The organism is Pseudomonas sp. 22515 (assembly GCF_052044625.1).
GTDB classification, from domain to species: domain Bacteria; phylum Pseudomonadota; class Gammaproteobacteria; order Pseudomonadales; family Pseudomonadaceae; genus Aquipseudomonas; species Aquipseudomonas alloputida.
This window is the reverse complement of sequence record NZ_JBQENN010000004.1, coordinates 76,938-133,927: the sequence shown is the minus strand read 5'-3', so window position 1 is coordinate 133,927 and position 56,990 is coordinate 76,938. Positions and strand designations below refer to the sequence as shown.

47 protein-coding genes and 2 pseudogenes (2 of these 49 cut by a window edge) are annotated in these 56,990 nt (G+C 63.1%); 40 read left to right on the top strand and 9 right to left on the bottom strand.

The window, feature by feature from the left end:
* The 12 genes from ACTJJN_RS06190 to ACTJJN_RS06135 form a co-directional block, all read left to right on the top strand.
* Window positions 1-614, top strand: the 3' portion of a protein-coding gene (locus ACTJJN_RS06190) for a branched-chain amino acid ABC transporter permease (protein WP_003253989.1). It extends 451 nt beyond the left edge of the window; the window shows 614 of its 1,065 coding nt (coding positions 452-1,065); the start codon falls outside the window, past its left edge; it ends in the stop codon at window positions 612-614.
* A gap of 78 nt (window positions 615-692) precedes the next feature.
* Entirely contained in the window at window positions 693-2,033 is a 1,341-nt protein-coding gene (locus ACTJJN_RS06185; protein ID WP_192907464.1) for an ABC transporter substrate-binding protein, read from the top strand.
* Window positions 2,034-2,092: 59 nt separating this feature from the next.
* Window positions 2,093-3,427 carry an ABC transporter substrate-binding protein gene (locus tag ACTJJN_RS06180; RefSeq protein WP_012052707.1) on the top strand — a complete coding sequence of 445 codons (1,335 nt, stop codon included), beginning with the start codon at window positions 2,093-2,095 and terminating at the stop codon, window positions 3,425-3,427.
* A gap of 116 nt (window positions 3,428-3,543) precedes the next feature.
* Window positions 3,544-4,320 (top strand): ABC transporter ATP-binding protein, encoded by a 777-nt coding sequence (locus ACTJJN_RS06175; protein WP_003253986.1) that lies wholly within the window; start codon window positions 3,544-3,546, stop codon window positions 4,318-4,320.
* Between the two features lie 283 nt (window positions 4,321-4,603).
* Window positions 4,604-5,953, top strand: coding sequence for an OprD family porin (locus tag ACTJJN_RS06170; RefSeq protein WP_192907463.1), 1,350 nt, complete (start codon window positions 4,604-4,606; stop codon window positions 5,951-5,953).
* A gap of 347 nt (window positions 5,954-6,300) precedes the next feature.
* Window positions 6,301-7,533 (top strand): SfnB family sulfur acquisition oxidoreductase, encoded by a 1,233-nt coding sequence (locus ACTJJN_RS06165; RefSeq protein ID WP_014756367.1) that lies wholly within the window; start codon window positions 6,301-6,303, stop codon window positions 7,531-7,533.
* A 9-nt stretch (window positions 7,534-7,542) separates the two neighbouring features.
* Window positions 7,543-7,929 carry a hypothetical protein gene (locus tag ACTJJN_RS06160; protein WP_440781117.1) on the top strand — a complete coding sequence of 129 codons (387 nt, stop codon included), beginning with the start codon at window positions 7,543-7,545 and terminating at the stop codon, window positions 7,927-7,929.
* The gene (locus ACTJJN_RS06155; protein WP_088512276.1) at window positions 7,926-8,897 is read left to right on the top strand and encodes a sugar ABC transporter substrate-binding protein; all 972 of its coding nucleotides are present in this window, start codon (window positions 7,926-7,928) and stop codon (window positions 8,895-8,897) included. The genes ACTJJN_RS06160 and ACTJJN_RS06155 overlap by 4 nt, the downstream gene beginning before the upstream one ends.
* The gene (locus ACTJJN_RS06150; RefSeq protein WP_012052704.1) at window positions 8,894-9,922 is read left to right on the top strand and encodes a sugar ABC transporter substrate-binding protein; all 1,029 of its coding nucleotides are present in this window, start codon (window positions 8,894-8,896) and stop codon (window positions 9,920-9,922) included. The genes ACTJJN_RS06155 and ACTJJN_RS06150 overlap by 4 nt, the downstream gene beginning before the upstream one ends.
* Window positions 9,919-11,457, top strand: coding sequence for a sugar ABC transporter ATP-binding protein (locus tag ACTJJN_RS06145; protein ID WP_088512275.1), 1,539 nt, complete (start codon window positions 9,919-9,921; stop codon window positions 11,455-11,457). The genes ACTJJN_RS06150 and ACTJJN_RS06145 overlap by 4 nt, the downstream gene beginning before the upstream one ends.
* Window positions 11,441-12,418, top strand: coding sequence for an ABC transporter permease (locus tag ACTJJN_RS06140; protein WP_003253978.1), 978 nt, complete (start codon window positions 11,441-11,443; stop codon window positions 12,416-12,418). The genes ACTJJN_RS06145 and ACTJJN_RS06140 overlap by 17 nt, the downstream gene beginning before the upstream one ends.
* A gap of 1 nt (window position 12,419) precedes the next feature.
* Entirely contained in the window at window positions 12,420-13,406 is a 987-nt protein-coding gene (locus ACTJJN_RS06135) for an ABC transporter permease (RefSeq protein WP_088512274.1), read from the top strand.
* Window positions 13,407-13,472: 66 nt separating this feature from the next.
* Here the strand turns inward: ACTJJN_RS06135 and ACTJJN_RS06130 are convergent, their stop codons facing one another.
* Window positions 13,473-14,711 (bottom strand): acyl-CoA dehydrogenase family protein, encoded by a 1,239-nt coding sequence (locus tag ACTJJN_RS06130; RefSeq protein WP_088512273.1) that lies wholly within the window; start codon window positions 14,709-14,711, stop codon window positions 13,473-13,475.
* A 338-nt stretch (window positions 14,712-15,049) separates the two neighbouring features.
* Between ACTJJN_RS06130 and msuE the strand changes: the two genes are divergently transcribed.
* The 7 genes from msuE (at window position 15,050) to ACTJJN_RS06095 (ending at window position 22,043) form a co-directional block, all read left to right on the top strand.
* Window positions 15,050-15,610, top strand: a complete 561-nt coding sequence (gene msuE / locus ACTJJN_RS06125) for an FMN reductase (protein WP_003253975.1) — start codon at window positions 15,050-15,052, stop codon at window positions 15,608-15,610.
* Between the two features lie 26 nt (window positions 15,611-15,636).
* Entirely contained in the window at window positions 15,637-16,728 is a 1,092-nt protein-coding gene (gene sfnG, locus ACTJJN_RS06120; protein ID WP_003253974.1) for a dimethylsulfone monooxygenase SfnG, read from the top strand.
* 11 nt (window positions 16,729-16,739) lie between these two features.
* The gene (locus tag ACTJJN_RS06115) at window positions 16,740-17,870 is read left to right on the top strand and encodes an AMP-binding protein (protein ID WP_088512542.1); all 1,131 of its coding nucleotides are present in this window, start codon (window positions 16,740-16,742) and stop codon (window positions 17,868-17,870) included.
* Between the two features lie 9 nt (window positions 17,871-17,879).
* Window positions 17,880-18,713, top strand: coding sequence for an ABC transporter ATP-binding protein (locus ACTJJN_RS06110; protein ID WP_012052699.1), 834 nt, complete (start codon window positions 17,880-17,882; stop codon window positions 18,711-18,713).
* The gene (locus ACTJJN_RS06105; RefSeq protein WP_012052698.1) at window positions 18,689-19,570 is read left to right on the top strand and encodes a branched-chain amino acid ABC transporter permease; all 882 of its coding nucleotides are present in this window, start codon (window positions 18,689-18,691) and stop codon (window positions 19,568-19,570) included. Before ACTJJN_RS06110 ends, ACTJJN_RS06105 begins: the two co-directional genes overlap by 25 nt.
* Window positions 19,571-19,582: 12 nt before the next feature.
* Window positions 19,583-20,650 carry a branched-chain amino acid ABC transporter permease gene (locus ACTJJN_RS06100; protein WP_012052697.1) on the top strand — a complete coding sequence of 356 codons (1,068 nt, stop codon included), beginning with the start codon at window positions 19,583-19,585 and terminating at the stop codon, window positions 20,648-20,650.
* Between the two features lie 67 nt (window positions 20,651-20,717).
* Window positions 20,718-22,043, top strand: coding sequence for an ABC transporter substrate-binding protein (locus ACTJJN_RS06095; protein ID WP_012052696.1), 1,326 nt, complete (start codon window positions 20,718-20,720; stop codon window positions 22,041-22,043).
* A gap of 211 nt (window positions 22,044-22,254) precedes the next feature.
* On the opposite strand, the gene ACTJJN_RS06090 is transcribed toward ACTJJN_RS06095, so the two are convergent.
* Complete coding sequence (locus tag ACTJJN_RS06090; protein ID WP_003253968.1) at window positions 22,255-23,358, bottom strand: sigma-54 interaction domain-containing protein; 1,104 nt, start codon at window positions 23,356-23,358, stop codon at window positions 22,255-22,257.
* Window positions 23,359-23,366: 8 nt separating this feature from the next.
* Complete coding sequence (locus ACTJJN_RS06085; RefSeq protein WP_004576530.1) at window positions 23,367-24,554, bottom strand: acyl-CoA dehydrogenase family protein; 1,188 nt, start codon at window positions 24,552-24,554, stop codon at window positions 23,367-23,369.
* 573 nt (window positions 24,555-25,127) lie between these two features.
* On the opposite strand from ACTJJN_RS06085, the gene ACTJJN_RS06080 reads away from it, so the two are divergent.
* From ACTJJN_RS06080 to ACTJJN_RS06025, 12 genes and pseudogenes are all read left to right on the top strand, one after another.
* Entirely contained in the window at window positions 25,128-25,799 is a 672-nt protein-coding gene (locus tag ACTJJN_RS06080) for an ATP-binding cassette domain-containing protein (RefSeq protein ID WP_440781111.1), read from the top strand.
* Window positions 25,800-26,131: 332 nt separating this feature from the next.
* Window positions 26,132-26,701, top strand: a complete 570-nt coding sequence (locus ACTJJN_RS06075; protein ID WP_033726736.1) for an acyl carrier protein — start codon at window positions 26,132-26,134, stop codon at window positions 26,699-26,701.
* 11 nt (window positions 26,702-26,712) lie between these two features.
* Window positions 26,713-27,987: a beta-ketoacyl-[acyl-carrier-protein] synthase family protein gene (locus ACTJJN_RS06070; RefSeq protein WP_088512271.1), complete on the top strand. Its 1,275-nt coding sequence runs from the start codon at window positions 26,713-26,715 to the stop codon at window positions 27,985-27,987.
* 169 nt (window positions 27,988-28,156) lie between these two features.
* Window positions 28,157-29,071 (top strand): beta-ketoacyl synthase, encoded by a 915-nt coding sequence (locus ACTJJN_RS06065; RefSeq protein WP_440781139.1) that lies wholly within the window; start codon window positions 28,157-28,159, stop codon window positions 29,069-29,071.
* Complete coding sequence (locus tag ACTJJN_RS06060) at window positions 29,068-30,366, top strand: beta-ketoacyl-[acyl-carrier-protein] synthase family protein (RefSeq protein WP_440781109.1); 1,299 nt, start codon at window positions 29,068-29,070, stop codon at window positions 30,364-30,366. Before ACTJJN_RS06065 ends, ACTJJN_RS06060 begins: the two co-directional genes overlap by 4 nt.
* Complete coding sequence (locus ACTJJN_RS06055; RefSeq protein WP_440781107.1) at window positions 30,363-31,574, top strand: beta-ketoacyl synthase N-terminal-like domain-containing protein; 1,212 nt, start codon at window positions 30,363-30,365, stop codon at window positions 31,572-31,574. Before ACTJJN_RS06060 ends, ACTJJN_RS06055 begins: the two co-directional genes overlap by 4 nt.
* A 38-nt stretch (window positions 31,575-31,612) precedes the next feature.
* On the top strand, window positions 31,613-34,483 hold the full coding sequence (locus ACTJJN_RS06050) for an aminotransferase class III-fold pyridoxal phosphate-dependent enzyme (protein ID WP_440781106.1): 2,871 nt from the start codon (window positions 31,613-31,615) through the stop codon (window positions 34,481-34,483).
* Window positions 34,484-34,492: 9 nt separating this feature from the next.
* Entirely contained in the window at window positions 34,493-35,230 is a 738-nt protein-coding gene (locus ACTJJN_RS06045) for a 3-oxoacyl-ACP reductase family protein (RefSeq protein ID WP_440781105.1), read from the top strand.
* A pseudogene (locus ACTJJN_RS06040) lies at window positions 35,227-35,983 on the top strand (SDR family NAD(P)-dependent oxidoreductase). The gene ACTJJN_RS06045 and the pseudogene ACTJJN_RS06040 overlap by 4 nt, the downstream one beginning before the upstream one ends.
* 2 nt (window positions 35,984-35,985) lie before the next feature.
* Entirely contained in the window at window positions 35,986-37,269 is a 1,284-nt protein-coding gene (locus ACTJJN_RS06035; RefSeq protein WP_088512267.1) for a DUF1302 family protein, read from the top strand.
* A 50-nt stretch (window positions 37,270-37,319) separates the two neighbouring features.
* The gene (locus tag ACTJJN_RS06030) at window positions 37,320-38,156 is read left to right on the top strand and encodes an outer membrane lipoprotein-sorting protein (protein ID WP_003253956.1); all 837 of its coding nucleotides are present in this window, start codon (window positions 37,320-37,322) and stop codon (window positions 38,154-38,156) included.
* 33 nt (window positions 38,157-38,189) lie between these two features.
* On the top strand, window positions 38,190-40,799 hold the full coding sequence (locus ACTJJN_RS06025) for an efflux RND transporter permease subunit (RefSeq protein WP_088512266.1): 2,610 nt from the start codon (window positions 38,190-38,192) through the stop codon (window positions 40,797-40,799).
* 69 nt (window positions 40,800-40,868) lie between these two features.
* Here the strand turns inward: ACTJJN_RS06025 and ACTJJN_RS06020 are convergent, their stop codons facing one another.
* The 4 genes and pseudogenes from ACTJJN_RS06020 to ACTJJN_RS06005 form a co-directional block, all read right to left on the bottom strand.
* On the bottom strand, window positions 40,869-41,252 hold the full coding sequence (locus ACTJJN_RS06020; protein WP_003253954.1) for a MerR family transcriptional regulator: 384 nt from the start codon (window positions 41,250-41,252) through the stop codon (window positions 40,869-40,871).
* Between the two features lie 165 nt (window positions 41,253-41,417).
* A complete protein-coding gene (locus ACTJJN_RS06015) occupies window positions 41,418-41,996 on the bottom strand; it encodes an NAD(P)H-dependent oxidoreductase (RefSeq protein ID WP_003253953.1) in 579 nt (192 codons plus the stop codon).
* Window positions 41,997-42,050: 54 nt separating this feature from the next.
* A pseudogene (locus tag ACTJJN_RS06010) lies at window positions 42,051-42,275 on the bottom strand (LysR family transcriptional regulator); the annotation flags it as partial.
* A gap of 141 nt (window positions 42,276-42,416) precedes the next feature.
* A complete protein-coding gene (locus tag ACTJJN_RS06005) occupies window positions 42,417-43,331 on the bottom strand; it encodes a LysR family transcriptional regulator (protein WP_014591302.1) in 915 nt (304 codons plus the stop codon).
* 206 nt (window positions 43,332-43,537) lie between these two features.
* Here ACTJJN_RS06005 and ACTJJN_RS06000 point away from each other — a divergent pair, with 206 nt between their 5' ends.
* The 3 genes from ACTJJN_RS06000 (at window position 43,538) to ACTJJN_RS05990 (ending at window position 47,818) form a co-directional block, all read left to right on the top strand.
* Complete coding sequence (locus tag ACTJJN_RS06000) at window positions 43,538-44,560, top strand: zinc-dependent alcohol dehydrogenase family protein (protein WP_010953736.1); 1,023 nt, start codon at window positions 43,538-43,540, stop codon at window positions 44,558-44,560.
* Between the two features lie 517 nt (window positions 44,561-45,077).
* A complete protein-coding gene (locus tag ACTJJN_RS05995; protein WP_088512264.1) occupies window positions 45,078-46,463 on the top strand; it encodes a hypothetical protein in 1,386 nt (461 codons plus the stop codon).
* On the top strand, window positions 46,463-47,818 hold the full coding sequence (locus tag ACTJJN_RS05990) for a GntR family transcriptional regulator (protein ID WP_088512263.1): 1,356 nt from the start codon (window positions 46,463-46,465) through the stop codon (window positions 47,816-47,818). The genes ACTJJN_RS05995 and ACTJJN_RS05990 overlap by 1 nt, the downstream gene beginning before the upstream one ends.
* 127 nt (window positions 47,819-47,945) lie before the next feature.
* Here ACTJJN_RS05990 and ACTJJN_RS05985 read toward each other — a convergent pair whose 3' ends face one another.
* Together ACTJJN_RS05985 and ACTJJN_RS05980 are read right to left on the bottom strand one after the other, a co-directional pair.
* Window positions 47,946-49,247, bottom strand: coding sequence for an MFS transporter (locus tag ACTJJN_RS05985; protein ID WP_108078442.1), 1,302 nt, complete (start codon window positions 49,245-49,247; stop codon window positions 47,946-47,948).
* Between the two features lie 66 nt (window positions 49,248-49,313).
* Entirely contained in the window at window positions 49,314-50,627 is a 1,314-nt protein-coding gene (locus ACTJJN_RS05980; RefSeq protein WP_088512261.1) for an L-fuconate dehydratase, read from the bottom strand.
* A 101-nt stretch (window positions 50,628-50,728) separates the two neighbouring features.
* On the opposite strand from ACTJJN_RS05980, the gene ACTJJN_RS05975 reads away from it, so the two are divergent.
* The 6 genes from ACTJJN_RS05975 to ACTJJN_RS05950 form a co-directional block, all read left to right on the top strand.
* Window positions 50,729-51,676: a LysR family transcriptional regulator gene (locus tag ACTJJN_RS05975; protein ID WP_019437173.1), complete on the top strand. Its 948-nt coding sequence runs from the start codon at window positions 50,729-50,731 to the stop codon at window positions 51,674-51,676.
* Between the two features lie 27 nt (window positions 51,677-51,703).
* The gene (locus tag ACTJJN_RS05970; protein WP_012052583.1) at window positions 51,704-52,675 is read left to right on the top strand and encodes a LysR family transcriptional regulator; all 972 of its coding nucleotides are present in this window, start codon (window positions 51,704-51,706) and stop codon (window positions 52,673-52,675) included.
* A gap of 146 nt (window positions 52,676-52,821) precedes the next feature.
* The gene (locus ACTJJN_RS05965; protein ID WP_012052582.1) at window positions 52,822-54,363 is read left to right on the top strand and encodes a UxaA family hydrolase; all 1,542 of its coding nucleotides are present in this window, start codon (window positions 52,822-52,824) and stop codon (window positions 54,361-54,363) included.
* Window positions 54,364-54,398: 35 nt separating this feature from the next.
* The gene (locus ACTJJN_RS05960; protein WP_012052581.1) at window positions 54,399-55,457 is read left to right on the top strand and encodes an Ldh family oxidoreductase; all 1,059 of its coding nucleotides are present in this window, start codon (window positions 54,399-54,401) and stop codon (window positions 55,455-55,457) included.
* 20 nt (window positions 55,458-55,477) lie between these two features.
* Entirely contained in the window at window positions 55,478-56,695 is a 1,218-nt protein-coding gene (locus ACTJJN_RS05955) for a fumarylacetoacetate hydrolase family protein (protein WP_017147671.1), read from the top strand.
* Window positions 56,696-56,794: 99 nt separating this feature from the next.
* A protein-coding gene (locus ACTJJN_RS05950) for an MFS transporter (RefSeq protein ID WP_049770730.1) crosses the window boundary here: on the top strand, window positions 56,795-56,990 show its beginning. It continues 1,112 nt past the right edge of the window; only the first 196 of its 1,308 coding nucleotides appear in the window; it begins with the start codon at window positions 56,795-56,797; the stop codon falls past the right edge of the window.

Sequence of the window (56,990 nt, the reverse complement as noted above, 5' to 3'; positions counted from 1 at the left end):
CCTGGTTCTACAACCATGCCTCGTCCGGCACCATCAGCGCACCGCGCCTGGAGTTGTTCGGTCACAGCCTGGCCTCGCCGGTAGGTCGCTACCTGCTGACCCTGAGCTGCGTGGTGCTGCTGACCTGGGTCGCGGTCAACCTGGTGCGTAGCCAGGTCGGGCGCAACTGGATGGCGATCCGCGACATGGACACCGCCGCCTCGGTGATCGGCATTCCGGTGGAGCGCTACAAACGCCTGGCCTTCGCCGTCAGCTCTTTCTACCTGGGCATCGCCGGGGCGCTCTGGGCCTTCGCCTACCTGGGCACGTCCAGTGCCGGCAGCTTCGATATCAACCGCTCGTTCCAGATCCTCTTCATCATCATCATCGGTGGCATGGGCAGCATCGCCGGCAATTTCATCGGCGCGGCTTTCATCAGCCTCACACCGATTCTGCTCAGCCATGCCGGGCAGTGGCTGTTCGGCGGCAACGTCGATGCCGGGCAATTGCAGAACCTGCAGAAGATCCTCTTCGGCAGCCTGATCATCTGGTTCCTGATCAAGGAGCCGGAAGGCCTGGTACGCCTGCTCGGCGACCTGCGCGAACGCATCAGGGTCTGGCCGCTGCGATTCTGAGCACGACCGCCTCTTTCCATGAACCTTGACCCGACCGCGGGAAAGGAGGTTTTCACCCCAGCACAAGAAGTTCACACCATGCGCAAACCCTTGCATCGTCACCTGCTCGTCAGCCTCTTTGTGCTAGGCGCCCAGGCCCTGTCTCCGGTCGTCACCCAGGCCGCCGACAACCAGCAGTTCATTCCCATGGCCACTTACCGGGTCGGCGCCTATGCCTCCAGCGGGATTCCCTGGTGGGCCGGAGAGATCGACTACTTCCGTTACATCAACGAGGTGGAGGGCGGCATCAACGGCGTCAAGCTGGTCTGGCAGGAGTGCGAGACCGAGTGGAACGTCGACCGTATCGTCGAGTGCTACGAGCGCTACAAAGATGGCCAGGATGGCGCGCCGACGGCGTTCTTCTTCACCCACAGCACTCCGGGCTCCTATGCGCTGATGGAGAAGGGCGCGGCCGACCGCATCCCGCTGATCGATGGTGCCGGCGGGCGCACCGAGTCTACCGACGGCAGCGTGTTCCCCTATGCCTTTCCACTGCTGCTGAACTACTACGGGCAGGCCTCGGTGGGCATCAACTACATCGCCGAGCGCGAGGGCGGCTTCGACAAGCTCAAGGGCAAGAAGATCGTCACCGTCTACCACGACTCGGCGTATGGCCGGGAAACCCAAGCGCCGATGAAGCTGCTGGCGGAAACCTACGGCTTCGAGAACATCCAGATCCCGGTGGCCGATCCGGGCAATGAGCAGTCGGCGCAGTGGCGCCAGGTGCGGCAGATCAAGCCAGATTGGGTGTTCCTGCGTACCTGGGGCGTGTCCACTCCGGTTGGCATAAAGACGGCCGCACGCTTCGGCATCCCGGTCGAGCGCATCATCGGCGACGTCTGGGCCGGCTCCGAGGCCGACGTGCTCCCTGCAGGCACGGCGGCCAAGGGCTACCAGGCCCTGGCGCCGTTCCCCGGTGGCGACGGTTTCGAGATTCACCAGCGCCTGCGCCAGCACATCCTCGATGCCGGCAAGAGCGACCTGAAGGATAAGCGCTACTTCGGCAAGGTGTACTACAACATCGGCCTGATCAATGCCGCGATTGCCGTCGAGGCGCTGCGCACCGCCCAGGGCAAGTTTGGCAACCGCCCGCTCAATGGTGAGGAAGCGCGCTGGGGCTTCGAGCACCTGAATATCGACGCCGCGCGCCTCAAGGCCAGTGGCTTCGAAGGGCTGCTGCCACCGCTGCAGCTGTCCTGCTCTGATCACGAGGGCGGTGGTGCGGCCCGCGTTCAGCAGTGGGACGGCGAGAAATGGGTGCTGGTGACCGACTGGATCCAGGCCGACCGCACCACCTTGCGTCCGCTGATCGAGGCCAAGTCCGCCGCCTATGCCCAGGAGAAGGGCATCACCCCGCGTAATTGCGCCAACGAGCAATAAACCCCCATGACCTGCGCCCGGCCACCGTCGCGTGGGTCGGGCGCCTGAGGAGAAAGACCATGCATGCAACGCTGAAACGCAGTGTCGCCGCCTTTGGCCTGGCGCTCGCGAGCTACGCCGCGATGCCGTCGGCGGCCCAGGCGGCCAATGAACAATTCTTCCCGCTAGCCACCTACCGAGTCGGTGCCTATGCCTCCAGCGGCATTCCGGTGTGGGCCGGGATGATCGACTACCTGCGCTACATCAACGACGTCGAAGGCGGCATCAATGGCGTCAAGCTGGTCTGGCAGGAGTGTGAGACCGAGTGGACGGCGGAGAAGGGCATCGAGTGCTACGAGCGCTTCAAGAACGGCCTCAATGGCGCTCCGGTAGCGGTCTACCAGCCCAATGGTGCGCCGGCTGCCTATGCCCTGGCGGACAAGGCCGAGGCCGACCGGATCCCGCTGATCACCCTCGGCTATGGTCGAACCGAGGCCACCGATGGCCGCGTCTTTCCCTACAACTTCCCGGTGATGCTGACCTTCTACAGCGAGGCTTCTGCATTCATCAACTACGTGGCCGAGCGCGAGGGTGGGCTGGACAAGCTCAAGGGCAAGAAGATCGCCACCGTCTACCACGACTCCGCCTATGGCCGGGAAACCCAGGGGCCGCTGAAGCTGCTGGCGGAGAAGTACGGCTTCGAGAACATCCAGATTCCCGTCGCCGACCCGGGTAACGAGCAGGCCTCGCAGTGGCGCCAGGTGCGCCAGCTCAAGCCGGACTGGGTATTCCTGCGCACCTGGGGCGTGTCCACCCCGGTGGCGATCAAGACTGCGGCGCGCTTCGGTTTTCCGGTCGATCGCATCGTTGGCGACATCTGGGCCAGCTCCAATGAAGACGTGCTGCCGGCCGGCGAGGCGGGCAAGGGATATCTGGCCCTGACGCCCTATCCGGGCGGTGCCGACTTCGACATCCACCAGCGCATCAAGGCACACATCCTCGACAAGGGCAAGAGCGACCTCAAGGATCCGAAGAGCTTCGGCAGCGTCTACTACAACTCCGGCTTGGTGAATGCCGCCATCGCCGTCGAGGCGATCCGCGCCGCGCAGAAGCACTTCGGACCGCGGCCGCTCAATGGCGAGGAAGGTCGCTGGGGCTTGGAACACCTCGATCTCGACGATGCGCGGCTCAAGGCGATCGGTTTCCTGGGGCTGATGCAGCCGCTGAAGCTGTCGTGCAGCGACCACGAGGGGGGCGGTGCCGTCAAGGTGCAGCAGTGGGATGGCCAGCAGTGGAAGCTGATCACCGATTGGGTGCAGGCCGATCATGTCACCCTGCGCCCCCTGATTGACGCCAAGGCTGCCGAGTACGCGAAAGAGAAAGGCGTGACCCCCCGTGCGTGTGACGCGCCGTGAGCGCTCGCTTTTCACCTGTGGCAGGAGCTTTAGCCGCGACCGGCACGGGCAACGCATTTCAAGGCTTTGGGGCGGCAGGCGCCGCCCGCTGAACGACGACCAGAGGGCAACAATCCATGACCAGTGCGACTCTTCCAGCCGCCGTCAGCAGTGAGCTGCTGGCAGTGGAGGACATCGAAGTGATCTACGACGGCGCAATCCTCGCCGTGGCCGGTGTATCCCTGCGGGTCGGGCAGGGCGATATCGTCGCCTTGCTAGGCGCCAACGGTGCTGGCAAGAGCACCACACTCAAGGCTATTTCCGGCCTGGTGCAGGCCGACCGGGCGCAGGTCAGCCGTGGCCATATCCGCTTCCAGGGGCAGGACACCGCCGGTGTCGCGGCCAACCTGCTGGCACGCCAGGGTATCGTCCATGTGCTGGAAGGACGGCATGTGTTCGCCCACCTGACCATCGAGGAAAACCTGCGCAGTGGCGGCTTCCTGCGTAACCCGACGCGGCGCCAACTGGAGCAGGATCTGGAGCGCATCTATGCCTGGTTCCCGCGCTTGAAGACCAAGCGCAAGACTCAGGCTGGGCTGACTTCCGGCGGTGAGCAGCAGATGCTCGCCATCGGCCGCGCGCTGATGACCAAACCGCGCCTGGTGCTGCTCGACGAACCCTCGATGGGCTTGGCGCCGATCCTCGTCGAGGAGATCTTCGCCATCGTCGCCCAGCTCAATGCGCAGGAGGGCGTGAGCTTTCTGGTGGCCGAGCAGAACATCAACGTTGCCCTGCGCCATGCTAGCCATGCCTACATCCTGGAGAACGGCCGGGTGGTGGGTGAGGGCAGTGCTGCCGAGCTGGCCGCGCGGGAAGATATTCAGCATTTCTACCTGGGCGGCAAGGCTGACTGAGCGGTGGCGAGGGCTGTGGAACGCTGTGGTCATACCGCCTTTTACTGAGTAGGTGATGTTCCATTCAACGCGGCCCAGGCCGCGTTTTTTTGTCCTGACGAAAGCGCTGTGGCGCCGGCAACAGCAGTTGTGCAGATTGCTCCGCAGACGGTGCATCATATTGTTGAGTAGATTGTTCAAGTGATTGAATAACAATGATTTTTTCTGTTGGCATGGTTGTTGGAATAACTGGATTTACAGCGCCTGGAAAGGCGCCTACCTCGTCATTCCAAGGATCACTGCCATGCGCTCTACCGCTTGCTACAGAACAGCTCTTTCTCTGGCCATCCTGCTGGCCGGCCCCGCGTTTGCCGACAGCGATGATGAAGGCTTCATCGACGGCACGCAGATCCATGTGCTCAACCGCAACTTCTTCTTCAGCCAGGACTATCGCAACGGCGACTTCACCCTCAACCCCAACAAGGGTGAGCGGCAGAGCCTGCATCGTGAATGGGGCCACGGCATCATCGCCAATCTGCAATCCGGTTTCACCCGTGGCACTGTCGGCTTCGGCGTGGATGTGCAGGGGCTGGTCGGGCTCAAGCTCGATGGCGGCAATGGGGCAGTCGGCAATGGTGTCGGCGTGCCCGGCATCGTGTCGCGCTCGGGGAGCAACTTCGATGGCGAGCCCAAGGACAGCTACGGCAAGGTTGGTGCCGCGCTCAAGGTGCGCGCCTTCGACACCGAACTGCGCTATGGCGACGTGAGCCCGACCAGCCCGGTGCTGCACGCCAGCGACATTCGCCTGCTGCCGCAGACACTGCGCGGCTTCATCTTCAACAACAACTCGCTGGATGGCCTGAGCCTGCAGGGCGGCAAGCTGGAGTCGAGCAGTGACCGCAACGCCAGCAACCACCGTGGTGATCTCGGCACCGTCTATGCCGGGCGTATCAAGGGCGCCAACGATGTGGCGTACCTGGGTGGCGATTACCAGTTCAACGACCAGCTCACCTTGCGCCTGCACAGCAGCCGCCTCGACGACGTATGGAACCAGTCGTTCTTCAGCGTCGACCATGTGCAGCCGCTGGGTAGCGAGCTGAGCCTGAAGACCGGCCTCAATTATTACCGCACCCGTGACAGCGGCCAGGCGCTGGCCGGCCAGATCGACAACGACTCATGGAGCGTGCATGCCGGTCTGGCTGCCGGCGCTCATGGCTTCAAGCTGTCCTACACACGCATCGATGGCGACACGCCGTTCGACTACGTGTGGAACACCTATGACCTGCAACTGGATGCCGCCTCGCAGGTTTCCGACTTCAACAACCCCAATGAGCGAGCCTGGGAAGCCCGTTACGACTATGACTTCGCCACGCTTGGCGTGCCTGGGCTGAGCCTAACGGCCCGCTACGTGCGCGGTACCGACATCGACGGAACGCGCGCGGGTGGCGCTTACAGCTACTTCAATGGTACCGAGGACGGCCGCCACTGGGAGCGCAACCTGTGGCTGAAGTACGTGCTGCAGAGTGGGCCGGCCAAGGACCTCTCGTTCAACTTGATGCAGGCCACCCACCGCGTCGGTGGCGATCACGTCGCCGAGTCCAACGTCGACGAACTGCGCCTGATCGTCCAGTACCCGCTGGATATCAGCCTCTGAGAACCTGCTCACGATCTCGCGAGATAACGCCATGCAACACCGATGGCGGCCCCGCAAAAACAGGCGAGTCGCGGTCGGAGTCGCGCTCGACTTCACCCGCTGTAAATGAGCAGTCCGACCACGCTGGCGCTCCAGCTTTTTTTTAACGCAGGAGGGCCGACGCGCAGCAGGTCGTGAACAGGTGCTGAGGCAAGTGTCCGCCCGGCAACAGCCAATCCACAGTTTGCCGCCACAGGTGCTTTTCCAATTATCTGGATTGCGCATCAAGTCATTGAATATGAAAGATTTTCCAGGTTGGTACGGGCTGTGCAGTAGCCCTGGAGAATCCATCACGCTTGGAGCAACACATGACTCAGTCACAACCCGCCGATCTGCGCGAGCAGGTCAGCTCGACGCCTCGGCGCCCGGCACAGATCATCCGTAGCGACGCCGAAGCCATCGAGGTGGCGCAGCGCTTGGCCGAGGATTTTGCCCGTGAGGCAGCCTGGCGTGATCGCGAGCGGCGCCTGCCCTGGGAGGAACTGGATCGCTTCTCCGAAAGCGGTCTGTGGGCAATCAGCGTGCCCAAGGCGCACGGCGGCGCCGGGGTATCTTATGTCACCCTCAGCGAGGTGATCGCGACTATCTCCGCCGCCGATTCATCGCTCGGCCAGTTGCCGCAGAACCACTTTGGTGTGCTCAGCAACCTCGGCCTGACCGGCAGCGAGGCGCAGAAGCGCCGCTACTACGCCAAGGTGCTGCAAGGCTACCGTTTCGGTAACGCCTTTTCCGAAGCGCGCAGCCAGTACGTCACCACCTTCCAGACGCAGATCCGCTTCGACGGCGACAGCGCCGTGCTCGATGGCGAGAAGGCCTACTGCACGGGGGCGCTGTTCGCCCACATCGTCCCGGTCGCGGGTGTCGACGAGGAGGGCCGCCCGCACATCGCCTTCGTGCCACGCGATGCAGCTGGCCTGACGGTGATCGACAGTTGGGATGGCTTCGGCCAGCGCATCACAGCCAGCGGCCAGGTGCGTATCGAAGGCGTGCGAGTGCCAGCGAGCGAGGTGATACCGGCCTGGAAGGCCTACGACCAGCCAACCGCTGATGGCCCGATCTCGCAGATTATCCAGGCCGCCGTGGACACCGGCATCGCCCGTGGCGCCTTTGCCGAAACCCTGCGCGTGGCGCGTCAGGCACGCCCGTGGGTCGACAGCGGCTTGCAGCACGGCTGGCAGGATCCACTTGGCCAGGCGCTAATCGGCGAGCTGGCCTGGCGCCTGCAGGCGGCCGAGGCGATCTTGCAGCGCGCTGCCGAGGCGGTCGATCGCGCCGTCGCCGAGCCTGGCGAAGAGCACGTTGCTGAAGCCTCAGTGGTGGTCGGCCAGGCCAAGGTGCTGTCTACCGAGATTTCCCTTGAGGCGTCCAGTCGCCTGCTGGAGCTGGGCGGCACGCGCAGCGTCTCGGCCAGCCAGGGGCTGGACCGCTTCTGGCGCAATGCGCGCACCCACACGCTGCATGACCCGGTGCGCTGGAAGTACCACCTGGTCGGCAATCAACTGCTCAACGGCGTCAAGCCGCAACGTCATTCCTGGAACTGAGGTCACGCCATGTCCAACACCCATTCCCAAGGCCGGGGTGACCTGGCCCACGCCCGTCATGTCGAGGCAGCTCTGCTTGACTACCTGCGCGGGCAGAGTGCTCGCCATGAAGCGCTGGTCATCGCTGCAGTCGGCGAGTTGCGCATCCGTATCGACGCCGCCGACGCGTTGCTGGCACGCGCCGACGCCTCGCAGTCGGCCGCCATCACTTTTCGTTTGGGCGCCGCCGAGGCCGCGCGCCTGGCCGCGCAGACGCATTTCGAACTGGTGGGCAGTAGTCTGCCGCGTCCGCAGCCGGGCAGCGCCGAACCGGCACTGCCCACTCAACGGCGACTGCTCGGCGACCACTACCTCAACGGCGCCGCCTTGGCAGATCAGCAAAGGGTGCAAGCATGAGTCGAATCCTGACGTTGCTCACCGCCCTGGTGCTGGCATTGGCGGGCGGCCTGACACAAGCCGAGGAGGAGGGCGAGGCCGTGCCGTCGCTGGCCGGCAAGCGCATTGCCGTGAGCATGACTGGCACCAGTCATTACTTCGACATCAAGGCGTTCCAGGCGCAGGTCAATGAGATCAAGCGCCTGGGCGGCACGCCGATCACCCTCGACGCCGGGCGCAACGACCGCAATCTGGTCACACAACTGAACACGGTGGTCACGCAAAAGCCCGATGCGGTGATTCAGACCCTCGGCACCCTGAGCGTGATCGACCCCTGGCTCAAGCGCATCCAGGCCGCAGGCATCCCGCTGTTCACCATTGATGTGCCATCGCAGTACAGCCTCAACAACACCACCTCGGACAACGTCGCGGCCGGCCGCGCGTTGGCCGAACAGCTGGTGCGCGACACCGGCGGCAAGGGCCGCATCCTGGTGTTCAACGGCTTCTACGGGGTGCCGGTCTGTGCGATCCGCTACGACGAGTTGAAGAAGGTACTGGCCGATCATCCGCAATTGCAGATCGTCCAGCCGGAGCTGCGTGACGTGATTCCCAACACCGTGCAGGACGCCCGCAGCCAGATCGCCGCGCTCCTGAACAAGTACCCCAAGGGCGATATCGCCGCCATCTGGTCGGCCTGGGACATCCCTCAGCTCGGCGCCAGCCAGGCGCTGATCGACACCGGGCGCAGTGAGATCCGCACCTATGGTGTGGACGGCACGCCGGAGGTACTGGAGCTGATCGCCCATGACAACTCGCCCATCGGCGCGGTGGTTGCGCAGCAGCCCGACCTGATCGGCCGCACCGCCGTGCGCAACGTTGCCCGCTATCTGGCCGGCCAGCGTGATCTGCCGAAGGAAACCCATGTCGCCGCGCTATTGACGACCCGCGACAACCTGGCTCAGGTCAAGCACCTGCGAGGTGACCAATGAGTGACAACGACTGCTCCGGCATTTCCCGGCGCTGCCTGCTCGGCGCGTCTTCGGCGATGCTCGCTCTCGGGCTCGCCGCACCATTGACCCGCACCATGGCGGCTGGAGCCGACAGCGGTGCCGAGGCCAGTGCCACAGTGCCTTCGCTGAAGGGCAAGCGCATCGCCATCAGCACCGTGGGCACCAGCATCTACTTCGACAGCCGGGCCTTCAAGGCGCAGGTCGAGGAGGTACAGCGCCTGGGCGGCACGCCGATCACCCTGGATGCCGGGCGCAACGACAAGGCCATGGTGACCCAGTTGCAGAATCTGGTGACGCAGAAGCCCGATGCAGTGATTCACACCCTCGGCACGCTGAGCATCATCGAGCCCTGGTTCAAGCGCATCAGCGCCGCCGGCATCCCGCTGTTCACCATCGAGGTGCCGTCGCAGTACGCGGTCAATACGATTTCCGCAGACAACTGGAGCACGGGTTTGCTGCTGGCCAAGCAGTTGGTGGCCGATCTGCGCGGCAAGGGCAGGGTGCTGCTGTTCAATGGCTTCTATGGCGTGCCGAGCTGCGGCATTCGCTATGACCAGTTGAAGCTGGTGAGCAAGTTCTACCCGCAGATCGAGTTCATCCAGCCGGAGTTGCGCGACGTGATTCCCAACACCGTGCAGGATGCCCGCAGTCAGGTTGCCGCCTTGCTCAACAAGTACCCCAAGGGTGAGCTCGACGCGATCTGGGCGGCCTGGGATCTGCCGCAGCTCGGTGCCAGCCAGGCGCTGATCGAAGCCGGGCGCAATGAAGTGCGCACCTATGGCGTCGACGGTACGCCCGAGGTGCTGGAACTGCTGCGCCAGCCCGGCAGCCCGGTGGCTGCAGTGGTGGCGCAGCAGCCTGCGTTGATTGGCCGGACGGCGGTGCATAACGTCGCCCGCTATCTGGCCGGCGAGCACGATCTGCCGCCCGAAACCTTCGTCGAGACCCTGCTGACCACGGCGGGCAACGTCGATGACGTCAAACGCATCCGAGGCGACGCATGAGTACGCCGGTGCTGGAGCTGCGTGGCATCGTCAAGACCTTCGGTGCCACCCGGGCGCTCGACGGCGCCAGCCTGCGGGTGGCGGCGGGCAGCGTGCACGGTCTGGTGGGCGAGAACGGCGCCGGCAAGTCTACGCTGATCAAGGTGCTGGCCGGCATTCACCGCCCGGACGCCGGCAGCCTGCTGCTCGACGGCCAGCCGCACAGGCATTTCAGCCCGCGCCAGGTGGAGCGCCTGGGCATTGGCTTCATCCACCAGGAACGCTTGTTGCCGGCCCGTTTCACCGTGGGTGAAGCCTTGTTCTTCGGCCACGAACGGCGATTCGGGCCCTTGCTCGATCGCCGCTCCCAGCAGCGCGAGGCCGCGCGTCTGCTGGACGACTACTTCGGCCTGCGACTGCCGGCGAATGCGCTGATCGGTGAACTGAGCAGCGCCGAGCAACAGATGGTGCAGATCGTCCGCGCGCTGCTGATCAAACCGCGTGTGCTGGTGTTCGACGAACCCAGCGTGGCCCTGGTGCAGCGTGAGGTGGAGCGTTTGCTGCGGATCGTCCAGCGCCTGCGTGACGATGGCCTGGCGATCGTCTACATCTCCCATTACCTGCAGGAAATCGAGGCCCTGTGCGACCGCGTGACGGTACTGCGCAACGGTCGCGATGTCGCTGAAGTCTCCCCGCGCAACACGTCGCTGGAGCAGATCACCCGCCTGATGGTCAACCGCGAAGTCGGCGAGCTGTACCCCAAGGTAGCGGTGCCTGCCGGTGCGCTGTTGCTCGACGTACGCGGGCTGGGTCGGGCACGGGCCTACCAGGGCATCGACCTGCAGGTGCGCCGTGGCGAGATCGTCGGCCTCACCGGGCTGGTGGGCTCGGGCGCCAAGGAGTTGCTACGCAGCCTGTTCGGCCTGGCGCCACCGGACAGCGGCGAGGTGCGCCTGGACGGGCAACCGTTGTCCTTGCGCAGCCCGCGCGAAGCTGTCGCCCAGGGCGTCGCGCTGATGCCCGAGGAGCGCCGTCGGCAAGGCGTGGCGCTCGACCTGAGCGTGCAGGAGAACACCACCCTGGCGGCACTGTCGCGCTTCGTCCGCCTGGGGCTGCTGTCGCCGGCGCGCGAGCGGCATACCACCCTGGAGCTGATCGAGCGCCTGAGGATCAAGGCCCCTGGCGCGCATGCCAAGGTGCGTCAGCTCAGCGGTGGCAATCAGCAGAAGGTGGCGCTGGCCAAGTGGTTCGCGCGGTGTTCCAGCCTGTACCTGCTGGACGAGCCCAGCGTTGGCATCGATGTTGGCGCCAAGGTGGAGATCTATCGGCTGATCGGTGAACTGGTGAAGGAGGGCGCCGGGGTGTTGATCCTCTCGTCCGACCTGCCGGAGTTGATCGGCCTCTGCGACCGCATTCATGTCATGCACCGCGGCGCCATCGCCGCACGTTTCGCCGCTGGCGAGGCGAACAGTGACCGCCTTCTGGCGGTGGCTACCGGCGCGCAACGCGCGCAGAACGAGGAACGACCTTTCTATGCCTATGCCATTGCTATCTGATGCCTTCCACCCGCGATTCGCGCAGTGGCTGCTGCGCCGTGGTGCGCTGCTGGCCTTCGCCGCGATCCTGCTGGCCTTCGCCCTCAGTGCGCCGAACTTCCTCACCCCGAGCAACCTGGTCAATGTGCTGGCCCAGTCGGCGATCCTCGGCAGCCTTGCCTTCGGCCTGACCACGGTGATCATCGGCGGCGGCTCGAACGTGGTGTCCGGTGGGCTTGATCTGTCGCTGGCGGCCAACCTCGGGTTGTCCGCTGCGGTCTACGCCAGCCTGAACAACGCCGGTTTCGGCGATGTTGTCAGCATCGCCGCGACGCTTGGCACTGGCCTGGCCATCGGCACGCTGAATGCGCTGGTGGTGGTCGGTTTCCGTTTGCCGCCGCTGCTGGCAACCCTGGCCACGATGAACCTGGTGGCCGGGCTGGAACTGGTGCTGACCGAAAACACCGTGCTGCCCAGCACTTCGCCGTTGCTGGAAGGGCTGGCCTTCGGTAGTTGGCTCGGCGTGCCAGCCCTGGCCTGGGTGCTGCTGGCGGTCGGTGGCGTGCTGATCGTGTTGATGCAGTACACGCCATTCGGCCTGCGCCTGTACGCCATCGGCGAATACCCGGAGGCGGCTAATGCCGCTGGGCTGTCGGTGCGTGGCTACGTGTTCGCCAGCTACCTGATCAGCGGTCTGTGCGGCAGCCTGGCCGCGTTTTGTTCGGCGGCCTGGTTCAGCGGCAGCACCACCGGCTCCGGCGAGATGCTGCTGTCGGTGGTGGCCATTGCTTTTCTTGGGGTGATCTTCTCCCAGCGTCTGCAGCCGAGCATCGGCGGCACGCTGCTGGCAACGATGCTGGTCGGGGTGCTGATCAACGGCTTCCAGCTTCTGAATATTTCCAGCTTCTGGGTCGACGGCGTGCAGGGTGTCCTGATCCTGCTGGTGGTGGCCCTGTCCGGTTTGCGCAACAAGGAGGCCTGAGATGTCCGATTCGTTATCCGCCCCGCAGCCTGCCGGTCTGACCGGGCTCTCTGGCCAGGCGTTGCTGCGCCTGGTCATGCCGACGCTGTTCGCCGCCGTTCTACTGTTCTTCGCGTTGAAGGCACCCGGCTTTCTCACCGTCGGCAACCTGTCCAGCCTGTTATTGAACAATTTTGTGTTGCTGGCCATCGTCTCCATCGGCATGACCTACGCCATCGCCGCGGGTGGCATCGACCTGTCAGTCGGCACTGCGCTGGACTTCTCGGCGCTGACCTTCGTCCTGCTGCTCAATGCCGGCTTCGGGCTCTATGTCGCGATTCCCGGTGGGCTGCTGGCTGGCAGCCTGGCCGGGTTGTTCAATGCCGGGCTGATCGCCGGGCTGCGTATTTCCCCTTTTCTGGCCACCCTTGGCACGCTGTTCATTGGCAGCAGCGTGCAAAAGCTGCTTTCCGATGGCGGACAACCGATCTACCTGGAGGCGCAGGTGCGCAGCGGCTTGGCCAGTGAGCGCTTGCTCGGCGTGCCGCTACCCTTGCTGCTGGTGGCACTGTTGGCGCTGGTGTATGGCGTGGTATTGGCGCGTGGCCGCTTAGGCCGGGAGATCATCGTCCTTGGCAGCCAGCCACTGGTGGCGCGTTATTCGGGCCTGGCGCAGCGACGTATCGCTGCCCTGGTGTTCATCGCCAGTGCCTTTGCCAGCGCGCTGGCGGGCATCCTGCTGCCGGCCACGGTGAACGCCTACGCGCCGATGTCCGGCAATGCCTTCCTGATGAATGCCATCGGTGCGGTCTTCATCGGTGCCACGCTGAGCCTGCACAACCGGGTCAACGTACCCGGTACACTGCTCGGTGTGCTATTTCTCAACGTCACGGCCAACGGTCTGCTGCTGATTGGCTGGAATTTCTTCTGGCAGCAGGTGGCCACCGGCGTTCTGATTCTCTCGGTTCTGCTGTTCAGTTTTGCCAGTCGGCGACTCGGCGCTGGCTAGTTCTGGCGTTTCGGGCGAAACGCCAGTGCCGTGACGAGGCCTGGGGGTGTGCCCCAGGCCATGCTTTCAGGACTGCTTGGCACCGCCACCGATCTGCCAGACATAGGGCGGTTCACTGCCATTGACGTGCCAGTCGCCGATGATGCGTTCCTTGTAGATCACCGGGTTGTGCGAGGCGGCAGTACGGGCGTTGCGCCAGTGGCGATCGAGCTGTTTGGTGGTGCTGGTACCGGAGGCGCCGAGGGTGTTGAACAGGTCGCTGGTGGCACGCAGCACCCATTCGATGGCCGCCACCTGGGCCTGGGCCGATTCCAGTTCGGCGGCGATGTTGCCCTTGCGCTCGGCGTTCTCGTCATTGCCGAAACGCGCCAGGTAGGCTTGCTGCGCGGCCTCGCTGGCGCGCAGGGTGCCTGCCTCGGCGGCGTAGATCAGCCCGGAGGCCTTGCCGATAACCTGCAATACCTGTGGATCCTCGCTTACCGCTGCGCCATTGCCATGGCTGAACACGCGCGTGCGCTTGCTGGTTTCCTGGCTGAAGTCACGCACGGCGGCGCGGCCGGAACCGACGATGACGGCGAGCAGCACCAGTTGGTAGAAGGCCGTCTGGTATTTGAAGCGGGTGGCGAAGTCGATGATGTTCTCTTCCTCGACCACCGCGTTCTCGAACACCGAGGTGCCGCTGCCGGTGGTGCGCTGGCCAAAACCATCCCAGTCGTCGCTCTGGGTGATGCCGGGTTGGCGGGTACGGATCGCTGCGATCACGTCGCCACCGGTGTCGTCTCGGCGGGCGAACAGGTCGATCCAGTCGGAGAAGAGGCTGCCGGTGCTGTAGTACTTGGTGCCATTGACCACCCACTGATCACCCTGGCGCGACACCCGGGTGCTGACGTCGCCGATCTTCACTGCGCCCACCTCCGTCCAGGCGCAGCCCACCAGATCGCCGTCGACGAAGCGTTTGAACCAGACGTCCTGTGGGGTGCTGGCATGGGCGTTGAGGCGGTCCTCGACGAAAGCAAAATGCCCGCGCAGTGCCTGCGGCACATTGGAGTCGGCTTCGGCCAGTTCGATCAGCAGCTGGAACAACTGTGGCAGGGAAGCGCCGGCACCGCCCTGTTCGACGGGTACACGCACGGCGCCGAAGCCGGCGTCCTTGAGCCACTGGATGGGCTCATGGGGCAGGGTGCGGTTGCGCTCGCGTGCCACGCTGGATTCGGCGATGCGGGTAAAGATGGGGCGGAAGCGGGCGGCAAGGGATTCGTAGTGGGTACCGGTAGACAGGTGGGGCAGTGGGGCTTGGGCGGTCATCGCAGTTCTCCTCGATTGATGCGATTGCTGACGGCGATGCTCTCGCAAACTTCGTGCCTTGCAGTGAATGCCTTTTAAATCAATGGGTTGTGATCATTCTGGTGGGGCGGGCTGTTCGCTCGCCGACAGCTTGCTGAATGACTGTTGGTGGGCGGTCAATTGCGTTTTCCGGGGCAACTGTTGGCCGAGGGTCAGTGGTTCAACAGCTTGTTGGCCAAAAGACAGTTCAGGCTGCTAGCGCTAGCGTTCAAGTACCTGAATTTAAAGGTTTTTATGGATTGGCACGGTTGCTGCTGAAGCTTCCTCAGGTAATGCCCGCTGGGCAAGGAGGGATGAGCATGAACGCACGTGTTATCAGGGTCGTGGTAGTGTCCGGCAGCCTGCGGGCTCCATCACGCACCCATGGTCTGCTGCAGGCCCTGGTGGAGCGGCTGCCGGCCGTGTTGCCGAAGCTGGAGGTGCACTGGGTGCGCATCGCCGAACTGTCCGCCAGCCTGGCCGGTTCGCTGGAGCGCGATAGCGCCTCGGCTGACCTGCAACCGCATTTGCAGGCCATCGAGCAAGCCGACCTGCTACTGGTCGGCAGCCCGGTGTATCGCGCGTCCTACACCGGTTTGTTCAAGCACCTGTTCGACCTGGTCGATTACCAGTCGCTCAAGGGCGTGCCCGTGGTGCTTGCCGCCACCGGTGGTAGCGAGCGACATGCCTTGATGATCGATCACCAGTTGCGCCCGCTATTCGCTTTCTTCCAGGCCCACACCCTGCCGTACGGCCTGTACGCCAGTGTCGAGTCTTTCGACGATCAGCGCCTGGCTGACCCTGCGCAGTTCGAACGGATCGAGCGGGTACTCGATACCGTCGGCGCCTTCTTTCATATCCCGGTCGCCCGCGCGGCCTGACTTTCCGAGTTACAGGAGACATCGCCATGAGCCAACCGATCAAATTCGCCTACTGGGTTCCTAACGTCAGCGGTGGCCTCGTTGTCAGCAAGATCGAACAACGCACCAGCTGGGACATCGATTACAACCGCAAGCTGGCGCAGATTGCCGAGCGTTCCGGGTTCGAGTACGCGCTTTCGCAGATCCGCTTCACCGCCGGCTATGGCGCTGACAACCAGCACGAGTCGGTAACCATCAGCCACGCGCTGCTGGCCGCCACCGAAAAACTCAAGGTGATCGCCGCGATCCTGCCCGGACCCTGGACGCCGGTATTGGCAGCCAAGCAATTGGCAAGCATCGACCAGTTCACCGCGGGCCGCATCGCCATCAACGTGGTGTCCGGCTGGTTCAAGGGCGAGTTCCGCGCCATCGGCGAGCCATGGCTGGACCATGACGAGCGCTATCGCCGATCCGAGGAGTTCATTCGTGCCCTGAAGGGCATCTGGACCCAGGACAATTTCAGCTTCCACGGCGATTTCTACCGTTTCAACGACTACACCCTCAAGCCCAAGCCGCTGCAGCACCCGCACCCGGAAATCTTCCAGGGCGGGAGCTCGCGGGCCGCGCGCGACATGGCCTCGAGGGTCTCCGACTGGTACTTCACCAATGGCAACAGTGTCGAGGGCATCAAGACCCAGGTCGACGATATCCGCACCAAGGCAGCGGCCAACGGGCATTCGGTGAAGGTCGGGGTAAACGCTTTCATCATCGCCCGCGACACCGAGGAAGAGGCCCGCGCGGTGCTGGCAGAGATCATCGCCAAGGCCGACCCGGAGGCGGTCAACGGCTTTGGCAGTGAAGTCAAGAACGCCGGTGCGGCCAGCCCGGAAGGCGAGGGCAACTGGGCCAAGTCGACCTTCGAAGACCTGGTGCAGTACAACGACGGCTTCAAGACCAACCTGATCGGTACGCCACGGCAGATCGCCGAACGCATCGTCGCGCTCAAGGCGGTCGGCGTCGACCTGATCCTCTCCGGCTTCCTGCACTTCCAGGAAGAGGTCGAGTATTTCGGCAAGCATGTGTTGCCGCTGGTGCGCGAACTGGAGCAGGAGCAGCATGCCTCCCTCGCTGTGGCCTGAGGTGCGTGGCCATGCATGAGGCGCTCGCGGACAACCTGCCGGCCAGCTTGCTGGCCCGGGCACATCAACGTGGGGCGGACGTTGCGTTGCGCCACAAGCGTCTAGGCCTGTGGCAGGCGCGCAGCTGGGCGCAACTGCTGGCCGAGGTGCAGAGCCTGGCCACCGGGCTGCGCGAGGTCGGCTTCGCGGCCGGCGACAGCCTGCTGATCGTCAGCCGGCCGCGCCCTGAGGCGCTGCTGGCAAGCCTGGCGGCGCAGTGGCTGGGCGGCGTCGCGGCACTGCTCGACCCGCTGATGCCCGACGCGGAGCAACTGACGCTGTTGCGTGAACTGCAGGCCGGGTTCGTCTTTGCCGAAGGTCAGGAGGAGGTCGAGCGGGTGCTGGCGAGCGGTCATGTGCCGGCATTGCTGTTCTACGCCGATGGCCGTGGCCTGGCGGATTCCGGGTTGCCGAATTACGCTCGCCTGGCCGCGCAGTTGCCCGATCCTGCCTTGCCGGTGCAGGCGCAGAGCGAGCGCCCAGCGTTCAGCTTTCACCGGCTGGATGCCGATGGCCAACTTCAGCAGCACGGGCTCAGCCATGCCGAGGTGCTGGGCGAGGGGCGTCGGTTGGTCGAACAGGAGCGCCTGACGGCGGCCGAGGAAGCCTTGGCCTCCCGCAACTTCGCCACCAGCGGCCAGGCCCGCTACCTGCTGGCGCCTTGGCTGCTGGCAGGCTTTCGGATGAATTTTCCGGAGAGCCTGGCGACCCGCGACACCGACCGCCGTGAACTCGGCCCGACCCTGGTACTCGGCACCCACGACAGCTACGGCCGCCTGTATGTACTGGCTCAGCAGCGTCTACCGCTGCCGGGCAGCCTGCTGCGGCGCGGGCTGGACTGGGCGCTTGACGCGCGCGGTGGGTTGCTGCGCAACGGCCTTGGCCACGTGTTGCTGCGTCGGCCGCTGCGCGATGTGCTGGGCCTGAGCCGCACCCGGGTGCCGCTGCTGGTCGGTGAGGCCCTGCCGGGCGAGGTGCAGGCGTTCTTCGCCGCCCTTGGGGTGGCGCCGCGTATCTGGCGGGAGGCACCCCGCTGGCAGGCCGTGCGCAGCCCCCGTTCATCCCTCGCTGCTCGGTCGCAAGGCCGGGTTCAGCCCGTCTGAGGAGCGTTCATGTCGAACTTCCCGTTGCTGGAACTGGAGGGCATCAGCCTTTCGTTCAAGGGTGTGAAGGCCATCAGCGACATCGGCTTCAGCGTCGCCGAAGGCGAGATCTGTGCGCTGATCGGGCCCAATGGCGCGGGCAAGAGCTCGCTGCTGAACATCATCAATGGCGTCTACCGGGCGCAGCAGGGGCGTATTCGTTTTGCCGGGCAGCAGCGTCGGGTGATGCACCCACATGCAGCGGCACGCGACGGCATCGCTCGCACCTTCCAGAACATCGCGCTGTTCAAGGGCATGAGCGTGCTCGACAACGTGCTCACCGGGCGCAACCTCAAGCGCCGCAGTTCCTGGCTGGAGCAGGCGTTGCGCATCGGCCGCGCGCCGGGCGAGGACGATCGCCAACGCGCCGCCGCCGAGCGGGTCATCGAGTTTCTGCGCATCCAGCCGTGGCGTGACGAAATCGTTGGCACCTTGCCCTATGGCCTGCAGAAGCGGGTCGAGCTGGCCCGTGCGCTGGCCGCCGAGCCGCGCCTGCTGCTGCTCGACGAGCCGATGGCCGGGATGAATGCCGAGGAGAAGCGCGAAATGAGCCGCTTCATCGTCGAGATCAACCGTGAGTTCGGCATGACGGTGGTGCTGATCGAGCACGACATCGGCGTGGTCATGGGCATTTCCCACCATGTGGTGGTGCTCGATTACGGCCGCAAGATCGGCGACGGCTCCCCCGAGCAGGTTCGCCGCAACCCCGACGTGATCGCGGCCTATCTGGGTGTCCGCCCGGCGGCAGCTTCGGGGCTGTTCCCACACAGGAGCGCGACATGGCATTCTTTTTCGAAGTGCTGATCGGTGGCCTGCTGGCCGGGGTGATGTACTCCCTGGTGGCCATCGGTTTCGTACTGATCTACAAAGCCAGCGGTGTGTTCAACTTCGCCCAGGGGGCGATGGTACTGTTCGCCGCGCTGACCTTCGTCAGCCTGCTGGAGCGCGGCGTGCCGTTCTGGCTGTCCTTTCTCGTCACCCTGGCGACGATGATCGCCCTGGCGCTGCTGATCGAACGGGCGGTACTGCGGCCATTGGTGGGGCGTTCGCCGATTACCCTGTTCATGGCCACGCTCGGCCTGGCCTACATCATCGAGGGCGCCGCCCAGGCCCTGTGGGGCGCTCAGGTTCACGGCCTGGAGCTGGCCATCAGCGACGCGCCGCTGGAACTGGGTGGCTTGCTGCTGTCGCAGTTCGACCTGTTCGCCGCCGCAACGGCGGCGGCCCTGGTGGTGCTACTGTCCTTGCTGTTCAACCGCACACGCATCGGCCTGGCGCTGCGTGCGGTGGCTGACGATCCCCGCGCGGCGATGAGCGTCGGTATCCGCCTGCCGAGGGTGTGGGCGGTGGTCTGGGCGGTGGCCGGGTTCGTCGGGCTGGTCGCCGGGCTGCTCTGGGGCGCGCGCCTGGGGGTGCAGTTCTCGCTCTCGCTGGTGGTGCTCAAGGCCCTGCCGGTGCTGATCATCGGCGGCTTCACCTCGATCAGCGGGGCGATCGTCGGCGGCCTGATCATCGGCGCTTCGGAGAAGCTCGCCGAGGTGTACCTCGGGCCGCTCATCGGCGGCGGCATCGAAAACTGGTTTCCCTATGTGCTGGCCCTGCTGTTCCTGCTGGTGCGTCCGGCTGGGCTGTTCGGCGAGCGCGCCATCGAGCGAGTCTGAGGAGCGTCGATCATGCTGTATCGAGAAGCGGGCCAGTTCAGCGTGCGTTACGCCGACGACCGACGATTCTTTCGCCTGCGCCAGGATCGGCTGGGTCTGGCGGCCTTGGTCCTGTTCGCCTTCATCGGCGTGCCACTGCTGGGCAATGATTACTGGTTCAGTGCCATCCTGATCCCATTTCTACTGCTGTCGCTGGCCGGCCTAGGGCTGAACCTGCTGACCGGTTATGCCGGGCAACTGTCCCTGGGTTCGGCGGCGTTCATGGCAGTAGGTGCCTTCGCAGCCTATAATTTCGAGCTGCGCGTGGCGTGGCTGCCGCTGCTGGCCAGCCTGCTGCTCGGCGGCCTGGTGGCGGCGCTGGTGGCCGTGGTGTTCGGCCTGCCAAGCCTGCGCATCAAAGGCTTCTATCTGCTGGTGTCGACACTGGCGGCGCAGTTCTTCGTGCCATGGGCGCTGACCCGCTTCAGTTGGTTCAGCAACGACAGTGCCTCGGGGGTGATCAGCGCGCCGCCGCTGCTGATGGCCGGGTATGACTTTTCGTCGCCGGCCGGGCGCTACATGCTGACCCTGGCGGTGGTCAGCGCGCTGTTCTGGCTGGGCGCCAACCTGGTGCGCAGCGAGCTGGGGCGCAACTGGATGGCGGTGCGCGACATGGACACCGCCGCCGCAGTGATCGGCATCCCCCTGTTGAAGACCAAACTGCTGGCTTTTGCCATCAGCGGCTTCTACCTCGGCGTGGCCGGTTCGCTCTGGGCCTTCACCTACCTGGGCACGGTGGAGCCACACGGCTTCGACCTGAACCGCTCGTTCCAGATCCTGTTCATCATCATTATCGGCGGCCTGGGCAGCATCCTCGGGAACTTCCTCGGCGCCGCCTTCATCGTGCTGTTCCCGGTGCTGCTGTCGAACCTGGCCGGGTTGCTGCCGACCGGGCTGATTGATGCCGGACAGATAGAGAACCTACAGAAGATGGCCTTCGGCACGCTGATCATCATCTTCCTGATCAAGGAACCGGAGGGCCTGGCGCGCCTCTGGCAACGCTTTCGCGAGCGCACTCGGCGTTGGCCGTTGCGCCACTGAGCGAACCTTCGCACCGGGCTTCGCCCGCCTTATGTCACTGCCCACTGATTTGTAAAGGATAACCACGATGTCGACCCGATCCGTCCTCGGCCGCCTGGCGCTGGCCGTGAGCCTGGCGGCCGGTGCACTCAACGTGCACGCGGCCAACGAACAGTATTTCCCCCTGCAGAGCTACCGCGTTGGCCCCTATGCCGCAGGTGGCACCGGTTTCTTCGGTGGTTTTATCGATTACCTCAAGTACGTCAACGCCCAAGGCGGCGTGAATGGTGTCAAGCTGACCTGGAGCGAGTGCGAGACTGAGTACGTCGTGGAGAAGGGGGTGGAGTGCTACGAGCGCCTCAAGGGTGGGCTCAACGGCGCACCGGCTGCCGCCACCAATCCGCTGTCGGTGGGTATCGCGTATGCCACCCTGGAACGCTCCACGGCCGACAAGCTGCCGCTGATCACCATCAACCATGGGCGTACCGACTCCACCGATGGCAGCGTGTTCCCTTACGTCTTCCCGCTGCAGCTCAATCCCTATTCCGAGGTATCGGCCATCGTCAACTGGATCGCACAGCAGGCAGGCGGCGAGCAGGGCCTCAAGGGCAAGAAGATCGTCACGCTCTTTCACGGTTCGCCCTATGGCAAGGAAACCAACGAGGTGCTGCAGGCCCTGGCGGACAAGTACGGGTTCGAGTTGACCCTGCTGGAGGTGCCGCACCCCGGCAACGAGCAACAATCGCAGTGGCTGAACATCCGCCGCCTGAAGCCGGACTGGGTCATCCTGCGCGGCTGGGGCGTGATGAACCCGGTGGCGCTGAAGACTGCGCAGAAGGTCGGTTTCCCTGCCGACCGTATCATCGGCAATATCTGGAGCAACTCCGAGGAAGACGCGGCGCCTGCCGGTGCCGCGGCCAAGGGCTTCATCGCCATCACCACGCATCCGTCCGGTACCGACTTCCCGGTGCTGCAGGGCATCGAACAGGCGGTGGTGGACAAGGGCCAAGGCGACCTGGCCGATCCGAAGCGCTTCGGCACCGTGTACTACAACCTCGGCGTGGTCAACGGCATCCTCAACGTCGAGGCATTGCGTCTGGCTCAGGAGAAGTTCGGCAGGCAACCGCTGAGTGGCGAGCAGGTGCGTTGGGGCTTCGAACACCTGAACCTGGACGATACCCGCCTGCAGGCACTCGGTGCCAAGGGGCTGGTGCAGCCGCTGAAACTGTCCTGCTCCGACCATGAAGGCGGTGGTGCGGTGCGCTTCCAGCAGTGGGACGGGCAGAAGTGGAAACTGATCAGCGACTGGGTACAGGCCGACCGCGCGTTTTTGCGGCCGATCATCGAGGCCTCGTCGCATCAATATGCCAAAGAGAAGGGTATCACCCCGCGTGATTGCAGCCAGGAAGGCTGATCGCGCGGGCAGGGCCGGTGGCGTCCCCCCGGCCTGTCTTCAGCCCTGCGCAGTTCGGGCGCCGCCGCGCACCAGGCCCACACCGGCTCAAAGGTTGGGGGCTGCTTCCAGTCTGTTGCGATTGCCGCCATTTGGCGCGGCCATGCGCTTCTGTCCTTCGCAACCCTCCTCGCGCAGTTGGCAAGGGGGGGCAATCGTTCGTGGCGGCCTCTCAGATTGATAGTTGTATCGCCCGCTCAGGGCGCATCTGGGGCTCTGGCCGGCGCCGATTGACCACCAGTTCGCCGATGGCAATCAGTCGGGCGCGGGTGATGTTGCGGCTCAGACCCAGCAGACTGGCCGTGTGCACCTGGTTGCAGTGGCAGAAACGATAGGCACTGCGTAGCAGGGTGTCCTCGACCTTCTCGTGCAGGCTGCCGGCCTGCTCCTCGAACAGGCGCTGAAAGGCGCGCAGCAACTGCTCTTCGGCGCTTTCGGCGGTGCTCACCGGCGACTTGTCCTGGCGCTCGATGCGCAGGTGCGACAGGCGCAGGTCGTCGTCCTGCACCAGGCCATTGCGGCACACCAGCAGGGTGTGGTGGATGACGTTTTCCAGCTCGCGGATGTTGCCGGGCCAGTCGTAGCTCACCAGCTTGCGTTCGGCCTCGGGGGACAGGCGCACTTCGCCGTAACCCAGGCGGTTGCAGTAGGTCTTGATGAAGTGTCGGGTCAGCGGCAGGATGTCGCCCGGGCGTTCTCGCAGCGGGTAGAGTTGCAGGCTGACCACGTTGAGGCGGTAGTACAGGTCTTCGCGGAAGTTGCCGGCAGCGATGGCCTTGTCCAGTTGCACGTTGGTGGCGGCGACCACGCGCACGTCGATGGGGATGCTCTTGCGCGAGCCCAGGCGCACCACTTCACGCTCTTGCAGCACGCGCAACAGCTTGACCTGGATGGCCATGGGCAGGTCGCCGATTTCGTCGAGGAACAGTGTGCCGCCGTTGCCCTCCTCGAACCAGCCGGCCTTGGCCGCCAGGGCGCCGGTGAAGGCGCCTTTCTCGTGGCCGAACAGCTCGGCTTCCACCAGCGACTCCGAAAAGGCGCCACAGTTCACCGCGACGAAGGGGCCGTTGCGCCGTCCGCTGAGGTTGTGTATGTGGCGTGCGACCAGCTCCTTGCCCGTGCCGGTCTCGCCGATGATCAGGACGCTGGCCTCGCTGGGGGCGACCTGTTGCAGGTGGGCGAGCAGCGCCTGCGATCTAGCGTCTTCGAAGACCTGTGCGGTCGCCCGGATCGAGGTGGCCAGTGACGGCGAAGGGGGGAGGGTCAGCAACTGCATGGCGATTCCTATGAGTAGAAAGATGGGGTGGGTCGCGTCTGGCTCAGTGCCCACTCACCCAGCTCGTGGAGTTTGTAGTCCAGCGGGTCGTGCAGGCTCTGGGTACGCAGGTTGCGCCAGTAGCGATCGAGGCGCAGCGAGGCGTGGGTCGCGCGTGCGCCAGTGACCTCGAACAGGCGGTTGCAGATGTCCAGGCCAGTGCGTGCCGCCGCCACCTTGGCCGTGGCGATGGCCAGCGCCAGTTGCGCACGCTCTTCGGCGCCGAGCGCGTGCTCCTTGTGCCAGGCCGCGTCGAGTTGCGTAGCGGCGCGCTCCACCAGCAGGCGCACGCCTTCCAGACCGACCCAGAACTCGCCGTAGTGGCGCAGGATGTAAGGGTCTTCGCTGACATGTCGGGCTTTGGAGCGGAACCACGGGCGGCCTTCCTTCAACGTGTAATGGCGAGCCTCTTCCAGAGCGCCTTCGGTGATACCAAGGAATACGTTGGCGAAATGCAACTGGGCGATCAGCGGGCGCAGGCTGGCGAAGGGTGTGCTCAGCGGGCCGGGGTCGAGAAGCATCTCGTTCTCTTCGACGCGCACGCGCTCGAAAGTAGCGCTGCCGCTGTCGGTCTGGCGCTGGCCCATGTTGTTCCAGTCATCATGCAGTGTGATACCGGTCCGGCCGCTGGGGATGGCAGCGATCAGCAGCTTGCCGCCAGCACTTTCATCGACCGCCGAGGCAATCAGCATTTCCGAGTCGCTGGCGCCTGAGCAGAAACTCTTCTTGCCGGAAAACTCGTACCAACCGTCGAAGCGTGTGAGTACGGTGCGGCTGTCCAGGGGGTTGAGCGCATTGCCCCAGAACCAGTTCTTGCGCGCGGTCTGCTCGAACCAGGGTTGCCACTGATCGCGGCGGGAGAACAGGCGTACGGTAGCCAGCATCAGGTGCTGAAAGCCGAAGACGTGGGCGATGGAACTGTCGACCCGGGCGAATTCGCGCACCACCTCCAGGGTTTCGCTCCAGCTAGCGCCGAGGCCGCCGAACTGGGTGGGTATGCTCAGCGCCAACAAGCCGCTCTGGCGGATAGCGTCGCGCTGGGCCTTGGGTGTGCCGCCGGCCTCGTCACGCTCGACGGCGGTTTCGGCGAACGCCGTCGCAAGGCGACGTGCAGTCTGCAAGGGGCTGAGCACGGCAGGTCGTAGAGGGGTTGTCACTCGGCATTCCTCGCTGGCGGGTGGGGAGGGCGGATTGGGGGGCGTTTCATAGCGGCTCCTCAGGCAAATTGCTCAGCACATGCGCTTGGCGGTGGAAGAGGGCTGCGGTGCGTTCTGCGGCTAGCGGGATGCGGGCCTGCAGAGGCTGGAAGAAACTGAACAGCGGGTGCAGCTGCAACAGCACTTGGGATTGGCCGGAGGTAGGCAATGACGTTGGCATCAGAAACTTCAACCCTCCAGCACGGTTACCCCGATTCATCGCGGGTCTGATGAAAGTATAAAAGTCGATTCATATCTCTAAAAATAATAAAAAATAATATTTATATTCCCGTATGGAATACTTAGTCATTGCAAATGCAATGGCAGCACAAAGGCTGCCAAAGCTTTCGTTCACGAAGACCGCAGGCGTGTTCTTCGCTGTTTCCCACACAACAGCAGCCATGCAACGTTGCTGCCTCCTCAACACCATGCTGTCATGGCAAAAACCCGTCTCGCGCTTGAGTACGCGGGGTTTGGCCGATTGGCATGGAGTCTGCTTCGTTGCCCTGGAATCCATTGAACTCCGGGGGCGACGTGATCGCTGATAAATATCCACTGATTGCCAACGACCCTTTGGAAACCCCTGCGCGGATCAGCGCAGACTCCCTTGGCTCTGCATCGATTCCTGGTATCGCGCTGGAATTTCGTGCGATCACCAAACGTTACGAGGGGAGCCGGTCAGGCTCCAGCAACGCGGTTGAGCAAGTGAACCTCGCGGTGCGGCGCGGCGAAGTGCTTTGCTTGATGGGTACATCCGGCAGCGGCAAGTCGACTTTGCTGCGCCACGTCAACCGGTTGATAGAACCGAGCAGCGGCGAGGTGCTCATCGACGGTGAGGTCCTGAGCGACTTGACGCAGCCTGCGCTGCGCCAACTGCGGTCGCAGCGCATCGGCATGGTGTTCCAGCATTTCGGTTTACTGCCGCATCGAAGCGTGCTCGACAACGTGGCCTTGCCACTGGGATTGCGCGGTGAGCCGGAGCGTACACGACGCGCAGCGGCACAACGGCAGTTGCAGGCGGTGGGGCTGAAAGCGTGGGGCGAGTGTTTTCCCCACGAGTTGTCTGGTGACATGCAGCAACGGGTCGGGCTTGCGCGAGCATCCACCCACCGCTGGGTCATCTGGCTGTTGCCTATGGCCGGCTTTGCGGCGGGGCTGGTTTATCACCTGATCGGCAAGCCGGTGAACGCGGCAATAACCTACTGATCGACGAGATTCACGGCCCGACGAAAACTGTTCCGCTGCGCAGGGTACCTCTGGTGCTTGCGGGTACGGTGACACCCCATTTCTGGAACTCTCGTGCTGTTTCAAGCCATCGATTTTGTCATCTTACGATTCCTCTCCAAGCCCCATTGAGCTGCATAAATCAAAGGTTTCAGGGTGCGTCGGGATTTCCCACAAAAAGCACTGATGGCACGTTGACTCTCCCCTTAGGGGGAGACTTTAGACTCCCGGCCCTCGATAGATCTGGCCTGAAAACAGCTTTTTTGGCCCGATGACTTTATTCATTCAATGCGGCTTTTGTAGGGAAACAATCAATGAATAATCCGTTGGAACTGGACAGCGTTATCAGCAGTACACAGGAGATTCTTGCGCAGTTGCTGGTGTTGGACAGGGGCGACGTGACAGAGCACAGCAGTATCGTTGACGACCTCAGCGCCGACTCGCTGGACATCGTCGACCTGAGCTTCCAGCTGGGCCGTCAGTACGGTTGCACCTTGCCGAAAACCAGCGTGCTGGATCACGCGGTAGCGGTGTTCGGCGACGCCACCCGGTTTATCGAAAAAGGCCGAATCACGCAGGACGGCGTGGCCTTGCTGGAGCAGAGCCTCAGCGCTTATGCGCCGGGCCAGCTGCACGTGGGCATGCAGCCGGGCGATGTCTTCTCGGCCACCACCGTGCGGAACTGGGCGCAGCAATGCCATAACGTGTTCAACCACCTCCCCGAAACCTGCCCTGAGTGTGGCGCGGCTCATGCCCAACTCAATGAACGCCAACAAGTGGTGTGTGGCGGTTGCAGTGCTCGCCTGACCCCTCTGGACGGTGACTCGATCTCGCGTCTGCTGGTTGAGCAGTACGCGGCCGCCCAGTTGAAGGCTTCGGCGTAGGGGGTGGCTTGATGCAGGCCCGAGAGGTTCTGGTCACCGGCTATGGACTGGTGGCTCCCACGGCACTGGATGCGGCCTCGCTGTTCACGACGATCAGCGAAAACCGTTCCTGCATTGGCCAGCACCCGGCGTTTGTCGAACTGGGGTTTGCGAACCCGGCGGCCGGATTTATCGATGAGCAACAATGGCAGGTCATCGCGGCGGCCTTTCCGGGCGACCTGCAGACCACCTCCCGCCAGGAATGGCTGGCGCATTACGTGGCCCGTCAGGCGCTGGCCCATGCCGGGTTGGCCGACGGCGCTTTTGCCCGAGTCGCCAGCGGTATTTTCGTCGGGGCCAACAAACATTGCGTGAGCGGTGATTTGCGGGACGCCAGCCGTTACATGGACGATCAGGGGCGGGTCGATCTCGACCAGTTCCTGGATAACCACACCCTCAGCGGTGGGGCGTTTGCCCGGCGGGTTGATCAGCAAACCTGCCATCTCGCCGAATGGCTGGGTGTACGTGACCATATCTCCACACATTCCGATGCCTGTGCCGCCGGCACCATGGCCATCGGCAGCGCCTATCGAGCGATCGCCCGTGGCGAGATCGACCTGGCGTTGTGTGGCGCGGTGGAGTTGATGGCCCATGAATTGTCCTACTACAGCTTTGATGGGCTGGGCGCACTCTGCCAGCGCTTGGACTTTTCCCCACCAGAACAGAGCCGGCCGTTCATGCCGGACCGCTGCGGTTTTGTGCTGAGCGAAGGGGCGGCGCTGTTGGTGCTGGAATCCCGCGAGCATGCCGAGCGTCGTCAGGCCTGTTCGCTGGGCCGGGTGCTGGGTTACGCGAATCTGTGCGAGGCAGAGAAAATCACCTCCAGCAGCCGCGACGGCAGCAAGTATGCCGCCTGCATGACGGCCGCCCTGGCCGATGCCGAACTGACCAGTGCGGCTGTGGACCATGTGAATGTTCACGGTACGTCGACACAGGCCAATGACCGTTGTGAGGCCCTGGGCCTGGCGCAGGTCTTCGGCGAAACCCTGGAGCAGATGACGTTCACTGCCAACAAGTCTGCCGTAGGGCATTCGTTGGCCGGCAGCGGTGCCATTGAGGCGGTGCTGTCGTTGATGAGCATTCAGTTGGGCGTGGCCTTGCCGACCCTCAATTTTCAGCCGGAAAAATCCGAATTTCCGGCGTTGAAATTCCTTTGTGAACCGTTGCAGCAACCGATCAATGTCGTGCTTTCCAACTCCTTCGGGTTTGGTGGCGTGAACAGTTCGTTGGTGCTGGGCAGGGCATGACATGACCAGATCCAATTCAACCGCTGTTTATATCACTGCTGCGTCGGTACTCAACGCCGCCGGTACTGAATGTGCGCCTCGTGACAGTCAACCTCAGGCCGCGCAACCGCTGGATTTCGACCCGGCACGTCTGGCCCATTGTGTTGCAGCGCCCGCCTTGCCGGCGGGTGTGTACGACCGCAAACTGTCCCGCAGCCTCGAGCCTCAGGGCGCGCGCCTGCTGTATTGCGCCGGCCGTCTCGCCGAGACCTTGCGTGGGCTGGAACTGCCCGACGAGCGGATCGCATTGACCGCTGCCATTCCGGAAGTGGATGGCCCCAGCTCGTGCTGGGATGCAGTGCAGGCCATTGGTGCACAACCGGCAGATCTGTTGGCGCAATTCTTTGCCCACACACCGCCGCTGCATGCGCTGATGATGCTCAACAGCAGCGTCATGGCCCACGCGGCTGAGGCCTTGCGTTGCAAGGGGCCCATGGGCGGTTTTTGCTCCCAGGGCAATGCGGGGCTGGATGCTTTGATGGAGGCCGCTGCCCATCTGAGCGAAGGCCGTGCCGATGCTGCCGTGGTCGTCAGCAGCAGTCCGAACATCACCCCCGCGTTGTACCTGCGTGACGCTACTCACCCACCTGTGAACCCCGGCCCGTGGGTTTTCGGCGAAGGTGCTGCGGCACTGTTGCTGACGACCAACCCAGGCAGCGGTGCTCGATCTGCGTTGCGTATTGCCGGGTTTGCCCGGGGTTACAGCGCGCAACCCGAGCGTGGACTGGCGGTTGGTCGCGATGTCATCGAGCGTGCTTTGAGCAATGAAAAACTGTGCCTCAGCGATGTCGGGCAAGTCGTCGCCGATGCACAGGATCCGCAGATTGCCGCGTTGTTTACCCTATCGGGGCACACCCTCGAACACTCCAAGGCGTTGCTAGGTGACTTGGGCGCCAGCGCCTTGCTCAGCGAAATCGCTGTGACCTGGGCACTGGATTCCAGCCGTTACACGCTGTTGCTCGAACATAGCCGAGGCGGGCATTGGGGCGCGGTGCTGCTGGCCAGAACGTCGTCGGACACAGAGACAATGGAGAGTTACCCATGAGCCCCACACGGATCGTGATCACGGGCATGGGCGCCGTCACCGGCTTCGGTTTCGAGTGGCAGTCCATGTGGCAAAGCATGTTGGCCGGCGAGCATTGCATTCGACCATGGCAACCGGAAGGCGTCGAGGCGGGTGCGTTCCCCGTGCGTTACGCAGCGCCCGTGGATATGGGCTTGATGCCGGCACACTTGAAAGACCATCCGGCCTGGGGATTGTCGCTGGAAAAACGCACCCGCTTGGGTTGGGTCGCGGCCACCCAAGCCATTGCCGATAGTGGTCTGAGCCCCGAACAGTTGCGTGGCGCGGCGGTATTGTCAGCGTCCGGCGCACCTGCTCATCGTTTGCAGGACATGCTGCTCAGCCTGGCGGATAACCCGGCGCAGGCGCCGTCCTGGGCTCAATTGATGGCGCGACAGGCGCAGGTCGATCCTGACAGTTCACTGTGTCAGAGCAACGACCGCCTTGCGCGGGTGATTGCCGATGGCATCGGCAGTGAAGGCCCGGTGATCAATATCAGCAGCGCCTGCGCGGGAGCGTCCCAGGCCATCGGCAATGCATTCCAGATGATCCGTCGCGGCGAGGTCGAGCTGGCCATTGCCGGGGGCGCCGATTCGGTGCTTAGCCTGGACACCATGACCGCGCTGTATCTGCTCGGCGCCGCCAGCAGCGAACAGCGTTGGGGCACCGAACTGTGTCGGCCGTTCGACCGCCATCGCAGTGGCTTGATTGCGGGTGAAGGCGGTGGTTTTGTCGTGCTCGAAACCCTCGAACGGGCGCTCGTCCGAGGGGCAACGCCGTACGCCGAAGTGCTGGGTTTCGGCAGCAGCCTGGATGCCTACAAAATCACCGCCCCCGACCCGCAGGGCCGTGGCGCGGTGCTGGCGATGCAGGCGGCCCTGACGGATGCCGGGCTGGCGCCGCAACAGGTCGACCTGATCAATGCCCACGGTACCTCGACACCCCTCAACGATGCCGCCGAAACCCTGGCGATCAAGACCCTGTTCGCCGAGCGCGAACATTATCGGCGGTTGCTGGTGACGGCCAACAAATCCCAGTTCGGCCACCTGATTGCGGCCGCCGGAGCACCGGAGTTCATGCTCACGGCCCTGGCCTGCCGGGATGATCGGGTCACGCCGACCCTGAACCTGCAGGATGCCGACGAACAATGCGACCTCGACTACTGCGCCCTTCAAGCGGTCAAGCGCAAGGTCGACGTTGCCCTGAGCAACTCCTTCGGTTTCGGCGGCCTCAACACTTCACTGGCGCTGGGCAAGTACCGGGAGGCGCCGCGATGAAACAGGCGGTCGCGATTGCCGGTGCGGGTTGCGTGTTGCCCAGCGGTTGGGGTGTCGAGCCTTTCTGGGCGGCCGCAACCGAAGGGCGCAGTGCAATTACGGCGCTGAACGCCCGACGGTTCAGCAGCGAACGCGTGGTGGCGTTCGGGCAAATTCAGGATCAGGACCACCAACGCAGCCGACAAGACCTTGCGCAAAACCTTCAGCGTTACTGCACGCCGGCAGTGATCTGGGGTGTCAGCGCGGTACGTCAGGCGTTGGAAGAAGCCGGCCTGGCCGATGAGCCGCCGGATGTCCGTTTCGGTTTGTATTGCTGTCAGGGCGGCTACACCCATCCGTCTCTGGAATCCTATGCCGAGTTGTTGCTCGGCTGTCGGCAGGACGGCGTCGCCGACATGGCGGCGTTCGCCAAACGGATCCTGCAAGACCGTGCCCAGGACCCTTTTCTGGTGCTCAAAGGCTTGAGCAACTGCTTGCTGGGTGTCACCAGCCTGGCGCTGAAACTGGTGGGTGAGTGCAACGCCTATATGCAAGGTGTCGCCGGCAACCTGGCAGCCTTGCGTGAGGCTACGGCCGCTTTGCAGGCTGGCCGCATTGACGCGGCAATCGTTGTCGGTGCGGGCAGCGAGCTGGATGCCCTGGCGCTGTCCGGGTTGGTCCAGGCGGGTGTCATCAGTGCCAATGGCTCTAACACGCTGCTGCCGTTTGACCTTCGGGGCACCGGCGGCATTGCCGGGGAGGGCGCGGCAGCATTGGTGCTGCGCCGGCGCGAAGACCTGCCGGCCGGTCCTCAGGCGTGCCTCGCCGACATGACGGCCCATGCCACCCTCGGTCGCTTGAGCCTGCCCGACAGCCCAACCGATGTGTTGGTGTGCAGCGGCACCGGCGATGCGCACAAAGACCGCGTGTTGTGCCAGACGCTGGCCCTTGCGCGCGCCTCGCACATCACCAGCGGGTTGGCGATCAACGGCATTCTCAGCGCGGCGCCGAGCCTGGTGGATCTGATGCTGGCGCGTTGCGCATTGCAGGCCCAAAGCGTGCCGCCGATTGCCGGTTTGCAGCAACCAGTGGCGAACCTGCCGTTTATCCAGGGCGCGCCTCACGCCGCGAGCCTTGCGCATTGCCTGGTGCTGAACCGCGACGACAACGGATTCAGCGCCGCCTATCAAGTGCTCTACAGCGCAAAGGTCACTCAGGACTGCCGCTGACTACCGCCTCTTTTTTACTTTCAAGGGATATGACTGTCATGGATTATCGCGATTTCGTTCGGCCCAAATTCGTCGGCCTGCTCCAGGCACTGGGCCTTGAGTGTCAATTTGAGCGCGCCCTCGGCAGCCAGTTGTTCTACCGCAACCCCAAGGGCGACATGGTCACGGTCACCGACTTTCTCGGCGGTTACGGTGCGGCACTGTTCGGCCACAACGACCCACAGTTTGTCGATCAGCTATGTGCGCTGCTGCGCAGCGACGTGCCGTTCAACGCACAAATGTCGATCCGCGGTGCGGCCGGGCAATTGGGGCGAGCGCTCAGCGACGCCTTCAATCGCGAACTGAAGAACACCGAACGTTATATTTCGACTTTCTCCAACAGTGGCGCGGAGGCGGTGGAAATCGCCGTCAAGCACGCGGAGTTCCGTCGCCAGAAGAGCCTGCAAAAGCAGTTCGACGACATCGATTTCACCCTGGCCAGCCTGACCGCCAGCGAACACGCTTACCGCGAACTGGAGGTGGCCGACCTCGACCTGCCTGCAGGTGTCCTGCCGACCACCCTGAACAGCGTGACCTTGCGTCAGGTGGTTGAAGCCGTTCGCCAACACAACCTGGCGCAGTTGCACATCGAACCGGTATTCGTCGCCCTGCGCGGCAGCTTCCACGGCAAATTGGTCAATACCGTGCAACTGACCTATGGCCGTCAGTACCGCGCACCGTTTGCCCGTTTTGGTCTGAACGTCGAGTTCATCGACCCACAGCAGCCCCATCAGTTGCAGGCATTGCCGGCCCGGCACACGCACCATTGGTTGAGCCTGCAATGGGACGGCGAACACCTGCACGTGCTGCAACTGCCGTTCAGTGCGATTACCGCCGTGTTGATGGAACCGATTCAGGGCGAAGGCGGTATCAACGAGTTCGCGGCCGAGTTCTACCTGGGGCTGCGCAAGCTGTGTAACGAGCAACAATGCCCGCTGGTGGTCGATGAAGTGCAGTCGGGTTTTGGGCGCGCCGGGACGTTTCTTGCCAGCAGCCAGTTCAACCTGCAAGGCGACTACTACTGCTTGTCCAAGGCCCTCGGCGGCGGCTTGATGAAAATCGCCGCGACGGTGATCCGCAGCAGCCACTACGAAGGCGAGTTCAGCTACATCCACAGCTCGACCTTCGCCGAGGACGATCCGTCCTGCCATATCGCGCTGTCGGCATTGCGCCGGTTGTTCGCCAATGACGACGCGATGCTCAAAGACATACGCACCAAGGGCGCCTACCTCAAAGCCTCGCTCAATGAGCTGAAGATGGCCTATCCGGATGTGATCGCCGATGTGCGCGGGCGTGGTTTGCTGGTGGGGCTGGAATTGCACGACTTGAGTGTCAGCAGTTCGCTGGTACAGGCGTCGGCGCAGTACAACGATGCCTTGGGTTACTTGATCGCCGGTTACCTGTTGCAATTCGAAGCGTTGCGGGTAGCACCGTCGGGCAGCAACTCCAATGTGATTCGCCTGGAGCCGCCAGCCTGTATCACCCTGGGCGAAATCGACGGGCTGATCGCTGCCCTGCAACGGGTCTGCGACATGCTGCGCCGTGGCGATGCGTTGCCGTTGGCGGCGGGTATCTGCGCGGACTCGATGCCCGCCGTGCCAGTCCGTCAGGACGATTTTCGGGTGGCTGAGCCCGTTGAAAACACCGCTGCCAAGGTCGAAGTCGTCGCTCGGGTAGCGTTCATCAACCACCTGATCGATGCCGATATCCTCGGTGACGTCGATCCCTCGCTGGCAGCCCTGAGCCCGGAACAAAAACGCACGTTCATCAATCGCACCAAGCCTGAACGCCGCGCTGTGCCAGTCGGCCCGGTGATCATTCGGTCGCGCCTCGGCATGGCGGTGGAGTTCACGTTATACCCGCTGTGCATGGATTCGGATGCCATGGCCGAGTACATCCGCAGCGGTGACCTGGACAGCATTCGCGAAGAAGTCGGCAGGCGTGTCACCGATGCCCGCGCCGATGGCTGCAGCATCGCCGGCCTCGGGATGTACACCTCGATCGTCACCAACAATTGTCAGGCGCTGAAGATTGCCGACATGGCGCTGACGTCCGGCAACGCCCTGACCATCGGCATGGGGCTCGAAGCCATCGAGCAAGGCTGTGTACAGCAAGGTCTGGCACTGCGCGAGCAAACCGCTGCCGTTGTCGGTGCCGCCGGTAACGTTGCGTCGACCTATGCCTCGGTGCTGTCCGCCACCGTCGATCACCTGATTCTGATTGGCAGCGGTCGTGACGGCTCGGTTCGGCGCCTGGAGAAAACCGCGCAACAGATCTTCGCCGACGCGGCCCGTTCGATCCTCAAAGGCACGGCCGAACACGACCGGTTGGCGCAGCGACTGCTGAACCTTGATGGTTTTCGTGGCGTGTTGCACTCACATGGCCAAAAAGCCGACCTCGGTTTGCACATCGCCCGTCTGGTGGATGAGCGCCTTGGCGCGAACGCCTTCATCACGGTCACCAACGATCTCGACGCCATCAAGGGCGCACGGATTGTCCTGTGCGCTGCCAATGCGCCTCAGCCGTTCCTCGGTGCCGAACATTTTGCCGAGCGCAGCGTGATTTGCGATATCGCCGTGCCGCTGAACGTCCATCAAGACCTGCCGAGCCAACGCGAAGACGTGCTCTACATGCACGGCGGCATCGTCCAGACGCCGTTCGACGACGGCCTGGCGCCCAACGTGCGGGCCTATCTGAAAAAAGGTCAGCTGTATGCGTGCATGGCCGAGTCGGTGTTGATGGGCTTGTCTGGCATGAGCCAGCACGGCTCCTACGGCGATATCAGCCGTGAGCAAGTGCAGCAGGTCCGCGCACTGGCCGCGACACACGGCTTCACCCTCGCGCAATTCAAAACTCAAAACTCACTGTAAGGAGCGGTCATGACTCAGAAAATAGCTGTTGTGACCGGCGGCAGTCGCGGCATTGGCAAGGCCATCGTGCTGGCCCTGGCCGGCGCGGGTTATCAGGTTGCCTTCAGTTATGTCCGTGACGAAGCGTCAGCCGCTGCCTTGCAGACGCAGGTCGAAGGGCTCGGCCGGGAGTGCCTGGCCGTGCAGTGTGATGTCAAGGAAGCGCCGAGCATTCAGGCGTTTTTTGAACGGGTCGAGCAACGTTTCGAGCGTATCGACTTGTTGGTCAACAACGCCGGTATTACCCGTGACGGTTTGCTCGCCACGCAATCGTTGAGCGACATCACCGAGGTCATCCAGACCAACCTGGTCGGCACGTTGTTGTGCTGTCAGCAGGTGCTGCCCTGCATGATGCGCCAACGCAGCGGGTGCATCGTCAACCTCAGTTCGGTGGCCGCGCAAAAGCCCGGCAAGGGCCAGAGCAACTACGCCGCCGCCAAAGGCGGTGTAGAAGCATTGACACGCGCACTGGCGGTTGAGTTGGCGCCACGCAACATCCGGGTCAACGCGGTGGCACCCGGCATCGTCAGCACCGACATGAGCCAAGCCCTGGTCGGCGCCCATGAGCAGGAAATCCAGTCGCGGCTGCTGATCAAACGGTTCGCCCGGTCTGAAGAAATTGCCGACGCGGTGCTGTATCTGGCCGAGCGCGGCCTGTACGTCACGGGCGAAGTTTTGTCCGTCAACGGCGGATTGAAAATGCCATGAGCCAGTTACGCACGATTGTGATTACCGGCGCGGNTTGGCCGCGCCGTCGCGGAAAGTTTTGCAGCCCAGGCCGAGCACCTTTTGATCTTGCTTGATCGGGATCTGGCAACCTTGCAGAGCTGGGTCACCGAGGGCGAATTTGCCGCTCGCATCGAAACCCATCAAGCGGACATCGCCGATCTCGCCAGTCTGCAACTTCTGTTCAAGGGCCTGGCCAACCGGGTCGGCTTTGTCGATGTGCTGGTCAACAGCGCCGGGGTCTGCGACGAGAACGAACCCGAAGACCTCGACAACTGGCACAAGGTCATTTCGATCAACCTCAACGGCACCTTTTACGTCACCTCGTTGTGCCTGCCACTGATGGCGGAGGGTGGGCGGATCGTCAACATGTCGTCGATCCTCGGCCGAGCGGGCAAGGTCCGCAACACCGCTTACTGCGCCTCCAAGCACGGTATCATTGGCATGACCAAAGCCTTGGCGCTGGACCTGGCGCCACGGCGAATCACCGTCAATGCCATCCTGCCCGCCTGGATCGACACACCGATGTTGCAAGGCGAATTGGCGGCTCAAGCGCGCATCGCCGGGATCAGCCACGAGCAAATCCTGCGCAATGCCAAGAAGAAGTTGCCGCTGCGGCGCTTCATTCAGGGCGAAGAAGTGGCGGCCATGGTTCGTTATCTGGCGAGCCCGCAGGCGAGTGGTGTCACGGCGCAAAGCCTGATGATCGACGGCGGTGCCGGGTTGGGAATGTAGCCATGGCTCGACTGGGATTGAACCGCGGCCTTTTGGCCGCGCTGGTCAGCCTCGGCTCGCCAGTGGCGATCGCCGAGTGGTGGCCGGAGCATCATGAAGCGGAGATCGGCGTTGCCACGGCCGTGCGTCTGCACGGTGACGACCAGGTCACGCAAAAGGCCGTGTACCTCAAGTTCAGCCTGGAGGATGCCTGGGACAGCGGCTACTACAAGGCCAAGGGGCGAGCCCGTTACGACTTCCGTTATGACGGCAACAACCCATACAGCGCGCAAGCCCGGGACGATTACCGGGCCACTGCCGATTGGCGGCACCTTTACTGGGGGCTCTACGTCGGTGACGGCGAGCTGACGGTGGGCTGGCAGCAGGTGGTGTGGGGGCGAGCAGATGAATTACGGGTGCTCGATCAGATCAACCCGCTGGATTATCGCGAGGGTGTGATCGGTCTGTTGGAAGACAGCCGCATCGCCGTGCCGATGATTCGCCTGGTGCAGCCGGTCGCCGAGTGGGAGCTGGAAGCGCTGGTGATCACTGATTTCGTGAAGAACCAGGCGCCGGCCGTCGGCAGCGAGTTCGATGCACCGATCTTTGCCACACCTGATCCGCAGATGTTTGTGGTCGATTCGCGGCCCGGGTATGACGGTCACAGTGGCTTCGGTTACGGCGCCAGTGCCAACGGCCGGGTCGGCACGGTGGATGTCAGCTTCGTTGCCCTCAACGCCCGCCAACAGGACCCGGTTTACGCCGTCGAAGGCCAGACCGAAGAGGGCCTGATTCGCCTCGAACGGCAATTCCCGCGCTATTCCATGGGCGGCGCCGGTGTGGCCATCGATGCCGGCCACAGCATCGTGGTACGCAGTGAAGTCGCCTACTTCGACAATTGGCGCGTCACCAATCCTTACCGCGCTTACGGCAGCGACCAGACGGCGATGACCAAGTCGCTGCTGGGCGTCGATTACCTCTTGCGGGACTGGCTGATCTCGACGCAGTGGCAACATCAGCGGCTGCTCGACTGGCAGCCCGGCATGGTCCAGGACAAACGCGACGACCTGTTCACCGTGTCTGCCGAAGGCTCGCAGTTCCAGGATCGCCTCAAGACCCGTCTGGTTTTCGGCATGTCGCCGCCAGCGCAGGACGACAGTTTCGTTCAGGGGATCTTCACCTACAAACCGGTGGACTGGCTCAAGTTGGGGCTCGAAGTCGATGTGTTCTTCGGCAAGCCCGACCGCCAGTTCGGTGCGTACGCCAACCGCGACCAGGTGCGCTTGTCCGCCGGTTATCTGTTCTGACCACACCGGTGCGGTGTGCGAACCACTCAAACAATGAAAAGGAAATCGCGATGTTGCCCATCTTCAAGACCCTGACTGTAAGCGCACTGCTGCTGAGCGCCGCTGCCGCCATGGCAGCTGAAACACGCACGGCCGACGACATCATTCGCCAGGCCCGGGACCGCGACGACGGCAAGAGCTTCATGTCCCAGGTGTCCCTGATCCTGATCGACAAGCAAGGTAACAGCCGCATCCGCGAGTTCAGCTACCTGCAAAAGGATTACCCGGACAGCGACAAATTCACCATGTATTTCTCCGCGCCGAGTGATGTGCGTGACGTCGCCTTCCACATCGAAAACCCGCGCGAGGCCCTGGGCCTCGAAGACAGCCAATGGATGTATTTGCCGGTCAGCCGACAGACCCGAAGGATTTCCACCACGGACAAACGCGGGGCGTTCATGGGTAGCGACTACTCCTATGCCGACCTCGACAAGATTCGCGCCGAAGACTATCGCCAAACGCTGGTTGGCGAAGAGCAGTTGCAGGGCCGCGATTGCTACGTGATCGAGCGTGAGCCGGCGACGCCTGCCGTGCTGGCCAAGACCGGCTACAACAAGCTCAAGGTCTGGGTTGACAAGAAGAACTCACTGGTGCTGCGCCAGGACTTCTTCGATGTAAAAGGTGTGATGTTCAAGCAGATGCGCACCCTGAAGACTGAAACCATCGACCAGATCGACAGCATTACCTTCAGCGAAACCGAGGACTTCATCGCCGGTACGCGCTCTCAGCTGCGCTTCAACCAGTTGCAGTACAACGTCGCGCTGGACGACCGCCTGTTCACGCAGACCGCGATCAAGCGCGGGCTGAAAGCCGGCGACTTGCCGGAATACGCCGTGTCTGCCCGCTAAGCGCCGCTCCCGATTCATCTGGAACCCTCATTCATGGAAAGATACCTGAACTTCGTCGAGCGCTATGCGCGGGCAATTGTGTTCGTGCTGGTGGCGATCACCGCCTACTTCACCTACACCCTCGGCGCGCTGATGTCGGACACCAATCCGTATCTGCTCAAGGACACTCATCCGGCGCGCAAGACGATCATTGATTTGCAGCGCGAGTTCACCGGCACGTATGACTCGGTCATGGTGGCGCTGAACAACCCCGAGAGTGTCTTCAACACCACGTCGTTGAACGCCCAGTTCGAGCTGTCCCAGGCCATACGCCGGTTGATGCTGGCGAACGATGAGGACCGTGTCGAACTGCAGCGCATCGTCGGCCTGCACAGTGGCGACCCTGATGCTCAGGGTTTGCTGGTGCAGATCCTCGCCGAGGGTTTTTCGCAGAACGATTACGCTGCCGCCAAAGCGCTGCGCGACCATGGGATTGCCCGGAACTGGGACAGCCATGACCTGCGGTTTTTGAGCTTTCTTGCCGAGCGGCTCAACCCGATCCAGGAAATGGCCTCGATGGCTGACCTGGAAAACATCAGCTTGAGTGCCGATGGCGAGTTGTGGATCCACAAGACCCTGCATGCCCTGGATATGGACCCGATCAAGGTCGAAGCGCAGATCATGGGCAACGAGCAGATGGTCGGTGGCGTCGTCTCGGCGGACAAGAAAGTCGCCATAGTCGTCGCCGAACTGGGCACCAAACAGGACGACGCTCAGGCCCAATTGCGTGCCTATCACCAGGTCCGCGAGATCATCGCGAAGTACCAGGCCGCTCACCCGGAGTTCACCGATGAGGTGTTCATCGCCGGCATGCCGATCTTCATTGCGGCCCAGCAGGAAATCATCGATCACGACCTGGCGATGCTGTTCCCGATCGTGTTCCTGCTGGTGACCTCTCTGCTGGTTTTCTTCTTTCGCAAACCACTGGGCGTGGTGCTGCCGCTGTTCAATATCCTGTTCTGCACCATCTGGACCCTTGGCCTGATGGCGCTGCTGCGTGTGCCGATGGACTTGCTCACCAGTGTCTTGCCGGTGTTCCTGTTCACCATCTGTTGTGCCGACGCGATCCACGTCATGGCCGAGTATTACGAACAGCTCAATTCGGGTAAGTCTTTCCGCGAAGCCAACCGGGAAACCCAGCGCCTGATGGTCACGCCCGTAGTTTTGACAACGGTCACGACGATTGCCACGTTCCTGATTTCCACCACCAACAACATTGTCAGTATCCGCAACTTTGGCGTGTTCATGTCCATCGGCCTGACGGCGGCGCTGATCATCTCGTTGCTACTGATTCCGGCGTGGATTTCGATCTGGGGCAAAGATGCCGTCCCGCGCAAAGTGCAACTGAAAGCGTCGCTGATCTCCCACTATCTGGTGGTGTTCTGTGCCTGGCTGATTCGCTGGCGCAAGCCGGTATTGCTGGTGACCCTGCCGTTGTTGGCGATGATGACGGTGTTCACGTTCAAGGTGGATATCGAAGACTCGGGCATTGCCTACTTCAAGAAGGACAGCCCGGTGCGGATGTCCGACGAATTCATCAACCGGGCCGGAGTCGCGGGTACATCGCCGGGCTGGATCGCTTTCGACACCAAGACTCCGCGTGGCGCGCTGACCACTGAAACCGTGCAGTTCCTCGACCGTCTGGACCAGTTCATCAAGGCCCAGCCGAACGTGAGTTACACCTATTCGGTGGCGACCTACATCAAGCGCATGAACCTTGTGCTTAACGACATGAACCCTGCTTTCCTGCGGGTGCCGCAGGCGGTGGAGCAGGTGACGGTGGTCGATGATGACGGGAAACCGGAGACCTTCGATGTCGATGGCAACTCGCTCATCGAACAACACATCATGATGTTCGAGAACGGTGGCGGCACTGACTTGCAGAACGTGCTCAATGCCGATTACTCGAAGGCGGTGACGCTGTTCACCATGACCTCCTCTGTGGCGGGCGATTACCAGGCGATGCTCGATAAACTGGACGCCTGGCTGGCCATCAACAAACCGGCCAACCTGCAGGTCACCCATGCCGGTACGCCGTACATATGGACCGGGGTGTTGCAGGAAATCACCCAGGGTCAGGTGCTTAGCTTCTCGCTGGCGTTGCTGGCCGTGACCTTGATGATGATGTTCTGGCTCAAGTCAGTACGCCTGGGCATCCTCGGCATGCTGACGTTGCTGACCACGTCGGTGACGGTGTACGGCAGCATGTACCTGTTGGATATCGAGTTGAACATCGGTACCACACTGGTGACGTTCCTGGTGGTGGGCGTCGTGGATTACGCCGTTCACCTGCTGTCACGGATCAAGATGCTGGTGCAGAAGGGCATCGAGATCGACGAGGCCATCCTGGCGGCCATGCAGGGCGTCGGGCGCTCGACGGTGGTCAACGTCGTGATCTTCTCGATGGGCTTTGTCGCGCTGCTGTTCTCCGCCTACAAACCCGTCATTGACCTGGGTGTATTGGTGATACTGGCGCTGTCATCCAGCGGCTTCATGACCATTTTGTTGGTCACGCTGATTTCGCCGTGGTTCTTTGCCTCGATTGTGCCGCAGCCAGCCGTGCAAGAGGGCGAGCAGCCGGGGGGTGGGGCTGTGCCAGGCTAAATCGCCGGGGCGCCTGCGTGCTGAAAACGGCACGGGGCGCCATGGCCGTTCAGGGGCGGCGGAGCGGATTCAGCGGGCTTTTTCCAGGTGTTCGAACTGGCATTGCATCTGAGCATCTTTGAGGCTCAGCTCAAACTCAACCAAGCCGTCATGCACTTGCTGCAAGGCCTGGATCTGCCCCATCAATTCCTGCTTTTTGTTATCGATGGCCTGCATGGCCAGATCCCAGGGCAGCTCCTGGCCGCGATGATCCTGCAGAATGGCCTGCATTTCCTTGAGCTTGAAACCGAGTTGCTGAGCGCATTTGATGAAGGTCAGCAGCTCTACGCTTTGCTGGCTGTAGATGCGGTACTTGCCTTCGCGTTGCGGGGGTGGCAACAGGCCGATTTCTTCGTAATGGCGGATGCTTTTGACGGTGGTGCCCGACAGCTGGGCGGCTTTGCCGATGTACATGAAAATCCCTTTTTTGGCGCATCAGAAGCGAAAAGATGTCGCGTGCTCGTACAGGCGCGCGACATTTTTGCACAAGCGTCAGGGGGTGGGAAGCCAGGCTGAACAAGGCATCACAGCAGGGAGGCTCGGCTGGGCAGCGCAGGGGCACGGCCTGACCGGGGCCGATCAGCGGCTGGCGACGGCCTGGACTTGCTTGAGCCAGGCTTCACGCTGTTCCGGCTTGGAGCCCAATACCGGACCGAAGGTCAGGGTTTTCAGGGGTTTTATGCCGCAGAACTCCAGGGTGGTCTTGCGCATTTGGTGCAGGCCCGGCATGCGATACACCCACCGGTAGTACCACGGCGGCGTGTCCATTGTCACCAAAAGGTGAGCGGTGCGGCCCTTGAGAAGCTTATCCGGGAAGGGCGAGCCCTTGCGGTACTTGAAGGCAAAACCGGGCAGAAACACGCGGTCGAAGAACCCCTTGAGCAATGCCGGAATGCCGCCCCACCAGATCGGGTACACCAATGTCAGGTGTTCGGCCCAGGTAATGTCGTTCTGTGCGTTGATCAAATCGGGCTCAAGCAACTGGATCTGGTTATAGCCATCGTGCAAGACCGGGTCGAAATCCAGGGTATCCAGGCGCAGCAGGCGCACCTCATGGCCTGCTTGCGTGGCAGCCTCGACATAACGTTCGGACACAGCGCCGCAAAAGCTGTCGTTCGAAGGGTGGCCGAGGATTACGAGCATGCGTTTGCGCTTCATGACAAACTCCAGGTAATGAAGTGCCAAGGGTAAAGTCTGCCCCTTACGGTAGAGTCAAGCCTTGCCGGTTAGCGGTAGAGACAAACAGTCCAGCAGCGCTCGGCTGGAGCCCGGCAAACCGTTGAATGAGGGGGCGCAGAAACGCAATGTGCGTTGAGCCCGCACTCGCACTTGCAAGCGCCAACCGGCTTGAAGGGCTTTCGCCTCCAGATAGACGGCGAGGGCACTGTTGGCGTTGAGGGCGACATAAGCGTGGCTGAGGGTGTCGTTGAACGTCAGGGGGGGGGCAGGACTAGAGCATGTTAAAGCCAGAAAAACCAGTGCTGCCCTGATGTTCAATAATCCTCGCCTACAAATCGAGCTTTTCTGAGCCCGGAAATCAGCCGTTGCCGGGTGCTGGGTGACTTGTCTGGATTTTCCCTAAAGACTCTCAGGGTCCCCAAAGAACATCTGTATCCGCGACCGCAGCCACCGCTCCGCCGGGTCATTGTCCTGTGCCCCGCGCCAGGCCATGTGCAGTTCGAAACTGCGCACGGGTATCGGCAAATCCTCGGCCCGCAAGCCGCCGGCGGCCGTCAGTGCATCCGCCGTGTAGTCCGGTACCGTCGCCACGATATCGGTACCTGCCAGCAAGCTCCCCAGCCCGTTGAACTGCGGTACCGCCAGCACCACGTGGCGCTTGCGGCCGATTTCTTCCAGGGCTTCGTCGATGAACCCGGACAAGTCCCCGGCAAACGACACCAGCGCATGGGGCCGGGCGCAGAAGTCATCCAGGGTGATGCTGCCGGGTACGCTGTCGGCGCGCAGCAGTTTCGGCATGCTGCGGCGCAACACCTTGCGCTTGGCGTTGGCCGGCAGTTCGCTGGTGTAGCTGACACCCACCGAAATCTCGCCCGAGGCCAGCAGGGTTGGCATCAGCAAGTAGTTGACCCGTCGCACCACCAGCACGATACCGGGTGCCTCGGCGCGAATGCGCTTGAGCAGTTGCGGCAGCAAGGCGAACTCGGCGTCGTCCGACAGGCCGATGCGGAACACCGCATTGCTGGTGGCCGGGTCGAATTCGGCGGCGCGGCTGACTGCCGTGGAAATCGAATCCAGTGCCGGTGACAGCAGGGCGAAGATCTCGTGGGCCCGTGCCGACGGCTCCATGCTGCGCCCTGTGCGCACGAACAGCGGGTCATCGAACAGGTTGCGCAGGCGCGACAGCGCCGCGCTGATGGCCGGTTGGCCGAGAAACAGTTTTTCTGCGGCACGGGTCACGCTGCGCTCGTGCATCAGCGTTTCGAACACGATCAGCAGGTTGAGGTCTACACGACGCAGGTCGTTTCGATTCATCGGTGCGCTTCGCCTAATGTGGGGCAGAGGTGAATCTTAAGGCCAAAGGCTGTTACCCTGCACGGGTTTAGGGGGACCAATCGCAGGGAAAGTCAGGTGCCCAATCGATGACAAGCATGTCGACTATTAATGCCCACTGATGGTCTAACGGGCAAAGCCCGGATAGAGTCAGTGGTAATTAGAGGTTCACAAAGGCGAGGTATGCGATGTCCCGCATGATCCGTTTCCACAAGTTCGGTGCTGCCGACGTGCTCCGTTGCGAAGAGCAGGCCGAACCGTCACCCGCTGCCGACGAGGTGCAGATCCGCGTCGAAGCGGTTGGCGTCAGCTGGTATGACGTGCTTTGGCGCCAGAATCTGGCACCGTCCCAGGCGCGTCTGCCAGCGGGGATCGGTCACGAAATGGCCGGGGTGGTGACTGCGGTCGGTGAAGGGGTCGATGACATTGCCGTCGGTGATCGGGTCGCCAGCTTCCCGGCCACCAGTGCCAACGACCACCCGGTGTACGGCGATGTCATCGTACTGCCCCGTACAGCCATCACGCGCTACCCGAATGTGCTCACCCCGATCGAGGCCAGCGTGCACTACACCCCGCTGCTGATCGCCTACTTCGCCTACGTCGACCTGGCACGGGCCAAGGCCGGGCAGACAGCACTGGTCACCGATGCCAGCCATTGCGCCGGGCCTGCCTTCGTGCAGCTGGGCAGGGCCCTGGGGCTGAAAGTGTTCGCCGCCACCAAGGAAGCGGCGCAGCGTGACTACCTGCTGGGCTTGGGCGCAGACAAAGTGATCGTCACCGAAGAGCAAGACCTGCTGCTGCAGATTGGCAAGTACACCGATGGCCGTGGTGTGGACATGGTGCTCGACGGCATGGGCGGCCCGCAGATGTCGCTGTTGGGTGATGTGCTGGCGCCGCGTGGCAGCCTGGTGCTGTACGGTCTGCAAGGCGGCAACCAGACGCCGTTCCCGGCCTGCGCGGCATTCCAGAAGAACATTCAGTTCTATGTGCACTGCATCGGTAATTTCACCGGCAAGCCAGAGCTTGGCATCAGCCAGGACCAGGTGGCACTGCAGCGTGCCTTGCGCGATATCAACCAGTTCACCGCCGATCAGCTGCTGACACCGCAGATCATCAAGGTGTACCCGTTCGAGCAGGTGGTCGAGGCGCATCGCTACATGGACCAATGCCCGTGCGGCGGGCGCGTCGTGCTGGACATGGCGCAACACTGACGGTGGGTGGCGCAAGCGGAAAACCCGGGCAATGTCCCGGGTTTTTTATGCGCGGAGTAAAGTGTTTCAACACTTAAAGTAGGACTGTTCCTACAATAAACCCAGATGTGGACTACATATAAGTCCGTAGCTTTCGGGCTGTCAGAAATATCCCGGCAAATAATCAGCCTTGAATGCTTTTGCCTTGCGAGTCACTGTGAACTGACACGGATGCTGAATGGTTTTTTTACCCTGAACTGTATCTTCAATTCATGCTGCCTCCCTCTCGATAATGGCCCAATGATAGTTTGTGCAAGGAACGTGGGATGAGCATGGCTATGCCTGATATAGAGCAGCATGTGACAGCGACAGGCCATCGCAGGGGTGGTTTCTTCTCGATGGCTTGGCGACAGTGAAGGGTTACGTCATTACTTTCATTTTGTTGTAAGAAATTTCTTCTAGGTAAGTTCGGCGCATGTTCACGTTCAAATGTTGGATACCGCATGCGCTGGCTGCATGAAGTTGATGAGGTGATTGCGTGACTGCTATTCACGACCAGGCGATGCATTATATCTACCAGCAAGTACTCGAGCGCTTGTTGAACCACATGTCCCAGGCCCAGCGCGCTTCCTTGCAGTTGCTGATACAACGCCTGTTGGTCGCTGCAGGCGGGCCGGAGTACATCGGTACTTTCAGCTTGCAGGTATTGCAAGGGAGCGACCGCCATAGCAGCCGGCTGCTGGCCATGTTGCGTGCCGCGCAACTGAGCATTGCCCTGCGTTCGCCGGTAACCTTCCAGCTGCGGGTATTGGTGGTCAGCCTGCCGGTTGCCGATAGCGCCACGCTGGAAGCTCACGAGCGCAGTTTTAGCGCGTTGTTCATGCAGGATGACCCGCGGGTGCAATTGCAGATGATCGAGGGGCGCGCAGTGGTGCCGTTCAGTCGTCGGCTCTCGGTAATGCCTGAGCGCTGGCTGCTGGCGAGGGACGCGATGTTGATGTTCGGCCACATGATCGATGCCAGGCCTGAAGCCCTGCTGGGCTGCCGCCTGCACCTGGAGCTGGCCGGGGCCGTGGGTCAGGCGCTGCAGGCAGCGGTGCCTCCCGATGCGTTGGTCACCGCCATGCCCGGGCTGCAGCGGCGCCGATACCTGGCGTGGGCCCGGCGTAGCCTGCGCCTGGCCGGCGTGCGTGGCTCGCATGCAGTGCACCAGTGCCTGGCGGCGCTGGCCCAAGGGCTGAGCCGATTGCACGGTGCTGTTGGGGGCGCACCGGGTGGTCAGCACGAGCCGGTTCCAGGCGCCGTACCGGAGCGCGCGCCGGTGCGGCTGATCGCTATTGATGACCTGTTGCCGCACTTGCTTGAAGAGCCGCAGCTTGACGCGATGCTGGGTTGTCACTTCGAGACGGCTGCGGATGCTTTGCCGCTGTCCGAATTCGTTGACTCGCTAGCCACGGCCCAGCTGCATGAACTGCGCGCCCGCAGTCTGGAGCCGCTGGCCGGGCGCCCAGCGCTGAGGCTGGCAGGGCAGGCGGGCGGCAGCAAGCAGCGTGACGCCGCGCCGTTGCTATTGGGCAAAGCCTACGGCATCAATCAGGCCCAACTGGTGTGCCTGCTGTTCAGCCCGTTTGCCAGGCAGGGGAAAAACCTCGAGCGGTTCTTGCAGTGTAGGCACGCCGACATGGTGGTGGCGTTGCCGTACCTGCACAGGGCCTTGCAAGGCAAACCCTGCCCCGATGCAGTCAAAGCCTGGCTGGTGAATACCAGTGGCTTGCCGTTGGGGCAACTGCGGCAAATTTATGATGGGCAGTTGCCGCTGGCGGGATGGCGCCTGCTTAACAACCTGGCCCGCCGCGATGTACACCTGAGGCTGCTGCCGCAGCTGGCGTTGGGGCGGCGGCGTGGTGTTGCGGGGCTGCCTTGATGGGGCGAGCGGCCCCAGGCGAGTTCGCGTATCGCAAGGTGTATCGCTACCTGGAAGCGTTGATCGAACAAGCTGCAGGCGTTGGCACATGCCGGTTGCCATCATTGCGTGAGCTGTCCCGGCGGCTGCGGGTGTCGTTGGCCACGGTACAAAGTGCCTACAGCCTGCTGGAAGAGGAGGGCCGTGTACACTGCCTGCCGAGGTCGGGCTATTACGTACAGAGCGGTGGCAAAGATCAGGCCGTGGCCGTGGCCCGGCAGCCTCCCTTGCCGACGCAGCCACTGTTGGAGCGCATGCTGCTTGGTCACGAACGGCGTTTGGCCCGTCAGCGTGATCGCAGCGTTGCGTCCTGGGAAGCGCTGGGTAGCGCCCGTTTGCGCAATGCTGTGGCTGAGCGATACACCCGCTGCTCCAACCAGTACTGGCATGCCGATGATGTCCAGCTAGCCCCCGATGTGCTGGCGGTGCTGGAGACGCTGCTTGCGGCGCTGGCCCTGCAAGGTGGTACCGCATTGGTGCATTCGCCTTGTTGCTGGCAAGTGTTGCGCGCCCTGGCGCGTGCCGGCATGCGCGTGCTGGAAACACCACTGGATGCCCGTGGCAACCCCGAGCTGCACGCGTTGGCCAAGCTGCTGGGTAGCGAGCCGGTAAGCCTGCTGGTCATGCCGTCTTGCCTGGGCATGCCACAAGGGCAGCTGGTTTCACCGTATTACCAGCAGCAGCTTGGTCTTTTGCTTGGCCAGCACCCTGTATGGCTGCTGGAAAACGACCTGGACAGCGAGCTCTGTTACGACGGGCCGCCGAGCACACGCCTGCGTGACTGGATCGACCCGCGCTGGCTTCTGGTGATGGGCACGTTCGAGGCCGCAGTGGGGGCAGAGGCGCCGTATGCCTATTTACTGAGCCGTGACACCGTATTGGCCAAGGCATTCGCTGAACGGGCGTTTCGGCTTGCGCCGCTACGTTTGCAGGCGCTTGCTCACATGCTCGGCAAGGGGGAAATCGAAACGCAGCTGGTACAGCAACGCACAGACTTGCAAAGGCGTACGCAATACCTGGCGCATGTACTGCAGTCGCAATTCGGTCAACGGGTGGTCTTCGACATGCCGCAAGGTGGGCAAATGCTGTGGGTGAGCTTTTGCCAGCCGCTGGCGTGGGACGGTATTGCCGCAGCGTTGGCAGGCTCTGCATTGCACGCACTACCGGGCGAGCAGTTCGGCCTGCCGGGGCATTACCCTCAACACCTTGCGCTGATCTGGCTGGGGGGGCGCCCGGATGAACTGCAACTGGCGGTAAGGCGACTGGCGCAGGCGCTTGAGGTGCGCTGCGGGCGAAACACCCGCTTCTCAAGTTGAAATCAAGACGCTTGCAGGCGCCGCCAAGTGCTGCGAGAGGGCCGACAAGTGAAATGACGGCCTGAAGATCTCAAGGCTCACTCGCAGCACAAAGAGCCACCTGCAGGGGGTGTAAATTGAGTACGCCTCAGGGTTGCTCTTGCCCTTGACGCAAACGGGTACTGACCAGCGCCGCACATACCAGCAACGCTGCAATGATCCACAACCCGTTGCGGGTGCTGCCGGTGGTCTGCTCGATCAGGCCCATCACCGACGGCCCGACGAAACCGCCAAACAGACCGCAAGTGGTGACGAAGGCCAGGCCCGCCGCCAACGCGCTGCCGCTCAGTCGGCTGGAGGGGAAGACGAAGATGATCGACTGCACCACGAACAGCATCAGCGCGGTCAGGGAAAACCCGATCAGGCCGATGAACGAGTTGGCCAGCGATGCCAGCAGCAATCCGGCCGCCATGGTCAGCAGGCCAAAGAACAGCAGGGTGCGGCAGCGGCGCGGCGAGGTGGCCAGGCGTGGGAAGGTCGCAGCACCCATGGCTGCTGCAATCCACGGCACCGCTGTCAACAGGCCGACCTGGAAGGGCGAAAGCGCAGCGTAGGTGCCGATAATGCCCGGCAGGAAGAAAATCACCGTGTAGATGGTGATCTGGTGCACGAAGTAGACCACGATCGCCAGCCAGATCTGCCGGTCGCGGAACATCTGCCCCAGCTTGCTCTGCTGCGGTGCGGCCGCCTGCTCTGCGGCCAGGCGGCGCTCGATGTCCTGGGCGTCGGCAGCCGTCAGCCAAGGTGCCGAGGCTGGACCGTCCGGCAGCTTCTTCCACACCACATAGGCCAGGGCTACGGCGGGCAGGCCTTCGAGCACGAACAGCCATTGCCAGCCATGCCAGCCCAGTACACCGTCCAGCTCCAGCAGGGCACCGCCCAGCGGGCCGCTAAGGATGTTGGCCAGGCACACACCCAGCAGGAAGTACCCCGTGGCACGGGCGCGTTGTTCGCGGTCGAACCAGTAGGTCAGGTACAGCATTACCCCGGGGAACAGGCCAGCTTCGGCGACCCCCAGCAGCAGGCGCATGATGTAGAACGAGGTTTCACCCTGAACGAAGGCCATGCCTGCCGAGAGCAAACCCCAGGTAATCATGATACGGGTGATCCAGAAGCGCGCGCCCACCCGGTGCATGATCAGGTTGCTGGGCACTTCGGCCAAGGCATAGGTGAGGAAGAACAAGCCCGCGCCCAGGCCATAGGCGGCTGCCGAAAGGCCCAGGTCGATGCCCATGCTGGCTTTCGCCAGGGCGATGTTGGTGCGGTCAAGAAAGCTCATCACGTAGACGACGATGAGCAGTGGCATCAATTTGCGTAGCAGCAGGCCGTTCAAGCGCTGCTCATGGGGGGTGGCTGGGGCGCAAGCCGCTGCGCGGGTGAGGGTTGTCATTGTTTTTTTCCCCGTGAAAAGTGCTGGTGGTGTGCCGCGCAGCAGCGGCACACTCAGGTCTGTGGGTCAGGAACGGTTGATGTCGAGCCACACTGCGCCGTTGGGGTACTGATAACGTTCCAGGGTCTCAGCGTGCATCTCGATGCTGTAGCCAGGGCGTTGTGGCGGCATGTAGCGCCCGCGATGGATCACCACCGGGTCGATGAAGTGCTCGTGCAGGTGGTCGACATACTCCAGCACCCGGTTGTGCAGCGAGGCAGACACCGCGATGTAGTCGAAAAGCGCGATGTTCTGCACATACTCGCACAGCCCGACGCCACCGCCGTGCGGGCAGACCGGCACGTCGTACTTGGCGGCCATCAGCAGTACGATCAGGACCTCGTTAAGGCCGCCCAGGCGGGCTGCGTCCAGCTGGCAGAAGTCCAGTGCGCCGGCCTGGAACATCTGCTTGAACATCACCCGGTTGTGGCAGTGCTCACCGGTGGCGACACCGATTGGCGCAATGCGCTGGCGAATGGTGGCGTGGCCGAGAATGTCATCGGGGCTGGTCGGTTCTTCGATCCAAAGCGGTTCGAAGGCGGCCAGGCGGCGCATGTTGGCCACCGACTCTTCGACGCCCCACACTTGGTTGGCATCCATCATCAGGGTGCGTTCCCAGCCTATTTCGTCGCGCAGGATGCTGGCGCGGCGGATGTCTTCTTCCAGGTCGGCCCCGATCTTCTGTTTGACGTGGGTCCAGCCGTCTGCCACGGCCTCGCGGGCCAGTTTGCGCATTTTCTCTTCGCTGTAGCCCAGCCAGCCCGGGGCAGTGGTGTACCCGGGGTAGCCTTCACGCAGCATGTGTGCCTCGCGCTGGGCTTTGCCCGGCGCCTGGCGGCGCAGCAGGGCGATGGCCTCTTCGGGGGTGAGCACGTCGGTGACGTAGCTGAAGTCCAGGCAGCGCACCAGCTGCTCTGGCGTCATGTCGGCCAGCAGTTTCCAAACGGGCTTGCCCTCGTGCTTGGCCCACAGGTCCCACACCGCGTTGATGATGGCGGCGGTGGCCAGGTGGATCACGCCCTTTTCCGGGCCCAGCCAGCGCAACTGGCTGTCGCTGACGGTAAAGCGATGCCAGAAAGCGCCCATGTCGGCGCTGATTTCTTCGAGCGTAAGGCCGACGATCAAGGGGGCCAGCGACTGCACCGCTGCCGCGCATATCTCGTTGCCACGGCCAATGGTGAAGGTCAGGCCGTGGCCTTCGAGGGCTGCAGCGTCGGTGTGCAGCACCACGTAGGCCGCCGAATAGTCGGGGGCACTGTTCATGGCGTCGGAGCCATCCAGCGACAGCGAAGTGGGGAAACGGATATCGCGAACGCTCAGGTGGGTAATGCGTATGCTCATGGTCGACTCTTGTTCTGTTCAGGCACAGGGAGAGCTGACTGTAGGTTGTCGAGCGATACAGGCATAATCGCCAAATCTTAATCAGTGATACCGGATTCGATATGTCTCGCTTGCCACCTGACAAGGCCCAGGCGCCTGCCAGCCTCGGTGCCTTGAAGATTTCCAGCCGTCAGATCACGTTGCTCAATGCCCTGGGCGAATTCGGCAACCTGCGCCGCGCCGCCGCCGCGATGCACACCACGCAACCGGCCGCCAGCCTGTTGCTACAGCAGCTTGAGGAGCGCCTGGGGGTACGTTTGTTCGAGCGCCTGCCCCGGGGGATGCAAGCGACGCTGTATGGCGAGGTGATGATTCGCTATGCGCAAAACGCATTGCATGAGTTCGATCATGCCCAGGCGCAAATCGCCGAACTGGCGCGCGGGGCGTTGGGCCTGGTGCGGGTGGGCAGCGTCATGGGCCCGGTACCGGGCGTGCTGACCAAGGCGGTGCTGGCCTACAAGCGCGACCAGCCCAAGGTGCGTATCTCGCTGGAAGTGGGCACCAGCGACACCTTGCTGCCGGCCTTGCTACGCGGTGATTTCGATATGGTAGTGGGGCGCCTGCCGGATCAGAGCGACAGCCAGGAACTGAATATCGAGCTGTTCGACGGCGGTGAGCAGATGCGCGTAATTGCTCGCGCAGGTCATCCCTTGGCGACAGCCACAGGGCTGCAGCTGGCCGACCTGGTGAGCTTGACGTGGATCTTGCACCCCATCGGCAGCCCGATGCGCCGTCGCGTCGAAAGCGCATTGCAGGCCGGTGGCATGGTGCAGTCGCTGGATATCGTCGAAACCGCTTCGATCCTGGCGACCACTGCCATGCTCGAAGCGTCCGAAATGATTGCGGTGGTGCCCAATGACGTGGCCCAGCATTATGCCCGCTATGGCATGGTCGCCATCCTGCCGGTGGAGTTGCCACTGGCGATGGCCAACCTCGGCGTGCTGACCCTGCGCTCGCGGCCCAACTCGGTTGCCCTTGATACCTTGCTGCGCTACCTGCGGGCACAATAACTTTCACCTGCATGAGGCCCTGCGTCTATGCCGCCGGACATGACCCATTCCAGCTTTTGCAACTGGATCCGCTACAAGCACCTGGTGTTGATCGACACGCTGGCGCGCACGCGCAACATGCACGCCACTGCCACGCGCATGAACCTCAGCCAGCCGGCGCTCAGCAAAATGCTGCGTGACCTTGAGGAGCAGTTCGGCTTTGCCCTGTTCGAGCGCCTGCCTCGCAGCATGCCCCCCACCGAGCTGGGTGAATACGTGGTGCGGTACGCCCAGGGTGCCCTGGCCGAGTCGCAACAGTTCGTCGACCAGGTCAACCGCCTGCGCAACGGCGGGCACGGTTTCATCCGCGTTGGCGGGATCTTTGCCGCGACCGCATTGGTATTGCCGCAGGCCATCGCCGCCATCAAGGCGCGAAGCCCGTTACTGTCGATTGAAGTGGTGGAGCATTCCAGCGATCACCTGCTGACCATGCTCGAGCAGAACAAGCTGGACATCATGATTGGCCGCTTCACCGAGGAACGCTTCGGTCAGCTGTTCGACTTCCAGCCGCTGGAGCCTGAACCCTTCAGCCTGGTGGTGAACAGCGAGCACCCGCTCAACCGGCTCGACAACACACCGCTTGAGGCGCTAGGCGATTGGCCGTGGGTGCTGTACCCGGTGGGTACGCCGATCCGCAACCGCCTGGAGCAGGCGTTCCGAGTGGCCGGAATCGCCACGCCTGCCGACTGCGTGGAGACCATCTCCATGCCCATGTTCCTGCAGTTGCTGCAATCGGCACCGATGATTGCCATGCTGCCGCGCTCGATGGTGGCCGCGCAGTTGGCCAGTGGGCAGTTCAAGGAGCTGCGCAGCCCTTTGCAGGTGGCCGCGCTGGAGTATGGTGTGGTTACCCGCAAGGATGAACCGCTGAGCGCCTCCGCCAGGGCGTTTGTCGAGATTCTGCTGGAGGGCGCGCAGCGACGGCGGCAATCTCCGGCAGATGCTGCGTTCCACCCCTAGCCGATTGAAGATCACGCACCCAAATACCCTTGCGATAACTCCAGGTTATCGCACGATCGGATCATCTCATTGGGAATGCGGCACCAGGCTTCTTACAGTGGCGACAGCCATAACAAGAAGTCAGCCGCTCCGCCCTGAGAGGTCCCATGCAACTGATTGCCAAATCCGGTGACCCCGCGGTCATCCGCCTCAACCCTTTGGACAACGTCGTCATCGCCCGCCAGGCCCTGCTGCCAGGCGTGCGCCTGGATGCCGAGGCGATTACCGTGCGCCAGCCCATCCCTTCAGGCCACAAGCTCGCCACCGAGCCTGTGGCGCAAGGCCAGCCGTTGCGCCGTTACGGGCAGATCATCGGGTTTGCGTCCCAGGCGATCGACGCTGGCGACCATGTGCACGTGCACAACGTGCAGATGGGCGATTTTGCCCGCGACTACGCGTTTGGTGTCGATACCCGCAGCCTGCCAGGCAGCGCCGCGCAGTTCCAGGGCATCGTGCGCGCCGATGGCCGTGTCGCCACCCGCAACTACATCGGCATTCTCACCTCGGTGAACTGTTCGGCGACCGTGGCCCGGGCCGTGGCCGACCATTTCCGCCGTGACATTCACCCCGAGGTGCTGGCCGACTACCCGAATGTCGACGGTGTGGTCGCCCTGACCCACGGTGCCGGCTGCGCAGTGGACCCGAGCGGTGAAGCCTTGGGCCTGCTGCGCCGTACTCTGGCCGGGTACGCCGTCCACCCCAACTTCGCTGCCGTGCTGATCATCGGCCTGGGCTGCGAAACCAACCAGATCGAAACCCTGCTGGAAACCCATGGCCTGCAGGCGAGTGCACAACTGCGCGCCTTTACCATCCAAGGGATCGGGGGCACCTCGAAAACCATCGCTGCGGGTATCGCCCAGGTCAAGGCGCTGTTGGCCGAGGCCAATCGGGTACGGCGTCAGCCGGTCAGTGCCCGCCACCTGGTGGTTGGCCTGCAGTGCGGCGGCTCAGATGGCTATTCGGGGATCACCGCCAACCCGGCACTGGGCAATGCCGTTGACCGCCTGGTGGCCGCCGGTGGTACCGCCATTCTCTCCGAAACCCCGGAAATCTATGGTGCCGAGCACTTGCTCACGCGCCGCGCGGTAAGCCGTGAGGTGGGGGAGAAGCTGGTGGCGCGCATTCGCTGGTGGGAAGACTACTGCCAGCGTATGAACGCCGAATTGAACAACAACCCCTCGGCCGGCAACAAGGCAGGGGGGCTGACCACTATCCTCGAGAAATCCCTGGGCGCAGTGGCCAAGGCAGGTTCCAGCAACCTGGTCGATGTGTATCAGTACGCGCAAGCCGTACGTGCCCAGGGCCTGGTGTTCATGGACACCCCCGGCTACGACCCGGTCTCGGCCACCGGTCAGGTGGCCGGCGGGGCCAACCTGATCGCCTTCACCACCGGCCGCGGCTCGGCCTACGGCTGTGCCCCGGCGCCATCGATCAAGCTGGCAACCAACAACCGGGTGTTCGAGCACCAGCAAGAGGACATGGACGTCAATTGCGGCGGCATCGTCGATGGCTCCACCAGCATCGAAGAGCGCGGCGCATTCATCTTCGAGCAAATGCTGCGCATTGCCTCCGGGGAACGCAGCAAGAGCGAACAGCACGGCTACGGGCAAAACGAGTTCGTCCCGTGGCAGATCGGCGCCGTGACCTGATTGATCGCTCCCGTCCCATTTGCGAGGCAACTGCAATGATTCAAACCACACGGTACAACGTGCAAACGCTTACCACGTTTGTCGAGCAACTGTTCATGAAAGCCGGAGCCGACGTGGAGGTCGCCCAGGTGGTGACCCGGGTGCTGCTCGAAGGCGAACTGCTCGGCCACCGTACCCATGGCCTCAACCTGGTCAGCCGCTACATCGACGGCGTGCTCAGCGGGCAGGTCAAGGCCCGCGCGCAGGCGCTGGAACAGGTCGCCGACAGTGGTGTTTCCAGCCTGTTCGACGGCCACTACGTGTTGGGGCCCTATTGCGTCAGCCGGGCACTGGATTGCGCGGCCGCGGGCGCGACCAAGCAGGGCATCGGTATTGCGGTAGTACGCCGCGCTGCCCATATCGGCTGCCTGGCCGCCTACCTCAAGCCATACACCGACCAAGGGTTGCTGGCCATCGTCTACTCGTCGGATCCGTCGGTGGGGTTGGTCTGTGCTCATGGTGGCATCGACCCGGTGTACACCCCCAACCCGATTGCTGCCGGTATCCCGACCCAGGGTGAGCCGATCCTGCTGGACGTCAGCATGTCCACCGTTACCCTCGGCCTGGTCGGCCAATGCCGCGATGCCGGCCGACGTCTGCCGCACCCGGTGCTGGTGAGCAATGACGGGCAGCTCAGCGATGACCCGGGCGATTTCTTTACCCGCCCGCAAGGCAGCATCCTGCCGCTCGGCGGCCAGGCCTTTGGCCATAAAGGGTTTGCCCTTGCGCTGTTGGTCGAAGCCCTCACCTCGGGGCTGGCCGGCCATGGGCGCAAGGATGCACCGGATCAGTGGGGCGCCTCGGCCACTGCGCTGGTGATTGACCCGCGCATGTTCGGCGGCCTGGAGGCGTTCCTCGACGAAACCAGCTTCCTGGGGGGATTGGTTCTGGCAAGCCGCCCGCTCGACCCCGAACGCCCGGTACGCCTGCCCGGGCAAGCAGGCCTTGCCCTGCGTCGCCAGGCCGTGGAACAGGGCGTGAGCCTTTCGCCGCAGTTGATAGCCGACCTTGAGCGTGTGGCTGGGCAGTTGCAACTGCCGGGACTTTTCCAATGATGCACAGCAAGGGAACACAGATGACTGATCGAACGAACGCCAATCAACCGCTGCCACTGAACCATGATGCCAGCGTTTTTGACAGCGGCAGCTGGGTAGGGCGCGTCTGGTTGCCGGAGCAGGGGCCGGCGGTGGTGCTGGTGAAAGCCGGCGCCGTCTACGACATCAGCACCCACGTGGCGACCGTCTCGGCGCTGCTGGAAGTGGACGATCCGGTGGCCTACCTGCGTGCCTTGCCGCTGGCCGAACCCTTGATTGCGCTGCCGGCATTGCTGGGCAACAGCGATCCCACACGGCGCACCCCGCACCAGCCGTGGCTGCTGGCGCCGATCGACCTGCAAGCGGTGAAGGCTGCTGGTGTGACCTTCGCCACCAGCCTGCTGGAGCGTGTGGTAGAAGAACAAGCCAAGGGCGACCCGGCCAAGGCCGACGCCATCCGTGACACCCTGGCCAGCCGCATTGGCGCCGACCTGTCGCAGATTGTGCCCGGCTCGGCTCAGGCCGAAGCGCTGCGCAAGGTGCTGGTAGAGCAGGGCCTGTGGTCGCAGTACCTGGAGGTGGGTATAGGCCCGGATGCCGAAGTGTTCACCAAGGCCCAACCGCTGTCCGCGGTTGGCCACGGCGCCGACATCGGCATCCACCCCAAGTCCAGCTGGAACAACCCAGAACCGGAAGTGGTGCTGGCCGTGTCGAGCAATGGCAGCATCAAGGGCGCCATGCTCGGCAACGACGTCAACCTGCGTGACTTCGAAGGGCGTAGCGCGTTGCTGCTGTCCAAGGCCAAGGACAACAACGCCTCCACTGCACTGGGCCCGCTGCTGCGGTTGTTTGACGAAAGCTTCGGCCTGGACGATGTGCGTGCTGCCGAGGTGGACCTGCGGGTGGAAGGCGAGGACGGCTTTATCCTCTCCGGGCGCAGTTCCATGCGCCAGATCAGCCGTGACCCGCAAGACCTGGTGCAGCAAACCCTCAACGAAAACCACCAGTACCCTGACGGCCTGGTGCTGTTCCTCGGTACCCTGTTCGCCCCCAAGCAGGACCGCGATCAGCCGGGTAACGGCTTTACCCACAAACCGGGTGACGTGGTGAGCATCAGCAACCCGCAACTGGGTACCCTGTGCAACCGCGTGACCACCAGCGATCTGGCACCGCAGTGGGACTTCGGCCTGCGCGCGTTGATCGACAACCTCGGCCGGCGTGGCCTGCTGGAGGTCGCGGCCACCGCCCGCCCGCTTTGAACGGCTCGCTGCGTCAGGGAGGGGCGCAGCATCATCGAGGGATCGTCAAGGCGCTGACAGCGCGGCAACAATAATAATAAAGGTCATCACATGAACCCAATGAAGAAGTACCAGCGCATTACCGTCGTGTTCCTGCTGCTGATCGGCATCGTCAACTACCTGGACCGTAGTGCGCTGTCGATCGCCAACACCTCCATCCAGAAAGACATGATGATCAGCCCGTCGCAGATGGGCATCCTGTTGTCGGCGTTTTCCATTGCCTATGCCTTTGCCCAGTTGCCAATGGGCATGATCA

What these genes read in the sequence shown, in the direction of transcription:
- ACTJJN_RS06185 (WP_192907464.1), top strand. Translation starts at nt 693, where the DNA reads ATGCGCAAACCCTTGCATCGTCACCTGCTCGTCAGCCTCTTTGTGCTA.
- ACTJJN_RS06180 (WP_012052707.1), top strand. Translation starts at nt 2,093, where the DNA reads ATGCATGCAACGCTGAAACGCAGTGTCGCCGCCTTTGGCCTGGCGCTC.
- ACTJJN_RS06175 (WP_003253986.1), top strand. Translation starts at nt 3,544, where the DNA reads ATGACCAGTGCGACTCTTCCAGCCGCCGTCAGCAGTGAGCTGCTGGCA.
- ACTJJN_RS06170 (WP_192907463.1), top strand. Translation starts at nt 4,604, where the DNA reads ATGCGCTCTACCGCTTGCTACAGAACAGCTCTTTCTCTGGCCATCCTG.
- ACTJJN_RS06165 (WP_014756367.1), top strand. Translation starts at nt 6,301, where the DNA reads ATGACTCAGTCACAACCCGCCGATCTGCGCGAGCAGGTCAGCTCGACG.
- ACTJJN_RS06160 (WP_440781117.1), top strand. Translation starts at nt 7,543, where the DNA reads ATGTCCAACACCCATTCCCAAGGCCGGGGTGACCTGGCCCACGCCCGT.
- ACTJJN_RS06155 (WP_088512276.1), top strand. Translation starts at nt 7,926, where the DNA reads ATGAGTCGAATCCTGACGTTGCTCACCGCCCTGGTGCTGGCATTGGCG.
- ACTJJN_RS06150 (WP_012052704.1), top strand. Translation starts at nt 8,894, where the DNA reads ATGAGTGACAACGACTGCTCCGGCATTTCCCGGCGCTGCCTGCTCGGC.
- ACTJJN_RS06145 (WP_088512275.1), top strand. Translation starts at nt 9,919, where the DNA reads ATGAGTACGCCGGTGCTGGAGCTGCGTGGCATCGTCAAGACCTTCGGT.
- ACTJJN_RS06140 (WP_003253978.1), top strand. Translation starts at nt 11,441, where the DNA reads ATGCCATTGCTATCTGATGCCTTCCACCCGCGATTCGCGCAGTGGCTG.
- ACTJJN_RS06135 (WP_088512274.1), top strand. Translation starts at nt 12,420, where the DNA reads ATGTCCGATTCGTTATCCGCCCCGCAGCCTGCCGGTCTGACCGGGCTC.
- ACTJJN_RS06130 (WP_088512273.1), bottom strand. Translation starts at nt 14,711, where the DNA reads ATGACCGCCCAAGCCCCACTGCCCCACCTGTCTACCGGTACCCACTAC.
- msuE (WP_003253975.1), top strand. Translation starts at nt 15,050, where the DNA reads ATGAACGCACGTGTTATCAGGGTCGTGGTAGTGTCCGGCAGCCTGCGG.
- sfnG (WP_003253974.1), top strand. Translation starts at nt 15,637, where the DNA reads ATGAGCCAACCGATCAAATTCGCCTACTGGGTTCCTAACGTCAGCGGT.
- ACTJJN_RS06115 (WP_088512542.1), top strand. Translation starts at nt 16,740, where the DNA reads ATGCATGAGGCGCTCGCGGACAACCTGCCGGCCAGCTTGCTGGCCCGG.
- ACTJJN_RS06110 (WP_012052699.1), top strand. Translation starts at nt 17,880, where the DNA reads ATGTCGAACTTCCCGTTGCTGGAACTGGAGGGCATCAGCCTTTCGTTC.
- ACTJJN_RS06105 (WP_012052698.1), top strand. Translation starts at nt 18,689, where the DNA reads ATGGCATTCTTTTTCGAAGTGCTGATCGGTGGCCTGCTGGCCGGGGTG.
- ACTJJN_RS06100 (WP_012052697.1), top strand. Translation starts at nt 19,583, where the DNA reads ATGCTGTATCGAGAAGCGGGCCAGTTCAGCGTGCGTTACGCCGACGAC.
- ACTJJN_RS06095 (WP_012052696.1), top strand. Translation starts at nt 20,718, where the DNA reads ATGTCGACCCGATCCGTCCTCGGCCGCCTGGCGCTGGCCGTGAGCCTG.
- ACTJJN_RS06090 (WP_003253968.1), bottom strand. Translation starts at nt 23,358, where the DNA reads ATGCAGTTGCTGACCCTCCCCCCTTCGCCGTCACTGGCCACCTCGATC.
- ACTJJN_RS06075 (WP_033726736.1), top strand. Translation starts at nt 26,132, where the DNA reads ATGAATAATCCGTTGGAACTGGACAGCGTTATCAGCAGTACACAGGAG.
- ACTJJN_RS06070 (WP_088512271.1), top strand. Translation starts at nt 26,713, where the DNA reads ATGCAGGCCCGAGAGGTTCTGGTCACCGGCTATGGACTGGTGGCTCCC.
- ACTJJN_RS06060 (WP_440781109.1), top strand. Translation starts at nt 29,068, where the DNA reads ATGAGCCCCACACGGATCGTGATCACGGGCATGGGCGCCGTCACCGGC.
- ACTJJN_RS06055 (WP_440781107.1), top strand. Translation starts at nt 30,363, where the DNA reads ATGAAACAGGCGGTCGCGATTGCCGGTGCGGGTTGCGTGTTGCCCAGC.
- ACTJJN_RS06050 (WP_440781106.1), top strand. Translation starts at nt 31,613, where the DNA reads ATGGATTATCGCGATTTCGTTCGGCCCAAATTCGTCGGCCTGCTCCAG.
- ACTJJN_RS06045 (WP_440781105.1), top strand. Translation starts at nt 34,493, where the DNA reads ATGACTCAGAAAATAGCTGTTGTGACCGGCGGCAGTCGCGGCATTGGC.
- ACTJJN_RS06035 (WP_088512267.1), top strand. Translation starts at nt 35,986, where the DNA reads ATGGCTCGACTGGGATTGAACCGCGGCCTTTTGGCCGCGCTGGTCAGC.
- ACTJJN_RS06030 (WP_003253956.1), top strand. Translation starts at nt 37,320, where the DNA reads ATGTTGCCCATCTTCAAGACCCTGACTGTAAGCGCACTGCTGCTGAGC.
- ACTJJN_RS06025 (WP_088512266.1), top strand. Translation starts at nt 38,190, where the DNA reads ATGGAAAGATACCTGAACTTCGTCGAGCGCTATGCGCGGGCAATTGTG.
- ACTJJN_RS06020 (WP_003253954.1), bottom strand. Translation starts at nt 41,252, where the DNA reads ATGTACATCGGCAAAGCCGCCCAGCTGTCGGGCACCACCGTCAAAAGC.
- ACTJJN_RS06015 (WP_003253953.1), bottom strand. Translation starts at nt 41,996, where the DNA reads ATGAAGCGCAAACGCATGCTCGTAATCCTCGGCCACCCTTCGAACGAC.
- ACTJJN_RS06005 (WP_014591302.1), bottom strand. Translation starts at nt 43,331, where the DNA reads ATGAATCGAAACGACCTGCGTCGTGTAGACCTCAACCTGCTGATCGTG.
- ACTJJN_RS06000 (WP_010953736.1), top strand. Translation starts at nt 43,538, where the DNA reads ATGTCCCGCATGATCCGTTTCCACAAGTTCGGTGCTGCCGACGTGCTC.
- ACTJJN_RS05990 (WP_088512263.1), top strand. Translation starts at nt 46,463, where the DNA reads ATGGGGCGAGCGGCCCCAGGCGAGTTCGCGTATCGCAAGGTGTATCGC.
- ACTJJN_RS05985 (WP_108078442.1), bottom strand. Translation starts at nt 49,247, where the DNA reads ATGACAACCCTCACCCGCGCAGCGGCTTGCGCCCCAGCCACCCCCCAT.
- ACTJJN_RS05980 (WP_088512261.1), bottom strand. Translation starts at nt 50,627, where the DNA reads ATGAGCATACGCATTACCCACCTGAGCGTTCGCGATATCCGTTTCCCC.
- ACTJJN_RS05975 (WP_019437173.1), top strand. Translation starts at nt 50,729, where the DNA reads ATGTCTCGCTTGCCACCTGACAAGGCCCAGGCGCCTGCCAGCCTCGGT.
- ACTJJN_RS05970 (WP_012052583.1), top strand. Translation starts at nt 51,704, where the DNA reads ATGCCGCCGGACATGACCCATTCCAGCTTTTGCAACTGGATCCGCTAC.
- ACTJJN_RS05965 (WP_012052582.1), top strand. Translation starts at nt 52,822, where the DNA reads ATGCAACTGATTGCCAAATCCGGTGACCCCGCGGTCATCCGCCTCAAC.
- ACTJJN_RS05960 (WP_012052581.1), top strand. Translation starts at nt 54,399, where the DNA reads ATGATTCAAACCACACGGTACAACGTGCAAACGCTTACCACGTTTGTC.
- ACTJJN_RS05955 (WP_017147671.1), top strand. Translation starts at nt 55,478, where the DNA reads ATGACTGATCGAACGAACGCCAATCAACCGCTGCCACTGAACCATGAT.